We start from the raw sequence: 40,900 nt of genomic DNA, 5'->3' as shown, positions 1-40,900 counted from the left end.
AGAAAGAAAGCTATAAAAACAATGGGAAGTTTATTTCTGATGGCATATTAAGAAAAGAATTGACTGGTTTAAAACAAACTGATGAGTTTTCTTGGTTGTATGGGGTATCAAATAATATTACAAAACAAGCGATAAAAGATCTTTGTCATGCGTATGAAAAGTTCTTTAAAGGGTTAGCAGATCAACCACGATTTAAAAGTAAAAGAAAATCAAAACCGTCCTTTTATAACGATAATGTGAAGTTGAAAGTAAAAGGAAAGAAAGTGTTAATTGAAAAAGTCGGTTGGGTTGTAACTTCTGAATTGATACCGGATGAAAAATACTATAATCCTAGATTCAGTAATGATGGAAAATACTGGTATATATCTGTAGGAATTGAAGAATTAAAACCAACAGTTGAACATACAAATGTCTCACTGGGTATTGACGTTGGAATAAAAGATTTAGCCGTATGTTCAGATGGAACCAAGAAGAAAAATATCAACAAAACAATTACTGTTAAAAAGGCAGAGAAACGCCTGCGTAGGTTACAACGTCAAATTTCTCGTAAATATGAAATGAATAAGGAGGGAAACCGTTTCGTCAAAACAAGTAACATACTAAAAATCGAAAAGAAAATACAACACCTCTATAGAAGGTTGACGAATATCAGACTAAACCATCTTCATCAATCCACGAGCGAGATCGTGAAAACCAAACCTTATCGCGTAGTAATGGAAATTCTAAATATTAAAAGGATGATGAAGAATAAGCACCTTTCAAAAGCAATTGCAAAGCAGTGTTTATTTAAATTCAGACGTCAAATTCAGTATAAATGTGAAAAATATGGCATTGAATTTGTTGAAGCTGATCAATGGTACCCATCTTCTAAAACTTGTTCAAGTTGTGGAAATAAGAAAAATGATTTAAAACTATCAGAGCGACTATACAAATGTGAATGCGGTCATGAAATCGATCGAGATTTAAACGCAGCAATCAACTTGTCACGATATAAATTAGTAACTGATACCTAGACGTCATTACTGATATGTAGGATTCGTTGTATCCGAATTTACGCCCTTGGAGTGTTAGACCAAACGAAAGTAGCCTAACTAGGCAAAATCGGACACGTAGAAAAGGGAAATAAACAAAAGCTATAAAAATAATAGTTTTTTATTGATTTTTATAAGTTTTTGGCAACGGGTTTTACTTGATTCCAAAATATCCATATTATAGTTACGAAGAAAAATGTGAACAAGTTCCACATACTTTTCCAGCTCAACATCAAGATATACAGCCTGGATTGGAATATTTAATGAATCCTGTGCCAATATCAGATAATCCCGAATATAAAGGGAGCGGAAAGTTGACAGGAAAAGTGGCTATTATTACTGGTGGTGATAGTGGAATTGGTCGTGCTGTTGCGATCGGATTTGCAAAAGAAGGCGCTAACTTAGTAATTGCCTACTTATACGAACGAGAGGATGCAGAAGCAACAAAAAAGATGGTCGAACATTATGGAAAAAAATGTTTATTAATCGAAGGTGATCTCAGAAGTCCCGATTTTTGTAATGATGTCATAAAGAAAACCATTGAAACATATGGCACGTTAGATATTCTGATTATGAATCAAGGTGTCCAATTTCCTCAGGAAAGTATCGAAAATGTTTCCAATGAGCAAATAGGACTTACTTATCAAACGAATATTTTTCCTATGTTTTACTTAACGAAAGCTGTTCTACCATATTTAAAAGAAGGTAGTTCAATCATTTCTACAGCCTCTGTTACAGCCTATGCCGGTGCTCCATTACTCATCGATTATTCATCTACAAAAGGCGCAATTGTTTCATTCACTCGTTCTTTATCACTTCAATTAGCTAAAAAAGGAATCCGTGTAAATGCAGTTGCCCCTGGACCAATCTGGACTCCGCTAATCGTTTCAATCTACTCAGCAGAGTATGTGAAAACATTTGGTTTAGAAACGGCTATGAAACGAGCCGGTCAACCATTCGAACTTGCCCCAACCTATATATACCTTGCTTCTGATGACTCTTCTTTTGTAACTGGCCAAGTACTTCATGTAAATGGAGGTATTATGACTGAAACTTGAAACTCATACAAAAATAAAAGACTGGGAGATTCCCAGTCTTCGTTTTTATGCAGCCTTTTTCCCGTTAGTCAATCTCTCAACTAACATGCTCACAGATAAATCACCTGTTGCATTTAACATTGTTGCAGGTGGGTCAATTAACGTACTAATTGCTGCAAGAATTGGTAAAGATTCTACCGGTAAACCAAACAGAGAAAGAATTAACATTTCCCCAATCATTCCACCATTCGGAATTGCCCCCATTACCATACCAACTAGTAATGCAATACCGATTGTTACAAGATAAATATTCAAACCAGAGAAATTCATTCCAAATACACCAAAGGCAAAAGCAATTTTTACGACTCCACCCATAACAGATCCATCTTTGTGTAATGCACTAGCTAAAGGAATAACAGTCTCTCTAATATTTTTAGATACGCCCATTTTTTCCGCTGATTCAAAATTTGTTGGAATCGTTGCTGCACTACTACAAGTTCCTAAAGATGTTAACGTTGAAGGTAATACATTTTTCCAATAAATTCTAAATCCATAACTACCTCCGGCCATATAAGCAATAATGCTATAAACAATAAAATAAAATAGAATAGCAGTTACATAATATAAAACAAAAACTCGCTCATATGAACCTAGTAATTCCTTTCCGTATGTTGGAACAAGATAAGCAAAATAAGCTCCAAGTCCAACCGGTGCAAGATACATAATATAGTTAACCATATTCATGATCACTACATTACCACTTGATAATAATTTTTTAACAATGTCTGCTTTATCGCCAGCTTTATTCGTTGCTAAACCAACTAATACAGCAAAAACGATAATTGCTAACATATTGCTTCTTGTAAACAAGCCTGAGAAATCATTTACTGTAAATGTATTTACAATTTGCTCCGCTACTGATACTTTATCAGTTGCATCTGGCTTAACAATTGGGATATGAACCCCATGTGCAGGTGGATAAACTTTCATAACAACAAGCATTATGATCGCTGCAATAATACCTGTAAATAAAAATACCCCTGACATATTTCGCATAATCTTACCGAATTTCTCTCCTCCACCATTTGCAAAGCTTGAAGCTACAGAGAAAAACACAAGCGGTACAACTACTACGAATAATAAATTTAAAAATAAATCCCCTATTGGCTTAAGGGCAACTCCTACGCTTTCATGAGTATAACCGATGACTGAACCAATGATGATACAACTAAGTAAAATCAAAGGGAAAGCGTAATTTCTAAATGAAAATTGCATAAGCTTCCTCCTAATATAATTGCTATTTGTAGTATACCGAAAATTTAATCGTTTGTACTCCAATTTTTTAATAAAACCTACATATTTCTACATAAACATACAAAAAAAGAACACTTTGTATTATCTACAAGTGTTCTATTTTTATTAAAATTATGAAATACTTCCTATACCTTTGCCCGTATTCCAATCCTTTAATCCTACTTTTTTTGATCTTATTATTTCAAGACTTCATCAAAAGCAGCTGAAACTTTTTCAAACTCTTCTTCTGTTTCTATATCATAAAACTCGCCATCTTCTTCGACTCTTAGGAAGAAAACGTCAATATCCTCTTCACTTTCTTTTTCTACTTCTTCTAGTAAACCTACTGCTATGTATTCATGACCTTCAATCGTAATTGAGCCTAGTACTTCGTAATCTTGCTCGTCTCCTTCATCATAGCTAAGTGTAAGAATTTCGCCTACTTCAATCTTTTCCATAAATCTTGACCTCACTTATTTCAAATTCATTTTGCATAAAGAAAAACCTTTATGTTCCTATAGTGTAACAGAATGATGCAAAACGTTAAATTGTAAATACACTTAAAGCTTTTCTAAATCGTTCTACTTTTAAACCAACTTTTTCTGGAGAATCAATTTTTGTAAAAAAAATTGATTTTTAAAAATTAACATGAATATTTTTAACAACGCTGTAATAAGATTTAGAACAACCAATTCTTAAGTTTCTTTCAAGTTTATTAAGGTGGACAAGCCTATATCTTCAAATAGTAGATATTTTCTATATTTAGGGAGGATTACTGAATGTCAAAATTAATAACGGGTCAAGAACAAACTAGAAGAAAAACTGTCAATTTTAAATCATTCTTTCAACGTTTTACTAAAAACCAGTTAATTGATGAAACGCCATCACAACTTTTACATAATGAGTTAAGAAGCTTACAAAAACTTTTAGAGCTAAAAGAAATTAATTTTATTTATGCCGATCCCGAATACATTGATGTGGCTATTATGGAATTAGAAGCTATACGTACAAAATACAGCATTACTGTTAGACAATTAAAGGAAATACAGTCTGCTAGTGTTGTATGAAAAAAAGAGATAAATAGCATAATAGCTATTTATCTCTTTTTCTATGTTTTTACCCTTGAATTGCAATTTTCCTGATTAAGAACTGACCTCATACTTCGTTTCGTAAGTCTTAACTTTTTTAAATACATTGATGAAAATCGTTAAGCATGGAAGAAGCCATAAGAATATTGCATAAGGTAAATACTCATGTAGCTTCATATTAATGACTGTACTACTCATGATTGCAAGAACATTCCAAGGGATCATCGCTGGAAATAATAAAGTTGTATCTGCCATTAACCTAGCCAATTCTTCTTTGTTATATTTAGTTGACCAATGCGTTAAAAAAGAGCGGCCTGTTAAAATAATTGGCATCGTTTGGTTACCTGCTATTACACATATAACAGCTGTAGCACCAATTGTTTTCAAAGAATCGGATAGCATTGAAGTTGAAGTTTGAAGCCATTTATCCAACATAGGTTGAATGATATTAAGCTCCTCCAATAACGCATTATAAATTCCTGCTACTGCAATAAACAATAACAAGCTATACATATGACTTAGCCCTCCACCAAGTCCATTTATTCCGTGCCAAAAAGCATTCACAATTTTACTAAAAGAAGTTCCATTAAACAAAGCTATTAAACTTCCAGACAAAATACTAATGACATACGAGTAAATAATATTGATTCGAAATAAAACAAGTACAACTAATAAAATCGGTGGAATAAATTGAATGAATGAAATATCTTTATTGCTCACGATTTCATGATGTGTCTGGGTAATTCCTTTCGCAAACTGTAAATCCATTACGCTAAAAAATAAGATTGTTACGATTACAGCAGTAATTGATGTAAAAAGCATCGCTTTACCTTGTTTTTTGACAGTTGTTTCAAGTATATTAGCTAAAAGTTGATGCGCGCTTGAAAAAGGTGACGTTCGATCACCAACAAATGCACCCGAAATAACCGCTCCAGCCGATATTTCCACAGGTATATGCAGTAGTATCGCACTACTAATAAGAGGCACTCCTAAGGCACTCAATGTTCCAATCGACGAACCCAAAATCATTGAAAAAATCATCGTCGTTAGAAAACAAAACACAAAAAAGTGATGTGGATTTATTGCCTGTAAAGTAATCGAAACCATCGATGTTATCGTTCCTGATAAATACCAAGATGGAAGTAAAAAGCTAATTAAAAATAAGATAAAGAGAACAATTTTAACTTTTCCCATCCCTTGATAGCTTAACTTCATAATATTTCTAACTTCATATCCTCTTTTTAAACTTAATACAATTAAAAAAATTAATCCTGGTAAAATTCCAAATACGAGCGAGATATGTAATATGACGGAACTAATAATTCCAATCAAAGTTACGAATATTAGGAAACTTGCCTGTTTAACTGAAAATTGATTCTCCATCACTTTCCCTTCTTTCAAACAGATTTATTACACTAAATTGATTAAATATCATTCATTAATTATATAAGCTTTCAATTAATAATACACTTATATTTCAATTAAAAAGCACTACTTCAATTTGAGAAGTAATGCTTTTGCACTAAAATATAGATGCTTTTAACTAAAATGTAAATCCGTGCCATATTGAACTAATTTTAATTTTCGTGCGACTGCCTGAGATGCATAATTATCCCAAGAGGTACTATACAAAGCAGTTCGTCCTTGACCTTGGATGTCCGTAGCCCATGCATTTGAAACGATTAACCCATACTCTTTTCCACGAAAATCCTCGAGTGTATATACGCTTGCTTCAGCAGCTTCGGCTGATTGTCTGGCACTACAGCAAATCGACACGGCTATGTCATTTTCAATAATTGCATAACAAGGCTCTTTAAATTCTAGCTCCTCATATGTATAAGGAAAGTTTGGTAATAAAAATTGTTTATTTGACTGGGTAATTTTTATTGCCTTCGATGATGCTATACCGACTGTTTGAAATACATATGCCGGCCCCATCCATACATTATCTATCTGATGAGTTTTACTTAAAATCTGCAAAATATTTACTAAAGGTATACTAGAGTTCATGTCTAAGGCTTGCTCTAATTCAATTAGTTCCTCATTTTTAAGACAATCTAAAAACCTTTTCACATTTCCCATTTTGGTACTTCCTATATAAAATCGTGGTGCTTTTGTATATGGAGGTTCATTTATTTGTGTTATTTTTCCAACTTCATTATGTTTAAATAATACGTTAATATGCATTTCCATAAGTTCTAGCTCTGATTTCAAAAGGATTCCCCCTAGCTTCAAACTAGTTAATTTACATACTTCAAAGTTCTCTTTACTCTATCTTTTAATTTTTACAAATGTTCCTTTTTCAGACTTTTCAATTGCGATCTTATTCATTTTTGCAATGTTGTCTGATAAAAGAGATGACTGTTGAACAGTGTTTCCGTCTAATGATACAGGCACATCGATAATCCTTCTTTTACCTTTTCGATGAATATCATAATCCTGGTCATTTTCTTCAAGCTCAACTTTTGCATATAAACTGTTTATTAATTCTTGAATTTCTTCATCATTGCTTTCTTGAATTATTGTCATTAACTGCATATCATCCAATAATAAATCGTTTAGCTTAATAATTTCTTTTTGTAGTGCCAGTTTAATAATTTTTGCAAGTGAATCATATGAATAAATGCTGATCGGACCTAAAAAATAATCAATAGCAAGTTTATAATAAATCACTGTAAACCACTCCGCCATTTCAATAGAGTTTACACAGATTTCTCCATTTACAATAACTAATGAATTTAAAAATGCTTCAATTTCCTTTTTAGGTGTTCCAAAATATGTATGCATATCTCTTAATGTATAATCTATTCGATCTGCACATAGCTTCGGAAGCTCTTTTTCAAGTATTTCCCATTTATCTATATCAAAAATTTCTTTAATATCGATATGATATTTTTCAAGTATAGAAGGAATCTCCGAATCTAAAATTACTTTTTCAAAGATTGTTTCATGGTAATTTTCTTCACTATTATCAAAAACAAAATCAATAACATGAGAAAATGCTGTGTGAGAAACATCATGTAATAAACCCGCTATTTGTTCCTTGATCGAACCCCCTAAACTTTTTATTAACAACATAACGCCAATAGAATGGTCATATCGAGTTCCATTAAAATGATGATCCACTAAAAAGGTAGCACCGGCTTGGTGAATTTTTTTTAACCGTTGAATCGGTTTTGTATCGATTAATTCAACAAGAACTTGATCAATATTGTATTGTCCATATAGTCTATCTCTCAAAAACATACTGTACTCCTTTTCATTTTATATTTGAAATTCCATCTCCTTAACATAAACAGCATTTCCAGTAATTTCTATATCATAAGTCGACTTTACTCTTTTTACATTTACTTTTACGCGTCCGTCTTTCTGAATTTCCGTTCCTTGTTCAACAATTAATTCAAGTGTATCAATAACATCATTATGAATATATTTAGCATAATAAGCTCCTAAAATCCCAGAGGCAGTACCCGTAACCGGATCTTCAATCGTTCCTGAAAATGCAGAGGAAAAATGGCGAGCATGAAAATCTGCATTTGAATCAAATGTTTCTAAGCAAAACGGATGAACGGACGCTATTGGAATTTCGGTCAAAATACTTGGAAAAAGTAGATTATTAGGTTTCATCTTTTCAAATGAAGATAAATTTTTTATCGGTAAAAGTAAATTCCAGGCACCTGTACTTCCATAAAGAGTTGGTAGGCTTTTATCGATTTCTTCTACACTAAGACCAACTGAGGACGCTACATCATCAATGGAGCCTTTAAACTCTACAAATTCTGGTGTTTTTTGTTTCATCGTTATGTAGATTTCATTATTCGAATTATGAATCTTGATTGGCAAAATCCCAGCCTTTGTTTCGATCGTTAACTCACTTTTAAACTCAATTATCCCTCTAGTGACCAAAGCATATATTACTGCCATTGTCCCGTGACCACATAAATCCATTTCATGACCTGGTGTAAAATAACGAATTTTATGATCAGCAATTTTCGAATTTAATAGAAATGAAGTTTCATTAAATCCGACTTGTTTCGCAATATCCTGCATTTCATATTCAGTCAAAGAATCGCAATCTAAAACGACTCCAGCTGGATTTCCTTTATTGGGTTCTTTACTAAAAGCGTCGTAATGGTATACAGTAATATTTTTCATTTTCTCACCTCATTTTGTTTTTATGTAACTCAATTCTCTACTTATCAATTTAAAAATAAAACTAATTTTATGAGATTGTTAGAGTAGTGCCTTATCTTCAATTATTTAATAATATACATTATTAAACTAATTAAATAAAACGATTACATTTTCTATATGATAATACATTTTCCCAATATTTTTAATTTTAAAAGTTTGATAAAATAATATTATTCATTAAAATTTGGAGGAAAATATGTCATTATTCATAACAGCTTTCGGAGGAAAACTTTTACTTTGCTTAGTCTTTACCTTAATCTGCTTCTTAATTGCATGGCCAGTCGGATTATATTTTCAATACAAGGATGCACAGAAAATGAAAGAAGTATTGCGTAACCAACCAATGAATCGACGCAATTACTGGCTTAAACAATTCTTAAAATTAGGTATATCAATTATAGTTTTATATTTTATATCATTTTTAATTGCACTTTATTTTGATATGCCATTTTCATCTACTGCACCATTTGTTGGTCTATTTGCTCTATTACTTATGCTTTTTATTAAATTTGCCCCACGAACAACTGGTGAAGCAACACCTGATATTGATGGATGGCATAAAACATCTGTAATCATCGATCCTGATGAATATTTCACTTCAACAGGAGCAACCATTATTTTTGGATCTTTTATATTTACAGCCTTTGAATTTATCAGCGTTCTATATTAAAATCTTTAGCAATTATTTTATATTTTCCCATAAGAAAAGCATTAATGATCACACTGATTATTAATGCTTTATTTTATTACCTTTTTTCATTTACATGGTTAGTTGTCGAAAATAAAAATGAAATAGAGTGAAGGGATTCTCAGGAATAAAGTTAAATATATTCAATTATCAAAGCTTTAGGAGGAGAAGAAATGTCAAATTGGAAGACTGCATTATTTGAGTTACAAAAAACAGATATGTCTTTTTCAACATTTAATGAAGTAAGAGGTGAAAACTTAGACTTTAATAATGTAAGCTTGGCGAATTCGAAATTTACAAATGCAAACATGAAGAACCTCGAATTAAATGACGTGAATTTATTCGGAACTCGAATTTCAGATGTTAATTTATCTAATACAAAAATAACAAATGGTAATTTAAGAGACTTAGTAATTGATCATGTTCATTTAGCTGGAACAAGCTTCCGCAATATTGTCATTCCCGAAGATCTAAATCTTGACGATCACTCTAATTCTATTAAATTTGAGAAATGCAATTTAACAAATAGTCAGTTCACGGACTGTGATTTAAGTCATGTCGAAATCAATAATTGCAATTTATCAGGATTGAAAATTAATGGCATTTTAATTGAGGATTTGTTAAAGAGTTATAGTCAGAGAAAATAATTTCTATCAAAAAAAGGATGTAGTCAATTCTATAAGCCCTTTTCTACTTACTCATGAACCCCTCATGAGTAACTAATACATATCAACGCTCAATAAAAAAAGAATCTTTAATCAGATTCTTTTTTCGTGTCTATTTTGGTAACTTGCGTTATTCTTAATGGTCGTCCAGTACAATATTTCTGTTTCCATTCCCTGTTAACTGTGCTTCGAACGCATCAATTATATGCAAAAATCGATCTGCTTCTCTAAATACATGGTCTGCTAGCAGTGGATGAATGATACTTTTAATTCTACAAGCTTCTATTAAGTCGCGAGCTGTTTTCTTAAAGTCTCTAAGCGATTTTACCGATACACGGTTTTCATCAAGGAATTGGTCAAGTATCGGAACTGTTTCCGATTGTGGTCTCATTGATTCTAAATCTACGGCTTGATATAAAAGTTGATCAAAATCATGGCTAAATTCCCTAGCTTGATCTACTAATTTTCTTTCTGACGGATCTAATAAATGTCCGATAAATTTTGCATGGTCTGCCATAATTCTTAAAAAGAAAACATTTTCCTGGATAATTGCAGCAGGTAGCGGTTGGAGTTGACCATTATTTAATTCAGTCAAGCGATTTGCAAAATAAGCCGCTTCCCTACTAGTATGATCAACTAATAAAGGAAAGTTATTTCCAGTTATTTTACAAGTAAGGAGTAAATTAAGGATTTTCCGCTTATAAGCCCAAATCATAGAAGCTGCTTGATGAACTTCACTATTAAACTGTTTAATTTGTTGAGGATCCGTTTGAAGCGAAAATGATTGGGCTTTATTTCCTATTGCTTCAAAAACTTGATAAAATTGATCTGCTTCTTGAATTAACTCGGTATCATCACAATTAAATCCTAATTTAAGAAATAGTGAATGCTCTTTCATGATCCTTGACCAAAACAGAATTTCATCTAAAGAACGTGCTATAAATGCATCCGACAATCGGATCCCTCCTAACATAATTCATATCACTTTCTAATATATTGATGAAAAAATAAATTATTACAGATACATCTTTATTAACTAGATTAGCTATTAGTCTACTAAAATTTAAAATTAGTTTATAAAAAAAGCATTACTTCAATAGAAGTAATGCTCACGCTGTTGAAAAACAACCTTGNNCTTTACTTAGAGTAACCCAATAGTTGTTTATTAATCAAATTGTAGGTCAATTAATATCGAACACTAATTAAACTAAAACTAAATCAATTGAATTTGTTTTTCTAAAAATTAGATCATAATTTTTTAACATCTGAAAAAAAAACATTTCTAGTGTTATTCGAATCATAAAATTACTCAAACATATTAACATTTAAAAACATTAAAAGATCATCCAAAAAAATGATAATTTCATCACTAATAAATGTTCATTTAAAGTCCGTTTTCCCTATTGACCATTTTATATTTCAACACTCTGAGCATTACTTCAATAGAAGTAATGCTAAATTATCTATTTAATCATAAATTTTGAAAAACATCTTGATCAACATATCGTTTCCCATCTAATTGACAAATGACAAGATTGATTTTAGTACTGTCTCTATTGTTCTGTCGTCGCCTTATTAACCCCTGCATAAAATGATCGCAAATTAATTAAATCCTGGGAAACTTGAGAGATCAGAATAATTAATCCATAAAAGTACAAAAGCAATAATACCTAATAATAATATTGCAAAAGTTTGTTTAAACGAATCCTTAACACGAATATGTGATATTATTCCACCTATTGCCACAACTCCTAATAATAAACCACCCGCTGGAACCCAACTTTCTTCCCAAAATCCAATAATTAATCCAACTGCTCCAACCAATTCTACTAATCCAGTAATTACTCTGAACCATTGTGCTAATTTCAAGTGATTAAAACTTTCAACACTCGTTTTTGAACCAAAAACTTTTCCTAAACCAGCAATTAAAAACATAAGAGCTAATAAAATTTGCAAGATAATTGATAAAATATCCATTTTTTTATCACCCCTTTACTAATATATATGCAATTGAAAAAAGCACATATTACTACAAAAGTAACTATTCAATCTAAAATTTTGATTAGAATGGTTACTAAAATCAGTAATAATGGTAAGAGAATTTTTAATTTGTTCTATTATTCTTCTTTTTTAGGCTCTGTTTAAATTTAAATATTGATTTTTGAACTAAAAAAGGTTGTCTAATTAGACAACCTTAGGAACCTTATTCAACTAATGCAGTGCGTTAGTTGCTTAAGGAAATTCAGTTTTTTTCTATTTTTAAATTAGAAAGAAAATTATACAATTACTTTAAATTGTTTCCATTCCACAGCTAAAAGTCCATATATTACATGGTCTACATAATGGTCATATAACCATTCTGCTTGTCTAATTATTCCTTCATGTCTAAATCCCATGCGTTCAGGAAGTGCTCTGCTTTTTTTATTTTCAACTGCTGCTTTAATCTGAATTCGATTTAGATCCAACTCTTCAAAACCATAATTTATTAATGTTCTGAGAGCTTTTGTCATTAAGCCTTTTCCTTGGTATTGCTTTCCTAACCAGTAACCTACTTCACCAATCTTGCTGGTTTTATCTATCACATTAAATCCAATTGATCCAGCTATTTGCCCTCTGTAAATAATGGCAAATGACTTTGGATATCCTTTATTTTCTACAAATTCTTTTAATCTCTTTTTTATATTTTGAGCCGTATCTTCTACACTTTCAATGTTATCGAGCCAACCTAACCATTCTTTCAAATAATTTTTTGAACTGATTGTTAGATTGTAAAATTCTTCAGCATCATCTATATTTAACATTCTTAACGAAACATCTTCATCTATCTTATGTAATAACATACTTTCCCCTCGCTAGTAAAAAAGTTTATTAACTATTTTACCAAAAATATCCATATATTTCATTCAACTTATTCAACTAATCTGCCATTTTGTTCAATAAAAAAGGACCGACAAATCGTCGATCACGTTGTTCAACTAATGCATGCGTTAGTTGCATTAGGTTATTTCTTTGGTCAACCAAAGTATTCAGTTTTCACACTCCAAAAGTCATCAAGATGATTCCACAATTTTAATGATTCAGAGTGTAAAAATCTCTTTATTCCATCACAGCTGCGTAACTGGAGGGTCTTTCTTATTATTTTAAATAGAAGTAAGGAATAGTATAAAAAAAGGTTGCTAATGTAACAAATAATAAAACAAAAATCCCATAAAAACTTATAGCATTTTGACCAAAAATATAAGTGAAGATGGGAAGGGAAAAAGTGCCAAGCCCAATAATTGTAGTGATTATTCCTACTCTTTTGGCAAGCTTCTCTTTATCACCCAAAAACGACTTTTCGTTAAAACCAATGAGTAAAAATAGCATTTTCTTTTTCCAAATCATATAAGCAAATGCAAAAATCACCAAAGCTGCTAATAAATATATTAAAATATGCACTTACATACCTCCATCTAATTCCTTCAAATTATTTGTTTTTTTCATGGTATTAATTTCCATTTGCATTATTATATTCCACTATAAATGATAGAAACCTTTTTTATTCACAAATGCTGCTAATTGCTTGCTTCAATAAAAAAAAGACCTTATTCTTATTCAACTAAACTGCCATTATGTTGAATAAGGGAATGAAAAAAGACCATAATTTGTGATCTTTACTTTTTCTTAAAACTACCATAATCAGACTATTTTATGATTCTTTATTAATTAAAAGACACTCATTGAGTGTCTTTTAAAATAGTTTAATAGCAACAATAGTTACGAATACAACCTATTAAAAAAATAATAGTAAACAATACAATATTAGCTGTCTTCTATTAGGGGATTATCTTTATTTTTAATCGTAATAATAGCCCTCAATATAAGTAAATTAAATAATCCGTTTAGAACATTTAATAGAATATTGAATATTATGCAATTGTAATATACTAGATTTTAATCTATTAATTCGTAGGAGGTGAATTTAACATGCCATTCACTACTGGTCCAATTGAAAATGTTGGAAACCAACCTAGCAATGCAACTAACGCTCGTGTTAAAATACTGAATCGTACTACGGGTCGACTTACTGGAGTAGTCAGATCTTTTAGACTTAACGGCACAAGAACATTAATTCAGCAACAAAGCTTTAATGTGGCACCTAATGCATCTACTTTTTTAACTCTAAGTTTAGTTCATCCTATTTTAGGACGAGCAGCTCAGTACGAAGTTGAAATTGCTCCCGATCAAAACGGTGGATTATTTTCAGTTTATGGAAGAACAGCTAACAATATAATTATTACTGCCCAACGAGTTTTGAATTCAGAATTAACACAGTTTCCTTAGTTAAAATCTAATAAATGTAAATTTAAAAGACACCCATTAGGTGTCTTTTAAAATAGTCTAATAGCAACAATACCTACGAAAATAGACTATTTTTTTAATCCATTCTCAAGTGGATAATGAAACTTATCAAATCTTCTTGACTTTTAACAGTATCTACTTTTTCATATAATTCCAACTTGAAATCACCTCTTAGTTTATAAGTTTCACTAAATAGTCAGGCTTTTCCTTCTTCAACTATACTGCCATTTAGTTACATAAGAATATCAACAATCTGCTTTAACAGAGCCTTTTTATAAAGAATCGATTTTAAAAAATACAATTTAGACAAAATAAAAAGCAGTGTTACCTGCTATATTATTTATTACTTATAATTCCTTATTTAGCTATTAAACTACATTTTAATCCTTAAAAAAATCAATTCGATTCATAACATCTTCAATTGTAAATTGCTTTAAATAATCTAAAGCCTGGCGTTCCGCTTCAAATAGTATTCTTTCTATTTCTAAATCTAGCTGTTCTGCAGCTTCACCACAGTCAACTGACATTTCTTGTTCTATGGGAACCTTATTAACGGCAGTATAGATTTCACCTAAGGTAATCGAATCAATCGCCTTTTTTAAAATATAACCACCTTCACGGCCACCTTTAGATTCTACAATACCTGCTGAGGATAAAGATTGCATTACTCTTCGCATGAATGTCGCATGAGAATCCACTTGCTCTGCAATCATTGCGCTTGATAACATTCCACCACTATTTGCCAACCAAACTATTGCATGAACTGCTATTTTAAAACGAGGTGGACCAATATTGACACCTCTATTTGCACTACTCATTGCTTTTCACTCCTAAAATTACTTGGTTGATTACTTATTAAGCAAATGATAGAACATTAAATTTTCATAGGCAATAGAATGGTTAGAAGAAACTTATTAACAATTTTTACCAATAATTATTCAGAAGTTTACTAATATATAGTAAATCTATTTTTTATTAGAGCCCAAAATGTTGCTTTGCTAATTCCTTATATCTCATTTCATCAATATCCTCTTTCGTGACTACACCGTTAATCCATTGTGTAAAAGAAGTATTCGTTAAAGTTTTATTCCCCTCATTTGTCAGTTGAGTCATTAAAGGGTTTTTATTAAATGGAGATTCCTCGTGCTCAGAAATAATTGTTTGAATCTCATTAAATTCGGACACATCCGAAATGACATCGCATGAATCAAATGCATATCCAATTCTCCAATCGGAATCTTTATGTTTTAGTTTTAACATCAATACATAATCCCCGAATTCTGTGTCTTCTTTTTTAATTCGAAACTCACCATTACTAGAAGTAATCATCTCACCGGATAAGGGAACTGCTTTTAAAGGAAGATTCGCTCCAAATCCTGTATCAATTAAATATGTTTCTTTATTTTGTATTAATAAGATTGTGACATGTGTTCTTCCAAAAGTAGGATATTTTTGAGCTATATTGTCATAAACAACTCCTCTTGCTAACTTCACGTTAAACCCATTTTCAAGAAGAAATAAATAAAGTAATGAATTCAATTCATAACAGAGACCACCTTCGTTTTTTACTAATAATTTACTAATTAAATTTTCTCGGTTGATCTCATTCGTTTTATTTCCTATAATACCAAGATTTTCAAAAGGTATATTTTTAGCCGTTTTTTCAAGAACGTCATTTAAATTATTAAAGTTAATCACTTCATTATCACGTAATCCGATTCTTTTTCGAAACAATAAACTAAGCTCGCTCATTAACGATTCCTCCTGTCACATCAACATTTTAATTAATCATTCCATTTAAGTTTATTAGCTAAAAAAATAAGCTGCAAAAGCAACTTCATGCCGTCAAAAATTTAGTTTGTCTCTTATAATCTTTTTTCAAAATAATATTGATTATACCCTTTTGGATGATTCTCAATTACTCCAAACACTTTAAAACCATGCTTCTTATAAAATTTTGGAGCTTGAAAACTAAAAGTATCTACTTTAATAAGGCGACATCGATTTTCGATTGCAAATTCTTCCATTTGATTGATTAGCTGACTACCAAAACCTTCATGTCTATATTCCTCTGACACCCATAAGAAATCTATAGATAAATGGTGCCAAAACATCCTTCCTGTAATTCCACCTACTATTTCCTCTTGATCATTTCGAACGACAAAGCTTATATTTTCAGACGGTGCTTTCCTCTCATCAGGAAGGTTTTTAGCATTAAATTCAATTAATTTCTTTCTAATAAAATCACTATCCTCTTGTACCCATTGTTTTACTATTTTCATTTTTATTTCTCCTACTATTATATTCGACTTATAGCATTTCTTAATTAATAGTACATTCTCTAAATAACGCTATTTTCCTTTTAAAATCATTCTTAACCAAGAATCTAACTGAATAAGTTATAAATAAAAAAACCTTCAATAATTAGAAGGTTTCAATTTAAATCTTATGGTATAATCTTCCAAAAGGAGTGAAATTAATATGCATAACGTGTTTTTTCCTCTATTTTCAATCCTACCGATCTTGTTTTACTTAGCACCTTTTGTTTTTATGGTTTGGTTTCTATTAAAATTCCTAAAAATTCAACAAGAGAAAAATCAAATTCTTAAAAGTATTTCAGATAAACTAGATCACTTTAATAACAATAATTCAGAAACCTGAAAGAGCGTATGTCTCTTTCTTTTTTTATTTTTTAGAGACTGGTATCCATATTTCGCTCTTAAAAGTAGGTGATGTGATGTCTTTCTGTTCATTCCACAATATTTCGGGACCTTCTACTTGATGGTAATTAGAAGATGGAAACCATTCTGAATAAATTCGTCCCCATACTTCTTGCAATGCATCTGGAAATTTTCCAATTGCTTCGAAAACTGCCCATGTAGATGCAGAAACTTCAAGTTGAATGAATTCTTTTGGACAGTCATTTGAAGTGGCAACACCAATATAATGATCAAGCTCTCCTTTTTCTTCCATTCTACCTTCAGAAAAATTTGTTGATGCACTTATTATGCCATTCGGTTCAACATTGGAGAGTGCTTTTAGTTTCGTTATTTTTTCCATCGTTAAAGTTTTCCACATCGATGCAATTTCCGGATTAACTCCATTAAAAATAATCGGAACTCTCTTTTTTATCCCTACGATTTGAAATGCTTCCTTTTCTTCAATACGATAATTCATTTCATTTCCCCCTTTAATTGATAATTGGAAGGTCATTCGTGGAAATGCTTTGAGCGATTTGCCGTTATTTCTAGCTTCTGACGGAGTAATTCCATGCAAGTTTTGAAAGGCTCTCGTAAAGGAATCCGGAGAATTGTATCCGTATTTTAAAGCAATATCAATTATTTTCTTGTTATGATCTTTAAGTTCAAATGCTGCAACGGTAAGACGGCGGCGACGTATATATTCTGAAAGAGAAATTCCAGCAAGAAACGAAAACATTCTTTTAAAGTGATACTCAGAACAAAAAGCCCGTCTAGAAAGCTCTTTATAGTCGATCTCACTTGTCAGATTTTCTTCAATATATACTAGTGCATCATTCATATTCTTTAACAAATCCATTTTATAACCTCCTTCTTCAATAGAATAACAGGAACGAAATTAACCAATCCGACATTTCTTGCTAAGTTATGTAGGGTACTATTATTAAAGGGAGCCACATTAAGTAGCTCCCAAAAATTATAACTTTCACATCGATAATTTAAAATCGTCTTTTACATTCAATTTCTTATTAACTTTAAGATAAACCAAAATTGCATTAAGTAGCAATAATGCACTTGTAACAAAAAATACGTATTTCACACCTAAATATGCTCCAATTTGCCCACCTAAAATGGAACCGACAAATACACCTAAATAGCCAGCTGACATATTAAATCCAAATACTCGACCGGTAATAGCATCTGGTGTAATTCGTCTAACTAACGTATTAACAGACGGGGTTAAGCCCGCTGTTGCCAAACCTAAAATAAATCGTAGTCCCATCAATTCCCAAGCGTTTTTTACAAATGCTTGGGGAATAACCATTAGACCTGAAACAATTAGTGCAACGAATATAACTTTATGTGGACCAATTCGATCTGAAATCTTACCTAACCTCGGAGCAGCAATAATGCTTGCCAATCCTGATGCTGAAAATGCCATACCCGCTAACAATGCAACATGTGTAGAATGAGCAGATAGCTGCGAAATGTAGACAGTAATAACTGGTTCAATCGAATAAAGCGCAATTGTTAAAACAAAAAAAGTAATGAACATTGTGATCATTAAGCTTTTATCCGGAATAATACTCCATATTTCCTTAAACTTAAGCACTTTTTTATCTTGGCGAGTAAATGATTCTTTTACAAATAATGCTGTTGTAACAAACGCAACCATCATAAGTCCACCTGTTACAAAAAACACATTTTGTAAGCCTACAGTCTCTCCAATATAACCACCAATCATCGGACCAAGTAATGAACCTGCTATACTTGCAGTTGAAAGTGTACCTAATGCCGATCCCGCATGCTCTTTATCTGTTTGCGTTGCGATTAAAGTTGTACAAGCTGTACCGTAACCGGTAATGACACCTTGTAAAAGTCTTAAACCAATTAAAATATAGACATTATGTGCGAAACCCATACAAAAAATAATAATTGACATACCAAGACTTGCTCTTAGCAGCATTGGTTTTCGTCCAAACTTATCCGCTGCCAAACCCCAAATAGGAGAAAAAATGGCTGAAATAATAAAAGTTACCCCAAAAGCAATCCCTGAAAATTGACTAATTAATGCAGAATTATGAACACCAAGTTTATCAATATACAGGGGTAATACTGGACCAAGTTGGCTCATCCCAATACTTGTTACAAACATTCCAAACCAACAAACAATCAAATTTCTCTTCCACAATAACATGATTTCCCCCTCCTTTTTGATAAAAATAAAATCAATATAAAAAAGTCTCGAGAATGAGACAAATAAAAAATAACAATAAGTTTTAATATACACATAACACTAAACTATATTTTATAGTTTGTAAATTATATTATATAGTTTACTAATTATCATCAGAAGTGTTAAACTATTTTCAGTAATATAGTCTCTCTTTAAAAATACTTTGTATTTAGGTATTGTATCTTTAAGGACATAAGTTGATTGGTAGTGGAAATCAGCCTAAATATTCTTAAAAAAACAATTTACTTAAACATGAGACGGGAGCAAAAAAATGGTTCAAAAAAGAAATTTAACAAAAGAAAAAATTATTGAAGTGGCTTTTTCATTGGCTAATGAAATCGGACTTAATCAAGTTACTTTTCCAAAAATTGCAGAGAAGCTGGATATTAAATATCCATCTTTATATAACCATTTTGCGAATATGGACGATTTAAAATTGAAAATGACGATTTCACTTTTAAATAAATTAAATTCGACTTTAATGCAACGATTAGTCGGTAAAAGTGGTGAACAAGCGATTAGAGAAATTGCTTATGTATACCGTGATTTTGCATTTGATAATAGAACTGGTTATGGACTTTTTATGAATATCCCGAGTACGGAAAATGATGATGTTAAACGACTTGCTAGGGAAACAACTGGAATTATTCATCAAATTCTAAAGTTTTATATTACGGACCCTACTTTATTAATTCACCAAGGCCGGGCATTAAGAAGCATTTTACACGGATTTGTCTCGATGAATTTCCTTGGATATTTCCAACATCCTGTAAATGTAGATGACAGCTTTGACGTTATGATTGATGACTTTATTTCTTCTGTTTCAAAAACTCAAAAAGTAGAATAAGTTTGTAGCAAAAAAAAAAGTGAACACTAAACTAGGCAACTTTCTTTAGATGTCTAGTTTAGTGCTCACATAAAACAAAGGGAGGTGTGGTAAAGGCAATAAATGCTTTTACCATTTGAATGAAAATAGCTAAAGGCATTGAAACAATTGAATTAGAAATGAACTTTACAGGACAGGTAAATATTATTAACCCAACATTACTTTGGGATGAACAAGAAGTGATCTTAGTAGATACAGGAATGCCAGGGCAAACTGGGGAAATTCGTGAAGCGATAGAAAAAGCGGGATTGGAGTTTAACAAGCTGTCTAAAATCATTCTTACACATCAAGACATTGATCATATCGGGAGCCTTGCTGAGCTTTTAAAAACTGCTGACCAAGAAATTGAAGTGCTATCACATAAAGAAGACAAGCCATATATTGAAGGTGATAAAGCTTTAATTAAAGTAAATCCTGAACGAATTGCAAAAATGATTGAATCTGTCCCTGAAGAAATAGGAAAAAAAATAAAAGCAATCTATGATACACCACTAAATGCTAAAGTTAATACAACTTTATCTGACGAAGAAGTTTTACCATATGCTGGTGGAATCACTGTGATCTTTACACCTGGCCATACTCCTGGTCACATTTGTTTATATCATCAAAAAAGCAAGACATTAATTGCAGGTGATGCAGTTGTCGCAGCTGATGGCGTAATTATGGGTCCAAATCCAAATGCTACACCTGATATGGAAACAGCTCTTTTATCCATTAAACAATTAACAAAATATGATATTGAAACAATCATTTGTTACCATGGTGGAGTTGTAAATGAAAATGTAAATGAACAGCTTTTAGCATTGGCTAATAATCATTAATTTATTGTAGTAAATTTGGGCACCAAATAAGGTGCCCTTTTTATTTGTTTATTGAGTTTGTTTTTTACCATTTATAAATGAACATAAAATCAATACAACTAACATTCCTAAGCAAACAAAAATACTTAATCTATTCTCTTCACTGAATGCAAATGCTACACAGCTCACACCTAATGCAATTACTGTAAATGATGTTACGTATGGAAATCCCCATACTTTATAGTGTGGCATCTTAGTATAAGTTTTACGAAGTTTTAATTGTGCTAAACAAATGCTGATCCATACTAATGAAACAGTAAATCCAGGAATCGCCATTAAATAACCGAATACACGATCTGGAGAAAAATAAGCAACAAATGTGCCTCCAATTAAAATTATTGCACTTACAATAACAGTATAAATTGGTACACCATTTTTAGAAATTTTTGCAAAAGCCTTTGGAGCTTCACCTTCAGTTGCTAACGAATACATCATACGTGTACAGCCGTAAATACCTGAATTTGCAGCAGATAATACCGCCGTAATTAATACAAAGTTCATTATATGAGCTGAACCTTGAAAACCTACTGTCGATAAAACTTGAACAAATGGACTTTCCTGGTTACCAATTTCATTCCATGGAATTAATCCGCAAATAATCAGAATTGGAAGGGTGTAGAATAAAACAATTCTCCAAATTACCCCTTTTATAACTTTTGGTATTACTTTTTCTGCGTCTTTTGTTTCTGTTAACGTCAATCCAATTAGCTCTGAACCACCGTAAGAAAAGATGACTATTAATAAAGCAGAAAATACTCCTGACCAACCATGTGGGAAAAATCCCTTATGCTGAACATAATTTTGTACATAATCGCTATGATCACTTGGAATAATTCCAAATAAAATTCCAGCGCCTAACGCAATAAATAAAACAATCATTGTAATTTTAATTCCTGCAAACCAGAATTCTATTTCACCATATCGTTTCACATTCATAAAATTAACAGCCACAATAAAAATTGCACTAATTAAACTTAAAGACCATAACGACATTGAAGGAAACCAATATTGTAGAAAACTACCGGCTGCGATTACTTCAATAACACAAACAACTAACCACATAAAACAGTACAACCAACCAATTACGAAAGACACTCTTGTACCAAACGCTTTACGAATAAATCCTTTCATATTCAAACCTGGAAACGCAATAGCCATTTCCGCAATCGCACTCATCACAACAAGAAGTAATAATCCAGCAAACAAATATGAAAAAATAACTGCTGGTCCTGCAATCGATACAGTTTCTGATGTTCCTTTAAAAATACCTGTGCCAATTGCTCCACCGAGTGCCATGAAACGGATATGTCTTGGTAGTAAATTTTTTTGTAATTCCATTTTCTATCTCCTCTTTCTAGCTTGTAATTTTATAAAAAAAAATCGCCCCTGCCACTAACGACAGGGACGATTTTCACCGTGGTACCACCCTAATTGCAGAATTAAATCTGCCACTTGTTTTATTTAACGATCGATGACCGTCTTTTTCAAAGTAAATGTCGACCTTTACTTCGAAAAAGAAGCTCCAGGATTGTAATTCATGCTTGTTTTTGTACTGATTCACACCATCCACCAGCTCTCTTAAACAGTGAAACAAACATTACTGTATTCCCTTCATTGCATTTTCTATATTCAGTTTTAAACTAATAAAAAAGTCCCTACTGATTGTATCAGTAGGGACGAATTATTCGCGGTACCACCCTAGTTGCAGAAATATTCTGCCTCTTAAGAATTTGATAACGATCAAATTTGACCGTTTTTCCCTCAGTAAAGATTAAACTTTACTTCGAAAAAAATAGCTCCAGGACCGAAATTCATCCTTATCTTTGTACTGATTTCCACCAACCATCAGCTCTCTATTACATTGAGATAAGTACTACTTAAATTCCCTTCATTGCTTAAAACTATATTAATCTAACATTAGTAGCTTGTTTCTTTTTTTAATATGTTTTGTATTATAGGGGTTATTTCATAATTCTGTCAACATCTTTTTATACCATTTTGTTCAACAACTTTACAAAATGCTAGTTTAAATAGTTTGTAAGCTAAGAAATTAATATAATATAATTAAGAAAAATGGAGGGAATCAAATCATGCTAAACATACGAAATGTAAGATTGGAAGATTTAACTGAACTGGTAGAAATTGAACATCTTTGTTTTTCAAAAGAAGAGGCAGCAACAAAACAGGCATTCGAAAAACGCATTAAATTAATTCCCGATAGTTTTTTTGTAGCTGAGGAAAATGGTAAATTAGTTGGTTTAGTAAACGGTCCTGTTATAAATGAGACTTTCATTACAGATGATTTATTTATCGAAATTAAAAAAAATCCATCTACTGGTGGCCATCAAAGTATCCTAGGCATAGCAGTTGCTCCACAAAACCAAAATAAAGGGATCGCATCAAAATTGCTTTCTCATATCGAAAAAGTTTCAAAAGAAAATAAACGTGATTCAATAACTCTTACATGTAAAGAAAATTTAATTCATTTTTATGAAAACCATGACTTCATCAATAACGGTATTTCTAGCTCAACACATGGTGGAGTAAAATGGTATAACATGATTAAAAAACTGTAATAAGGCTATTACTTTATTACAGTTTTTTTTGATATTTATAAAGACATTATGACTCAATTTTATACTGCAAAATAATATGAAAACTACGAACTATTCTTAAAATCGTTAGTTTTATTGTGTTTTGTTCAATAATAAAATTCGATTGATTACAATTTAGTTAATACTTCATTTACATTTGCCCACTCATAAATAAGTAAATTCAATTCAGTTCCTGAAAATGTAATCTTATCTGATTTCAATAACTCAGCACCATAATATTCATAGAAAAAGCGCGTTTTATTGTCTTCTAAAACCTCAACGAATACCCGATTATACCCCCATTTTTGAAACTGAAGGAATAATTGTTTCATTAATTGCTTACCTACTCCTTTACCTTGATGTTCCTCAAGAAGATAAATAGATGTTAAGTCACCAGAGTGATCGACTTGATTCCTCTCTCTTTTTCCACAATCTGCAAAGCCTATAATTTCCCCGTCATTATTTTCAGCAACAACTACATAATCCCCATCTTTTGAAAGATTATGATTCCACAATTTTTCTCTCTGTTCATATGACAACTTCTCTAAAAACTCGTTAGGAATTATATTTCGATAAGTAGTTTTCCAACTATCAACGTGAACTTTAGCGATGCCTTTTGCATCTGACATTGTAGCTTTCCTTATAATCAAATCTTCCACCTCGCATCACTCTTTTTTAAAAATATATATACTTTCAAAGTGACGAAAAGTCCTTCAATTTTTCTTGAATTTTCCTTGTAGTGACATAAAAAGTAGTTAATTTCCTAATTAAACTAATTAAATTGCGAATCTCTATTTTTAATTGTGATTCTCTATTCTTAACAAAAAAAAAAAGCACCTCCACTGGTGCTCTTTACGATCTTTTCCGATTATACTTCTCAAAAGAAATCGTCTGAACCTCATATTTCTTTCCGTTCCAATCATAAAAAAGCTTCAAATTTCCAATCGCTCCTCCGCCATTATTTGAAATCATTACGACAGCATCGGCAACTAGTTTTTTCTTCTCAACAATATAGTCCACTGGTACGTGGGTATATACACTATCGTCAGAAGACGTATCTTTAAACCCTAACGATTTCAAATTAACTTTATAAGTTTTTTGTTTAGTTGTTATGGTTACTATATCCCCTTTTTTCTCCATTTCTACAAGACGTTTAACGGCTTCAGGCACCGATTCAATTGGCACTTCCTTATATTCTTCACTTTTGTCTTCGTTAGTACTAATTTGCATTAAATGAATCGGATCATTGAAATTATCCAATACGATAATAGCCTCATTTTGTTTATCTTTATTTAAATCTTCACTAAACATTTTCGTTCCATACTTCCCACTTTTCCATGTTGGAAAGTGATATAAAAATCCTTCATTTCCAATTTGAACATCAAAATTCCGGTATTCTTTCCCATCTATTCGGTCAGCGATTAAATAGATATTTTCCTGCCACACATCACTTGGGATCCCATTCATCACTACTCGTTCCGCTTGTCGCGCACTTACGGATGAACAAGTAAAAAATGTAAAAGTACTGATTAAAACAATGATTAAACCTCGGTTCATCGAGACACCACCTTTACCAATTAAAGTGTCCTAATATGGAAAATATAACCTTAAGCTATAGGATTTACCTATTCATCTTCTCCACAAAAAAAAAGAGAGTCGCATAAAGCAACTCTCTGTAAATTAAGAATTTATTCCAGCTGTATTTGCCTGTTCCTGCACTATTTCACCTTTAATTCTTCTTTCTAATGCAGGGGTAATTCGAACAAATATTAGAATACCGATTACACCTAAACTTGTTAAAAAGAATGATGTCGCGAAATTCGATAAGTATGCACTTAGTGAAACAGTTATTGAGCAGATAAACATCGCTAGATTAAATGTTAAACCTGCAACTGCCATATAGGAACTCCTTGTTTCGTCAGCTGGTAAATTAGCCATATAGTTTTGTTGAACTGGTACTCTTAATACTTCCGCAACTGTTGCTATGAACATTGCTATAAATAATAGCCAAATAGAGTTACTATATGAAATCACTGCATATCCACCAACAAAAGCAATACAACTCCAAATTAACGTTTTTCGATCATCCAATTTCCCTACAATTTTAGAAGCGAAAAGTGCCATTACGACTACTAGTATCGTATTTTCTGTACGTAGGAAACCATTCATCTCGATTCCACCAAATGTCCAGTTCAATAAATGTTGTGTGTGGAAATCATTCGCTAAACGAATACTTATATAATTTGTTAATTGGAATTCCATTGAAAGCACTAGCAAACCTGCCAGTACATAAAGAATAAAGAGCTTATCTTGAAAAACGTCACGATAATTTGAAATCATTTTTTGCGCATGATGAGCAATCGTCTTTGTTTCCGTCTTTTCAGTAACTAAACTTTCTTCAACAAAGAACGTAATTAAGACCCATGTAACAAGTGAAGCAATCGATAGTGCTAATAATAGTTCAAATAAATATGATTTAAATAAAAATCCTCCAAGCATGCCACCAATTGCAATTGATAAATTGTTCGACCAGTACATGATTGAGTACATTAACTTTCGTTCCTCTGGCTTACTCACATCTATTAACATTGCCTGATTAGCTGGCCCTGCTAGCCCCCAACAAATACTATTTAAAGTCATCATAAAGAATGTAATCAGAGGTGATGAAAACCAAGGTGAATTACAAAGCATCATCGTAATAAACGCGATTAACCGAATAGTTTCTGCAAACACCATCGTTTTTTTTCGGCCAAACTGATCCGAAAAATATCCGCCAAAAAAGTTCATAATAATGCCTATAAATACATTTACAAGCAAAAGTAATCCTGCTTGTTTTACCCCAAAATGCTTAGATAAATAAATCGCCATAAATGGAAAAACCATACTTCCAATTGACGAACTTAAGAACGATTCAAGCAATCTAATTTTTATATTTTTGTGAAAACTAAGTATCCCCATGCTCTTACAACCTCTCTTTATCTATTGAATCCCCTTCGCTTTAAACTTGTACCAGATACTTCAATTATTTGCATGAAAATTCCCCCTTTTTAAATTTTTCACATAATTAGCATAGCAGTTATTACCGAATATGCCAATATGCAAGCCTAATACTTTTTCCCTATATAAATGAGAAAAATTGGAATGCCTAAGCAAACCAATTTGACTTGTTTTAAAAACCTGTATAAGTATTGTTTTGTAATGATCCTAGTTCATATAAGATAGCAGCCTCACTATTTTCACCACATTTCTTTCCCTTAGTGCAATCGAAGTAAAATAGTAAGATTCCTGATTCTTTCACATACTGCCCAACAAAATTTTGTATCTATTTTAACTATACATTTTAGTAAAAAATAACTAAATTTATTTATCGTGAATACTACTTATTGAAACGAATCTCTAATTAGACTATTATCTAATTAGATAAATATAAAAGTAGGTGTATATTAAGTGCAATTAAGTAAAATTGTAGATTTCCATAAAGCTTTAGGTGATCTTACTCGTGTACGCATTATTGCTTTACTTCAGCAAGGTCATTTAAGTGGGCAAGAAATTGCCAGTAAATTAAATCTTAAACCCCCAACAATTACACATCATATGTCAAAGCTTAGAGAGGTTGGTCTGATTAAAGAGCGCCGAGATAAAAATACAATCTATTTCTCTCTAAATACAAAAATTTTAGAAATGAATGCCAAAGCAATTTTTACAGTAGGAACAGGAGGAGATTCCAATATGGAAATGTCAGTTACTGAAAGTGAACGTTCAAGTATTATCAATAATTTCTTTACTAAGGAAGGCAAACTTAAAATTTATCCTGCACAGCGAAAGAAAAAGCTTGTCGTTTTAGCGCATATGATTAAAGGCTTAGAATTTGGTAGAGTTTATCAAGAAAAAGAAATCAATGAATATTTGAAGGAGTTTCATGAAGATTACGCTACTTTGAGACGAGAGCTCATTATGTGTCAATACATGTATCGCGAAAATAATCAGTATGAATTAAATCCAGTTGAATTATGGTGGTTAAAATAAATAGGTAAAAAAGAAGAGAAAAAGTAGCATTTAGGTAAAATAAAATCTATGAACAGAACCTAAAAAAGAAAAAGAGATACTTTAAAATATCTCTTTTTTTAAATAATTATTTACTTGGATTTGTAGAAATATATTTCTTAACTACTTCCATTACATACCCCTGACAAGCATCAGCTGTAGTTGGATCATATTTACCGCCATTTGTTTTATTGTTTGATAATACGCGAATTCCTAAGAAAGCTACATTATATGCTTGAGAGATTTGAGCTGCAGCTGCGCCTTCCATTTCTTCTACTGAAGTTCCGTATTTAGTATGGAACCATTTAATGCGATCAACTTCATTGTTCCAAACGTCTGCAGATCCGATTGTACCTTCTACAACCTTACCTTTAGTATATTTGTTTTTCACTGCATTTGCAGCTGCTAATAAATCTTTATTTCCTTCATAAAAACGTGGTTTTTCAGCATTTGGATCTTCACCTGCACTACCTTCTGAAGCCATTAAGTCCATTGGTTTCCACTGAGTTGCATCAATGCCTTGGTTTTCGTCTTTCGTTTCTGTTTTTAAAGAACCAATATTCGTTGTATTTTTACCTAATACGATATCAAAAACATTTAAATTTGCATCATGGCCACCAGATGTACCTTGGTTAATAATTGCGATTGGTTTATATTTTTCAATTGCAATCGCTGTAGCAGCAGCAGTGTTTTCCATACCTTTACCTGTTTTTGCTACAATAACTGGATAATTATCTAAAGTACCTTTGTAAAATACGAAACTACCTGATTTTTCAACTTTTACATTTTTTAGCTGACTTGCAAACTTTTCAGCCTCAATTGGCATTGGTCCTTCAATAATAATTGGTTTAAGATGTTTAGTTTTCGCTTCTGCCGTGTTCGATTTAAAGTTATAACCTACAGATACAGAGATTAATAGTGTAGAAATGATTCCTAATAAACCGTATTTTTTTAACAATGTCTTTTCCCCCTTGATGATGATCACACTCGATGTTTTAGTCAAAAAAAATGGTCTAGAAAAAGTAGAACAATCTCTACCTTCTAGACCTACGAAAGTTAAAGTATAGATCAGCAATAAATAAAATTTAATGCTAACCATCATGATTGGTTACAAAAAATGAAACCAATTATACTTTAACCCGTAGTCTAGTTCTTATTGGGAACCAGGTAGAAACGCTCAGACCATATTACTGAGCATATACGAGTAATGTTTATGAATGATTACACTGCTAATATATCAAACTTGAAATATATTTTCAATATAAAACATGAACTTTTTTTATAAAATATATAACAATGTTCGTATTTTAAGAGGGTTATTAGATTTAACTTATGTAAAACAATGGTACTGTTGTTTTTTTCTGAAACAACCGAAATAAAATTTCATTTTTTAGAATTCAAATTTTATTGGTCTTAAAAATAGTTCCTCTAAAGTGTCTTTCGCATTTTTATGTTCATACATAATTTCAAACAATGCGTTACAAATTGGTAGCTCAACATTATACTGATCAGAAAGTTCCTTTAAAGCCTTAATTGTAGAAACCCCTTCCGCTAATTTATCGAACGGTTTGCCTTCAACAAATGCCTGTCCAAACTTTCGATTATGACTATGCGCTGAAAAGAGTGTTGCCTCATAGTCTCCTAAATGACCTAAACCGTAAATTGTTAGATCATTTCCACCCATCGCTCTTATTAAACGAGAAATTTCTCTAGTACCCCTAGCCATCAATGAGCCTTTTAAACTACTATAATTCAATCCATCTAGCATTCCTGCAGCTATTCCCATGACATTTTTTGTTGCAGCTCCAATTTCATTACCAATTAAATCTTGGCCGTAATAAAATCGTATTAACTCGCTGTTAAATGCTTTAGCAATCTGTTTTGTTACTTCAATATTCTCCGAACCAATAACCATGCAATTTGGTATATTTCTTACAAAATCCTGTACATGGCCAGGTCCTACCCAAACCGCTACATTGCTATTTTTCCCAACCTCTTCACAAAAGACTTGTGTAAGCCTTTTTCCAGTAGTAGATTCTATGCCTTTCATACAGAGGATAAAAGTTTTACCTTGTATTTCATTATATTGACTTAAGCGGTTTGCAAATGTTCTTAGCTCTTGGGAACTAATTGATATAATAATAACTTCTGCAAATGATAATGCACCTTCTAAAGAGCTCGTTAACTCAATTTCATCTGGTAGACTTAAATAGTCATTTTTTCTTGTCTGATTTAAGCCTATAAAATTTCTAGAGCTTTCTCTTCCCCATAAAATTACATCGTGGCCAACTCGATTAGCGTACCAAGCTAAAAAAGTTCCCCATCTACCGCATCCTAAGACAGATACATTCATATATTACTCTTCCTTCCAAAATTTATTATCGAGTAACTCGACTAAACAAAAAAACAAATAAGAAGTCTAATTAGGTAACCTATTAGACTTCTTCGAATTGCTGAAAAATTAGTTTATCAATTAGACTCTTAATTAAAGTCGGTTGTTACTGGAGCCTGTTATGAGGAACCTTTTTTCTTCTATTTGCTTTTTTACTTCCTCATGAACCGCTCATGAGGAACTTATTTCCATCTTCTTGCTTCTTTACTTCCTCATGAGGAACTTATTTTCTTCCTTTTGCTTTTTTACTTCCTCATGAACCACTCATGAGGAACTTATTTCCATCTTCTTGCTTCTTTACTTCCTCATGAACTCCTCATGAGGAACTTATTTTCTTCTTTTCGCTTTTTTACTTCCTCATGAACCCCTTATGAGGAACTTATTTTCATTTTCTTGCTTCTTTACTTCCTTATAAACCACTCATGAGGAACTTATTTTCATTTTCTTGCTTCTTTACTTCCTCATAAACCACTCATGAGGAACCTACCTTCTTCTTTTTGCTTCTTTACTTCCTCATAAACCACTCATGAGGAACCTACCTTCTTCTTTTTGCTTTTTTACTTCCTCATAAACCGCTCATGAGGAACCTTTTTTCACCTTCTCGCTTTTAATGAGTTTTCGATTACAAAGTCCAATTAATAAGTAATCCTGCATGAGTTAATCCACCACCAAATCCATACAATAAAACCTTATCTCCATATTTAAGTTTTCCTTCTTTTACTCCCTTAACTAAAGATAATGGAATCGTTGCTGATGATGTATTTCCGCAATCTACTAAGCTATTTAATGTTTTATCGATTGGAAATTCACTTCTTTCGCAGATTGATTCAATCATTCTTAAATTTGCACTATGTGGAACAAACCAATCGACTTCATTTAATAAAGTGGATCCATTATTTAATACAGCTTGCATTCCTTTGGGTACTGTCGTAACTGCCCACTTGTATACCTCGCGTCCATTTTGAATGATATTATTGTTATTAATTATCTCTTCACCAAACATTTGATTTGATAAATTTGAACAATATAAATGTTTCCCTTTTTCACCCTCTGATCCTAAGTATGAGGAAATGAAGCTAGGTTGTTCTTCATCATACTCTACTAAAGCTGCACCAGCGCCATCGCCAAATAAAATGCAAGTAGTGCGATCTTCATAATCGGTTATTTTAGATAAGGTTTCTGCTCCAACTACTAATATTTTTCGATTTAGTCCGGATGTTATTAATCCATTTGCCATATACAAACCGTAAGTAAAACCTGCGCAAGCAGCATTTAAATCAATTGCCCCAGCATTTTTTATCCCAAGCTTTGCTTGGATAATTGAAGCAACACTTGGGGTTTTGAAGTCTGGTGTTAAAGTACAAACGATAATCATATCAACATCTTCAACAGACTTATTGTATTTTCCCATCAAATCTTTTATTGCCTTAAAGCTTAAGTCGCTTGTATGTTCATTTCCATTTGCAATTCTTCTCTCTTTTATGCCAGTTCGCTTTACAATCCATTCATCATTTGTTTCAACTATTTTTTCTAACTCCTTATTTGTTAATACTTTTTCTGGTACATATGAACCTATTGCAGTGATACGTGCTTTCGAATTTTGCATTCTGGTCACCTCAGTCATATTTTTTAATATCTTTCCAATATTATATCACCAGATATTAACACTAGGTACTAATTTTATTTTAAATTTTTTTCATTCTTTTAATTTAGGGGGTTAATTAGTTGGGGATTAAACTAAATAAAGTTGCTACAACAGCAACTTTACTTAAAAAATATTACAATTCTAGTGTCATAAAAACACTACTTGGGTCATCTTTATAAGCAGCAAAAGGCTTACAATACTTAAAACCAAAGAGTTCATATAGTTTTTTTGCTGGATCGAATGCCTCCATTGAACCTGTTTCCAAACTTATTCGCTTGTAGCCTCTACTTTTCGCCTCTTCGATGATGTGTTGGAGCATCCGCCTTGCCACACCTTTTCTTAAATGAGCTGAAGAAGTTCTCATTGATTTTACTTCTCCATGCAAAGGATCAAGTTCTTTTAGAGCCCCACATCCAACTAATTCACTATGTTCCCATACACTCCAAAACGTAATTTCCGGTTTCTTTAATCCTTCAAGATTTAAAGCATGTATGCTTTCAAGTGGAGAATGCTGTGTCATACCTTGTAGATGCTCACTAATTAGCTTAGCAACTTCAGTTCCAGTTAAATCATCAACTTTAATTTCCATGCCATGACCACCTCATTCCTCTTTTTTATGATTGCATTCATTATACTAAATTTTTTTCAAACTCCTGACTAGATTATTTATCTAAACCCTTAATAAAATAGAATTTTATGGAAAAAATAATTATCTAGAAGAAAAATTAGAAGTCAAAAGAAGGAATTCAAATGAATCGTAAATTAAATATAAGTGGTTTTCAATTCTTTTGCATGATTTTTATATTTGGGGTTGGTGCTTCACCACCAATCGAAATATTTACTAGGGCTAAACAAGATGGATGGATTAGTTTATTAGTCGGACTTTTTGTAGCTTGTTTACTATTTACTGTGTATATTAAGTTATATTCGTTATTTCCTGATTTACCCTTAACAAAATATATTCAAATTATTTTAGGGAAATATGTTGGGAAAATAATAGCATTATTTTACATTTTATATTTTCTTTATATTGCTGCACGGACTTTACGTGATTTTGAGGATTTATTAACAATCACTTTGTATAATGCTTCTTCTCTAATTTCAATTGGATTAATCATGATGTTATTAATCATGTATGCAATTTCTAAAGGACTAGAAACATTCGCTCGATCATGTGAATTTATATTTATCATGATCATGTTTCTTGTTGTTATATTTATAGGGTTTGAAATCATTTCAAATTTGATAAAAATGGATAATTTAAGACCCGTTTTAGAAAACGGATGGAAACCAATTTTTAAGGCTTTTCCCATTTTTTTAACAGTACCTTTTGGTGAGATTCTGACATTTACAATGATTATGCCACAATTAAATAAACAAGATTTAGCAATAAAGGTAGGAATACCGGCCTTTTTATTTTCGGGAATTATATTAACCTTATTTACAGTATTAAATACAGCAATATTAGGAGCATCCACTATTGAAAGAACGACCTACCCTCTTTTAACATCCGTTAGTTATATTAATATTGCCGATTTCATTCAAAGATTGGACACTTTCATTGTTGTAATTTCAGTATGCAATTCCTTTGTAAAAATTACAATTTACCTTTATTGTGCAGTAGCTGGAGCTGCAGATTTATTTAATGTAAAGAAAAGCGACCAGTTGGTCTATCCTATAGGCATAATTACTGTTGTTACTTCAATATGGGTGGCTTCAAGCTTTCTTGAGCATCATAAAGAGGGGACCGATTTAGTCCCGTATTTACTTCACATTCCACTTCAAATAATTATTCCAGTTAGTTTATTACTAGTTCTCCTTTTCCAAGGGAAACTAAAAAGTAATAAAGAAGACTTGAATTACAATTAACGAATAAATAGACATAACAAAAAGGCTTCAGTTTTCACTGAGCCTTTTTGTTATGTCTACTTTTCAATTTTAATATTATTGAATAACCGTAACAGTTTTAGGTGCTGTTGTAAATTTAAAACCGTCTTTCGTAACAACATCTACTGTAACGTAATATGTGCCATTTGGAAGATCTTTATCTGGTGCCCATGGTGTTCTAAATGTATGCTCATTTTCAAACGTAGCTGAATCTACAAGTTTTCCATTAGCATCTTTAACATTAATCGTCCAGTCTGCTCTGTTATAACCAAAAACACTAATTTTTGCTGGTTTAGATTCGTTAATTCCTGTAGAAGGAGAAATCCCCCAAGTTTGCATTACCATTGATTGTGAATTATAGCTTTGATCTCCCCATCTAGTCCAAGACCTGTTTCCTGCATAATCGGTAGCTTGAATTACCATACCTTTTGGTTCAGTAGTAACCGTTAGAGATTTTTGTCCAGGTCTTAGTTCATTAAATTTTCCGTTTACATAAACATCTGCATAGTGAAAGTCAGTTGCATTATCTGTCGCGTTAAATGTTATTTCATATTTTCCGTCTTTTGGCGTTACTTTGATATCAGAAACTGTTGGTAACACTGAGTCTACGATCATCGGCATTTTAACCGTTTGTGGTTTAGCGTTTGGATATGCCAATGTTGTTTTAATTACGTAATAGTAAGTACCATCTGGAACAAAGTTTCCTGTTTCGTCTTTCATATCCCATTGATATAAATTATATCCATAATCTGCATTAAACATTATATTTTTATTAAATTTCCAAGGCTCACCAGTACCAGTATATTCACTGTAGTTACCTAGATATTTAAGCTGTTTTCCTGTTGAATCTTCAATAGAGATCTCAGCTTTTTCTAGGTTACGTAAAACCGCCATTCCTCCAAAGATCCCTTTATCTATAAAGTTTGGAGAGAATGCAATATGGTTAAGGTCAAAGCCTGCCCCATTGTATCCTAAAGGTGCTCCTCCCTCTGTAGCATCATTCCAAAGTGCAGTATGTCCTGCAAATGATTCCTTTTCCCAAGCTGGAGCATCGATGTTCCGTGGCTCATCCCATTTTCCATAGAAGCCCATATAAGGCATAGTTAACGGTACAGCTTTATCTTGGTCTTTTGCTACCGGTACAAGACGAACATATCCTTCTACGAAACTATTTTTCTTTAATGAATCTGGTAATGATATATTAACCGTTAACATTTTTGATTGACCTGGTTTGATTTTCAATGTAGACCCTATTTCATCTGTTACGATATTATCATTTACAGTGACCTTTGCTCCCTTAATTTGTTCACTCGATAAAGTTAAATAATCTTTTGAATCTAATTGGCCATCATGATCAAAATCAAATTGCTTTGTTTCTGTCTTATCTTTTAATAAATCAACATATACATTGTATTCAATATCTGCACTATTATTTTTCCCTTTAGGTGCATCAAAAGCATCCACGTTTAATTTAAAGCTTGTATTTTGTCCGATTTCTTTTAGAGCTACCGAACCAGCCTGTTCTAAAGGAGCGTTTCGATTTGTTACAACAACTGGTGTATTAATAGCATTTTGAATTTGCATTAAACCAGACCCTTGAATACGTGGTGAATATGGAACTTCACTATTTGTTCTTGGATCCATAATGACCTTAGATGTATTCATTAATGCAACTTTTGCTTTTAAAACTGTATCTTCTGAGTGTTGTAGACCTTTTTCATAAAGTGATTGTAATACTAAAGCTGAACCACCAGCAACATGTGGCGTCGCCATCGATGTACCACTCATCACCTGATAACTATTTCCAGGTATTGTTGAATAAATATTTCCACCTGGAGCCGAAATTTCAGGTTTAAAATCTAATGTTGGAGTTGTACCCATTGATGAAAAATAAGACATCGAATCTTTAGCAGGATTATCTACCCAATAATCGCCGATATTTTTCATACTTAAATATTGACCTGTAGGCATTTTACTCATTTTATCTAATAATGCTTGTCCGATCGATTTACTTGTTGAAGCAGTCGGTGTTGCAGATCCAGTTACAGGTAGAGTTGCATAATCAGGCGTGTTTGAAGATGGTATCATAATGATAGCCTTTGCTCCTGCAGCTTTTGCAGTAAATTGAATGCTCGAAACAGAACTATATGAATTTAAAAGTTTAACAACGGCAATGTAGTTCGTTTTACCTTTTGGAAAATCAGCCGCTGTTTTCCCTTCATTTACATATACCAAATCATAATTTGTATTCGGTAATAGATTATTAGATACATTAAATGCTTGTCCATATTGAGAATGGTCTTTGAAAGGTACCGCTAGACTACCATCCGAAATTGCATTCATATGCATTTTAGAATTTTCATAGGAAGCAACCGATACTGCGAATGGACTGACTCCTGGTGATCCAACTGTTCCAATATCAGGATTTTCTGCAAATGGTTTTACTGTTGCAGGCGTTAAAAGAGCTTGTGAACTGAATGCTGAATTTCCAGCTGCTACTACAACTAAGGTACCTTTTTCAGTCGCATTTCTGATTGCTTTTTGGATTGGATCATAATTTTCATCTACATAACCAGCGTCACTGCCTAAGCTCATGTTGATAACATCAGCACCCATTGTAACAGCATGTTCGATTCCTGCAATAATATCATCTTCATAAGCACCGCCACCATTATCAGAGAATACTTTTTCTGCTAATAGCTGTACGCCCGGCGCAATACCAGCAACTCCACCTTTAGAATCGTCACCGTTTGCTCCGATTGTTCCAGAAACGTGTGTACCATGTGAGCTACCTTTTGGCCCAGGAATAACATTCGTATCATTATCTGCCCAGTCATATCCAGATGGTACTTTATCTGAATACCAAGTTTCATTTACATCTGTTGTTGTTGCAAACTGGTCAAATTTATCCTTTGTCCATTTTTCTTTCGCTTTAGCAGTATCTGATAATGTCATATCTTTATGAGTCCAATCAATACCAGAATCTACAACTCCTACTACTAAGCCTTCCCCTTTATAACCATATTGCTCCCAAACCTTTTGAGCTTGTACTAATTCTTTACTTGCTGCCATCGTTTCATGGAATGTTCTAGCAACTTGAACATGCTTAACGCCAGGGATCGACTGGATATCTTTTAAATTTTTATATTCTGTTTCAATACTGAATCCATTAAAACCTTCAAAGTAACGGTGCTTTACTTTAAAAGCTGCATTTGATTTAGAATTTTTTTCTTTGGAGATTTCATCAATTACGTTGTCTTGCTTTTGTTTAAACATTGCTTTTTTATGCTCAGGTGTCGCTTGCTCGCTATCAGCTGGCTCATCTACCTCAACAATTAAATGCACTTCATCATCAGGTTTAAACGTATTTGTAACTTCTTGACTGTTGTTTTCTTTATACATTGAATTTTCTTGAGATAAATCTAAATTATTCTTAGTAAATGCTCCTTGTTCAACCATTCCTTCAGTTGAATCAGTTTGAGGTGTAACGTTATCATTGTCCGCGAAAGCTAGTGATGTAAAAAGTAATGAAACTAAAGCAGTTGTAGACATAACTTTAAACGCTTTAAATTTTCCGTTTTTCATAACAACACTCCTACAATTTTATTCGTATTTACTTAAATCCACCTTGGATCCATAGAGTAATAGTTAAATATAATAACAGACTTAAGTTTTCCTATTCATCTGATTTTCGTGGTTGTTAATTAAATACATTCAAATTTTACATCCAACCCCAGTGAACGTGTATTGGGGGAATTCTACTTATTTCATTAACAAACTTTTTTATCAAATTCACACTCAACAATGTCAAATAGACACAAAAATATGTTATAACATGGAAAAAAATATATTTTTTTGTCGGATTTTTTATGTTTTTGTCCGAGTTATTAAACTGAAAATTGGGAAAAATCAAACAAAAAACGTATTTTTTTAGCAAAAATTCTATAACCTTGACGAAAAAAACAGGATAAATGACCTATCAAAAGTGGTATAAATGTCGAAAAATTTTGAATTTTACACATAAATAGGAACGTAATCATTAAAATAGGTACTCTTTGACTTTTAAATCTTTCCAAAATAAAAAAGAGCAATAAATATGACTCTTTTTCCTTTACTAACTTACGATTAAATTAAGAAACTTACATTTTTCCTAAAGAAAAGCCTTCAAACAACTGTCCTCCAAAAGGTTGCAAAACTTCATCAACTAATTTGATTATTCGATTCTTTTCACCAGTCCTATAAAACGAATCAAAAGCTTCTACAAAACTGTTAGCGAAATCCTCATTATAATTTCTTAAAGAGCGAACAAGCCATTTTGAAGAATCAATCCATTTACAATTTGTTCTTAAAACGAATTCACTTACTAGCTCGGCTATTGTATTAGCGATAAATAATTCTTCCGCTCTATTAGAGGAACCTATAAAATCATTTAGTGCATCCGTTATAAAATATCGCTTTATTTTGATCGTTTCCCCTGTCCATCTTTCTGGCCCTTTATCTAATAATTCATTTGCTTCTTTTTTTATATCCTCAATTATTCCTTCATCTTTTAAGATGAATCCCTCAGAAACCATCCTCGGCAATGCAGGTCTAGCTCTCTTGTAATCACTTTCAAAAAATTGTTTATAAGATGATAAATTATGTACAAAAATTTCTATGTCCCAACCAAGTTCTTTTAACGACTCTCTGTAAGAAGAGTTAAGGCTTTCATCAAAAATAACAATATCAAGATCAGATGTTTCGGTTGCCTCACCTCGAACTACGCTACCCGCTAATAATGCCCCCTGACAGTTTGGAAAATACTTATGAATATAATATTTTGCCGCTTCAATATGGTCTAACTTATTTAAATAACCCATTTTCATCACCTCATTTTTAAACATCGTCTAATTTAAGTATACTTAATATTTCAAAGGACAATCGCTTGATGTTGTTATTGATCGCTTCCCATCAAGTTATCAGAAATTCCTTGTAACAAACTGAGTAATCCATCAAATTTAGCAAAAAAAAGAACACCTCCTGGAAAATCAGGAATTGCTCTTAACCTACTAAAATCAAACTTTTTTAGTCTACTGCTATAATTACTTTTTTGTAGCTAAGTATTAAATACTATAAACGTTTTTTTAGCCGATTTTCAGATTAAAAACTTTTTTATTTTCTTAAAACCTTCAATGCACCACTCCAAGCAACAACCTGGTCAAGCATTAAATTGACATTATTAAGATGTAGATCTGCAGGTTTAAATGTAGAAAAGTTCTCAAAATCCGTAAATAAAGACAATGTTGGATGAGTTTTCACATCAGCAATTAATAATTCACCACAGATTCCACGTAAGTGTTCTGCTGCACGAGCACCACCAGTTGAACCATAGCTTACGATTCCGGCTGCTTTGTTGTTCCAAGCTTCACGCGCAAAATCAAGTGCATTTTTTAACGCTCCTGAAATACTGTGATTGTATTCAGATACTATGAATACAAATCCATCTAAACTAGCAAGTTTTCCATTCCAAGCTGCAATTCCAGGCTCTGTTCCATCAGTTGTTCCTAAAAACGGTAATTGGTAATCAGCAATGTCTACAATTTCATAATTTACATCTCCACGTTTGTCGGCGATCTCTTTTACCCACTCTCCTACTTGAGGGCTTACTCGACCTTTACGAGTGCTTCCTAAAATAATCCCGATATTTAAATTTTCGTTTGACATTAGATCTTCCTCCTTAATTTCCCACTGAATTCTTCCAACATAAAGTATTCTATATTTCCCATAATTTACCTTTTATTTAATTAAATAAATTTTTATTCAAAGTAACTTAAATTTCGACTAAATTTACAAGCGTTTGATCCTTTAAAAAAATTTCCAGTGAGATATTAGGGAAAAAAATTAGATAGTTGGATAAGAGATTTTATATTTCTTTGACACCTCAATCAACTTCTGTATTTTTTCAACCGAAGGAGGGGCTTCAGGCTTTTTGAATCCTTTATGAAATGGCACAGATAGTTCTTTTACAAATTGGTCAAAACCTGATGGATAAGCAGTAACGATGAATTGTGTTTCTTCAGAGCATACTTTAAATGTATGAGGAATCCCTCGAGGAGCAAATACATAATCTCCAGCCTTTGCTAAAATTGTATGATCCCCAATAAAAAAAGTAATTTCCCCTTCTAATACATAAAATGTTTCATCTTCTAATTCATGTACGTGCAGAGGAGGGCCACCGTCTTTTTTACCGTTGCAATGCAAGACACAAAAAGTCCCGTTTGTGTCTTCCCCACTTACTAATATGGAAGTAAAATCATTTAGAAAGAAGTAAGTATTCTCTTCTGTAATACCTCGGTGCATAAAACCTGCCATACCCTTTTGTTCGAAAGTCATTTTGATCCCCCTCATTTGAGATTTACATAATTGTATTTAGTTTTTAGATTGAACTATTAACCTACTAACTAATGCTATTCATAGAAAATTAGCTTATACATTCCTTTTGATAGATTAATAAATTTAAATAAATAGCGCTTAACCTTGTCTTACAGTCCTCTGTTATGGAACATACAGTTTAATTTGATAAGATTTTTAAGCATGCAAAAAAAGGCTAGCACCGCTAACCTTTTTCATTAGATAATTTATTTAATTATTAGGATACAGAATCTCATCAATGATTCCATATTCTTTCGCTTCTTCTGCACTCATAAAATAATCTCGATCTGTATCCTTTGCTACTTTCTCAACTGACTGACCAGTTCGGTCGGCAATTATTTGATTAATATGCTCACGTAGTTTTAGTATTCGACGAGCTGATATTTCAATTTCTGTTGCCTGGCCTTTTGCTCCTCCTAATGGCTGGTGAATCATGATTTCGCTGTTAGGTAGTGCAGAACGCTTACCTTTTGTTCCTGCCAGCAAAAGCATCGCACCAAATGATGCTGCCATTCCCGTACAAATAGTTCTAACATCGGGTTTTATAAATTGCATCGTATCATAAATCGCAAATCCCGCTGAAGTCGACCCTCCAGGGCTATTTATATAAAGTGAAATTTCTTTATCAGGTGCATCTGCAGCTAAAAATAACAATTGTGCAACTACACTATTTGCTACATGATCATTTATTTCATCACCGATAATAATAATTCGATCTTTTAACAAACGGGAATAAATATCATATGAACGTTCACCACGATTAGATTGTTCAATTACATAAGGAATTGTCGTCATTTAAAAATCCTCCTTAAAAGCGTTAATTGGCTATGCAGCCATGCAGAGAGTGCTTGAAGGAGATTGAGTTCGAGCTGGCTGGAAATTACGGAATACCATTTTAGGGCTTTCAAC

The 40,900-nt window shown here is 32.3% G+C and carries 39 protein-coding genes, 1 pseudogene, 1 riboswitch and 2 other annotated features (1 of these 43 only partly in view); of the genes and pseudogenes, 11 read left to right on the top strand and 29 right to left on the bottom strand.

Annotated elements, in window-relative coordinates; translation table 11 throughout:
• Positions 1-1,013: RNA-guided endonuclease InsQ/TnpB family protein (locus tag ABEY15_RS12280; protein ID WP_429890355.1), on the top strand; the 1,013-nt coding region annotated here is incomplete at its 5' end.
• Positions 1,014-1,189: 176 nt separating this feature from the next.
• Positions 1,190-2,089, top strand: coding sequence for an SDR family oxidoreductase (locus tag ABEY15_RS12275; RefSeq protein WP_429890353.1), 900 nt, complete (start codon positions 1,190-1,192; stop codon positions 2,087-2,089).
• Between the two features lie 45 nt (positions 2,090-2,134).
• Here the strand turns inward: ABEY15_RS12275 and ABEY15_RS12270 are convergent, their stop codons facing one another.
• Together ABEY15_RS12270 and ABEY15_RS12265 are read right to left on the bottom strand one after the other, a co-directional pair.
• Positions 2,135-3,343: a dicarboxylate/amino acid:cation symporter gene (locus tag ABEY15_RS12270; RefSeq protein ID WP_429890352.1), complete on the bottom strand. Its 1,209-nt coding sequence runs from the start codon at positions 3,341-3,343 to the stop codon at positions 2,135-2,137.
• Positions 3,344-3,558: 215 nt separating this feature from the next.
• The gene (locus tag ABEY15_RS12265; RefSeq protein WP_387327970.1) at positions 3,559-3,819 is read right to left on the bottom strand and encodes a DUF1292 domain-containing protein; all 261 of its coding nucleotides are present in this window, start codon (positions 3,817-3,819) and stop codon (positions 3,559-3,561) included.
• Between the two features lie 321 nt (positions 3,820-4,140).
• Here ABEY15_RS12265 and ABEY15_RS12260 point away from each other — a divergent pair, with 321 nt between their 5' ends.
• Entirely contained in the window at positions 4,141-4,428 is a 288-nt protein-coding gene (locus tag ABEY15_RS12260) for a hypothetical protein (RefSeq protein WP_025671372.1), read from the top strand.
• Positions 4,429-4,503: 75 nt separating this feature from the next.
• Here ABEY15_RS12260 and ABEY15_RS12255 read toward each other — a convergent pair whose 3' ends face one another.
• From ABEY15_RS12255 to ABEY15_RS12240, 4 genes are all read right to left on the bottom strand, one after another.
• Complete coding sequence (locus ABEY15_RS12255; RefSeq protein WP_429890351.1) at positions 4,504-5,832, bottom strand: Na+/H+ antiporter NhaC family protein; 1,329 nt, start codon at positions 5,830-5,832, stop codon at positions 4,504-4,506.
• 156 nt (positions 5,833-5,988) lie between these two features.
• On the bottom strand, positions 5,989-6,663 hold the full coding sequence (locus ABEY15_RS12250; protein WP_429890350.1) for a GNAT family N-acetyltransferase: 675 nt from the start codon (positions 6,661-6,663) through the stop codon (positions 5,989-5,991).
• A gap of 57 nt (positions 6,664-6,720) precedes the next feature.
• Complete coding sequence (locus ABEY15_RS12245; protein WP_429890349.1) at positions 6,721-7,695, bottom strand: HD domain-containing protein; 975 nt, start codon at positions 7,693-7,695, stop codon at positions 6,721-6,723.
• Positions 7,696-7,713: 18 nt separating this feature from the next.
• The gene (locus ABEY15_RS12240) at positions 7,714-8,604 is read right to left on the bottom strand and encodes a PhzF family phenazine biosynthesis protein (protein WP_429890348.1); all 891 of its coding nucleotides are present in this window, start codon (positions 8,602-8,604) and stop codon (positions 7,714-7,716) included.
• A gap of 235 nt (positions 8,605-8,839) precedes the next feature.
• On the opposite strand from ABEY15_RS12240, the gene ABEY15_RS12235 reads away from it, so the two are divergent.
• Both ABEY15_RS12235 and ABEY15_RS12230 read left to right on the top strand, forming a co-directional pair.
• The gene (locus tag ABEY15_RS12235; RefSeq protein WP_429890347.1) at positions 8,840-9,313 is read left to right on the top strand and encodes a hypothetical protein; all 474 of its coding nucleotides are present in this window, start codon (positions 8,840-8,842) and stop codon (positions 9,311-9,313) included.
• Positions 9,314-9,504: 191 nt separating this feature from the next.
• A complete protein-coding gene (locus ABEY15_RS12230; protein WP_429890346.1) occupies positions 9,505-9,978 on the top strand; it encodes a pentapeptide repeat-containing protein in 474 nt (157 codons plus the stop codon).
• Positions 9,979-10,132: 154 nt separating this feature from the next.
• Here ABEY15_RS12230 and ABEY15_RS12225 read toward each other — a convergent pair whose 3' ends face one another.
• The 4 genes from ABEY15_RS12225 to ABEY15_RS12210 all read right to left on the bottom strand — a co-directional run bounded on the left by ABEY15_RS12225 (position 10,133) and on the right by ABEY15_RS12210 (position 13,434).
• A complete protein-coding gene (locus ABEY15_RS12225; RefSeq protein WP_429890344.1) occupies positions 10,133-10,951 on the bottom strand; it encodes a DUF2935 domain-containing protein in 819 nt (272 codons plus the stop codon).
• A 647-nt stretch (positions 10,952-11,598) separates the two neighbouring features.
• On the bottom strand, positions 11,599-11,973 hold the full coding sequence (locus ABEY15_RS12220; RefSeq protein WP_429890343.1) for a DoxX family protein: 375 nt from the start codon (positions 11,971-11,973) through the stop codon (positions 11,599-11,601).
• A gap of 299 nt (positions 11,974-12,272) precedes the next feature.
• Positions 12,273-12,836, bottom strand: a complete 564-nt coding sequence (locus tag ABEY15_RS12215; protein ID WP_429890342.1) for a GNAT family N-acetyltransferase — start codon at positions 12,834-12,836, stop codon at positions 12,273-12,275.
• Positions 12,837-13,131: 295 nt separating this feature from the next.
• Complete coding sequence (locus ABEY15_RS12210; protein ID WP_335490830.1) at positions 13,132-13,434, bottom strand: DUF3784 domain-containing protein; 303 nt, start codon at positions 13,432-13,434, stop codon at positions 13,132-13,134.
• A gap of 528 nt (positions 13,435-13,962) precedes the next feature.
• Between ABEY15_RS12210 and ABEY15_RS12205 the strand changes: the two genes are divergently transcribed.
• Positions 13,963-14,319 (top strand): ATPase, encoded by a 357-nt coding sequence (locus ABEY15_RS12205; protein WP_429890341.1) that lies wholly within the window; start codon positions 13,963-13,965, stop codon positions 14,317-14,319.
• 398 nt (positions 14,320-14,717) lie between these two features.
• On the opposite strand, the gene ABEY15_RS12200 is transcribed toward ABEY15_RS12205, so the two are convergent.
• The 5 genes from ABEY15_RS12200 to ABEY15_RS12180 form a co-directional block, all read right to left on the bottom strand.
• Entirely contained in the window at positions 14,718-15,155 is a 438-nt protein-coding gene (locus tag ABEY15_RS12200) for an RrF2 family transcriptional regulator (protein WP_429890340.1), read from the bottom strand.
• Positions 15,156-15,312: 157 nt separating this feature from the next.
• A complete protein-coding gene (locus ABEY15_RS12195; protein WP_429890339.1) occupies positions 15,313-16,089 on the bottom strand; it encodes an arylamine N-acetyltransferase family protein in 777 nt (258 codons plus the stop codon).
• 113 nt (positions 16,090-16,202) lie between these two features.
• Positions 16,203-16,619: a GNAT family N-acetyltransferase gene (locus ABEY15_RS12190; protein WP_429890338.1), complete on the bottom strand. Its 417-nt coding sequence runs from the start codon at positions 16,617-16,619 to the stop codon at positions 16,203-16,205.
• A gap of 403 nt (positions 16,620-17,022) precedes the next feature.
• Complete coding sequence (locus ABEY15_RS12185; RefSeq protein WP_429890337.1) at positions 17,023-17,895, bottom strand: AraC family transcriptional regulator; 873 nt, start codon at positions 17,893-17,895, stop codon at positions 17,023-17,025.
• Positions 17,896-18,021: 126 nt separating this feature from the next.
• Complete coding sequence (locus tag ABEY15_RS12180; protein WP_429890336.1) at positions 18,022-19,233, bottom strand: multidrug efflux MFS transporter; 1,212 nt, start codon at positions 19,231-19,233, stop codon at positions 18,022-18,024.
• 310 nt (positions 19,234-19,543) lie between these two features.
• Here ABEY15_RS12180 and ABEY15_RS12175 point away from each other — a divergent pair, with 310 nt between their 5' ends.
• Together ABEY15_RS12175 and ABEY15_RS12170 are read left to right on the top strand one after the other, a co-directional pair.
• A complete protein-coding gene (locus tag ABEY15_RS12175; protein WP_069034668.1) occupies positions 19,544-20,119 on the top strand; it encodes a TetR/AcrR family transcriptional regulator in 576 nt (191 codons plus the stop codon).
• A 119-nt stretch (positions 20,120-20,238) separates the two neighbouring features.
• Entirely contained in the window at positions 20,239-20,979 is a 741-nt protein-coding gene (locus tag ABEY15_RS12170; RefSeq protein WP_429890335.1) for an MBL fold metallo-hydrolase, read from the top strand.
• A 48-nt stretch (positions 20,980-21,027) separates the two neighbouring features.
• Here the strand turns inward: ABEY15_RS12170 and ABEY15_RS12165 are convergent, their stop codons facing one another.
• Entirely contained in the window at positions 21,028-22,356 is a 1,329-nt protein-coding gene (locus tag ABEY15_RS12165; RefSeq protein WP_429890334.1) for an amino acid permease, read from the bottom strand.
• A 59-nt stretch (positions 22,357-22,415) separates the two neighbouring features.
• Positions 22,416-22,642 (bottom strand) — a binding site (T-box leader).
• 45 nt (positions 22,643-22,687) lie between these two features.
• Positions 22,688-22,919: a binding site (T-box leader), on the bottom strand.
• Between the two features lie 189 nt (positions 22,920-23,108).
• On the opposite strand from ABEY15_RS12165, the gene ABEY15_RS12160 reads away from it, so the two are divergent.
• Positions 23,109-23,594 carry a GNAT family N-acetyltransferase gene (locus tag ABEY15_RS12160; protein ID WP_429890333.1) on the top strand — a complete coding sequence of 162 codons (486 nt, stop codon included), beginning with the start codon at positions 23,109-23,111 and terminating at the stop codon, positions 23,592-23,594.
• Positions 23,595-23,740: 146 nt separating this feature from the next.
• Here ABEY15_RS12160 and ABEY15_RS12155 read toward each other — a convergent pair whose 3' ends face one another.
• The 3 genes from ABEY15_RS12155 to ABEY15_RS12145 all read right to left on the bottom strand — a co-directional run bounded on the left by ABEY15_RS12155 (position 23,741) and on the right by ABEY15_RS12145 (position 26,570).
• Positions 23,741-24,262: an N-acetyltransferase family protein gene (locus ABEY15_RS12155; protein ID WP_429890332.1), complete on the bottom strand. Its 522-nt coding sequence runs from the start codon at positions 24,260-24,262 to the stop codon at positions 23,741-23,743.
• Positions 24,263-24,464: 202 nt separating this feature from the next.
• Positions 24,465-25,169: a hypothetical protein gene (locus tag ABEY15_RS12150; RefSeq protein WP_429890331.1), complete on the bottom strand. Its 705-nt coding sequence runs from the start codon at positions 25,167-25,169 to the stop codon at positions 24,465-24,467.
• Between the two features lie 123 nt (positions 25,170-25,292).
• Positions 25,293-26,570, bottom strand: coding sequence for an MDR family MFS transporter (locus ABEY15_RS12145; protein ID WP_429890330.1), 1,278 nt, complete (start codon positions 26,568-26,570; stop codon positions 25,293-25,295).
• 489 nt (positions 26,571-27,059) lie between these two features.
• On the opposite strand from ABEY15_RS12145, the gene ABEY15_RS12140 reads away from it, so the two are divergent.
• Entirely contained in the window at positions 27,060-27,638 is a 579-nt protein-coding gene (locus ABEY15_RS12140; RefSeq protein ID WP_429890329.1) for a metalloregulator ArsR/SmtB family transcription factor, read from the top strand.
• Positions 27,639-27,744: 106 nt separating this feature from the next.
• Here the strand turns inward: ABEY15_RS12140 and ABEY15_RS12135 are convergent.
• The 4 genes and pseudogenes from ABEY15_RS12135 to ABEY15_RS12120 form a co-directional block, all read right to left on the bottom strand.
• Positions 27,745-28,503 (bottom strand): annotated as a pseudogene (locus ABEY15_RS12135) (5'-methylthioadenosine/S-adenosylhomocysteine nucleosidase); the annotation flags it as partial.
• A 275-nt stretch (positions 28,504-28,778) separates the two neighbouring features.
• Positions 28,779-28,880: riboswitch (purine riboswitch) on the bottom strand.
• Positions 28,881-29,046: 166 nt separating this feature from the next.
• Complete coding sequence (locus ABEY15_RS12130) at positions 29,047-30,009, bottom strand: NAD(P)H-dependent glycerol-3-phosphate dehydrogenase (protein ID WP_429890328.1); 963 nt, start codon at positions 30,007-30,009, stop codon at positions 29,047-29,049.
• A gap of 661 nt (positions 30,010-30,670) precedes the next feature.
• Complete coding sequence (locus ABEY15_RS12125; RefSeq protein ID WP_429890327.1) at positions 30,671-31,654, bottom strand: ketoacyl-ACP synthase III; 984 nt, start codon at positions 31,652-31,654, stop codon at positions 30,671-30,673.
• A 172-nt stretch (positions 31,655-31,826) separates the two neighbouring features.
• Positions 31,827-32,282: a GNAT family N-acetyltransferase gene (locus ABEY15_RS12120; protein ID WP_429890326.1), complete on the bottom strand. Its 456-nt coding sequence runs from the start codon at positions 32,280-32,282 to the stop codon at positions 31,827-31,829.
• Between the two features lie 161 nt (positions 32,283-32,443).
• Between ABEY15_RS12120 and ABEY15_RS12115 the strand changes: the two genes are divergently transcribed.
• Entirely contained in the window at positions 32,444-33,562 is a 1,119-nt protein-coding gene (locus ABEY15_RS12115; protein WP_429890325.1) for a GerAB/ArcD/ProY family transporter, read from the top strand.
• A 75-nt stretch (positions 33,563-33,637) separates the two neighbouring features.
• Here ABEY15_RS12115 and ABEY15_RS12110 read toward each other — a convergent pair whose 3' ends face one another.
• The 6 genes from ABEY15_RS12110 to ABEY15_RS12085 form a co-directional block, all read right to left on the bottom strand.
• A complete protein-coding gene (locus ABEY15_RS12110; protein WP_429890324.1) occupies positions 33,638-37,165 on the bottom strand; it encodes a S8 family serine peptidase in 3,528 nt (1,175 codons plus the stop codon).
• 554 nt (positions 37,166-37,719) lie between these two features.
• Complete coding sequence (locus tag ABEY15_RS12105) at positions 37,720-38,439, bottom strand: nucleotidyltransferase domain-containing protein (protein WP_429890323.1); 720 nt, start codon at positions 38,437-38,439, stop codon at positions 37,720-37,722.
• A gap of 292 nt (positions 38,440-38,731) precedes the next feature.
• Positions 38,732-39,283: an NADPH-dependent FMN reductase gene (locus ABEY15_RS12100; RefSeq protein ID WP_429890321.1), complete on the bottom strand. Its 552-nt coding sequence runs from the start codon at positions 39,281-39,283 to the stop codon at positions 38,732-38,734.
• 177 nt (positions 39,284-39,460) lie between these two features.
• Positions 39,461-39,952, bottom strand: a complete 492-nt coding sequence (locus ABEY15_RS12095) for a quercetin 2,3-dioxygenase (RefSeq protein WP_429890320.1) — start codon at positions 39,950-39,952, stop codon at positions 39,461-39,463.
• 249 nt (positions 39,953-40,201) lie between these two features.
• Entirely contained in the window at positions 40,202-40,786 is a 585-nt protein-coding gene (gene clpP / locus ABEY15_RS12090; protein ID WP_429890319.1) for an ATP-dependent Clp endopeptidase proteolytic subunit ClpP, read from the bottom strand.
• A 30-nt stretch (positions 40,787-40,816) separates the two neighbouring features.
• Positions 40,817-40,900, bottom strand: partial view of a sigma-70 family RNA polymerase sigma factor gene (locus ABEY15_RS12085; RefSeq protein WP_429890317.1) — the 3' portion only. 636 nt of this gene lie beyond the right edge of the window; only the last 84 of its 720 coding nucleotides appear in the window; its start codon lies beyond the right edge, outside the window; it ends in the stop codon at positions 40,817-40,819.

It is taken from the genome of Gottfriedia acidiceleris, from assembly GCF_050457485.1.
Classification (GTDB): domain Bacteria; phylum Bacillota; class Bacilli; order Bacillales; family Bacillaceae_G; genus Gottfriedia; species Gottfriedia acidiceleris_D.
The sequence above is the reverse complement of the archived record's forward strand: the minus strand, read 5'-3'. Positions and strand labels throughout refer to the sequence as shown.

Coding starts and splice junctions, on each gene's coding strand:
- ABEY15_RS12220 (WP_429890343.1), bottom strand. CDS start 11,973: ATGGATATTTTATCAATTATCTTGCAAATTTTATTAGCTCTTATGTTT.
- ABEY15_RS12110 (WP_429890324.1), bottom strand. CDS start 37,165: ATGAAAAACGGAAAATTTAAAGCGTTTAAAGTTATGTCTACAACTGCT.
- ABEY15_RS12265 (WP_387327970.1), bottom strand. CDS start 3,819: ATGGAAAAGATTGAAGTAGGCGAAATTCTTACACTTAGCTATGATGAA.
- ABEY15_RS12190 (WP_429890338.1), bottom strand. CDS start 16,619: ATGAAAATAGTAAAACAATGGGTACAAGAGGATAGTGATTTTATTAGA.
- ABEY15_RS12130 (WP_429890328.1), bottom strand. CDS start 30,009: ATGAATGTATCTGTCTTAGGATGCGGTAGATGGGGAACTTTTTTAGCT.
- ABEY15_RS12095 (WP_429890320.1), bottom strand. CDS start 39,952: ATGACTTTCGAACAAAAGGGTATGGCAGGTTTTATGCACCGAGGTATT.
- clpP (WP_429890319.1), bottom strand. CDS start 40,786: ATGACGACAATTCCTTATGTAATTGAACAATCTAATCGTGGTGAACGT.
- ABEY15_RS12165 (WP_429890334.1), bottom strand. CDS start 22,356: ATGGAATTACAAAAAAATTTACTACCAAGACATATCCGTTTCATGGCA.
- ABEY15_RS12125 (WP_429890327.1), bottom strand. CDS start 31,654: ATGCAAAATTCGAAAGCACGTATCACTGCAATAGGTTCATATGTACCA.
- ABEY15_RS12230 (WP_429890346.1), top strand. CDS start 9,505: ATGTCAAATTGGAAGACTGCATTATTTGAGTTACAAAAAACAGATATG.
- ABEY15_RS12185 (WP_429890337.1), bottom strand. CDS start 17,895: ATGGATTTGTTAAAGAATATGAATGATGCACTAGTATATATTGAAGAA.
- ABEY15_RS12145 (WP_429890330.1), bottom strand. CDS start 26,570: ATGGGGATACTTAGTTTTCACAAAAATATAAAAATTAGATTGCTTGAA.
- ABEY15_RS12120 (WP_429890326.1), bottom strand. CDS start 32,282: ATGGAAATTAAAGTTGATGATTTAACTGGAACTGAAGTTGCTAAGCTA.
- ABEY15_RS12205 (WP_429890341.1), top strand. CDS start 13,963: ATGCCATTCACTACTGGTCCAATTGAAAATGTTGGAAACCAACCTAGC.
- ABEY15_RS12175 (WP_069034668.1), top strand. CDS start 19,544: ATGGTTCAAAAAAGAAATTTAACAAAAGAAAAAATTATTGAAGTGGCT.
- ABEY15_RS12270 (WP_429890352.1), bottom strand. CDS start 3,343: ATGCAATTTTCATTTAGAAATTACGCTTTCCCTTTGATTTTACTTAGT.
- ABEY15_RS12105 (WP_429890323.1), bottom strand. CDS start 38,439: ATGGGTTATTTAAATAAGTTAGACCATATTGAAGCGGCAAAATATTAT.
- ABEY15_RS12180 (WP_429890336.1), bottom strand. CDS start 19,233: ATGTTATTGTGGAAGAGAAATTTGATTGTTTGTTGGTTTGGAATGTTT.
- ABEY15_RS12260 (WP_025671372.1), top strand. CDS start 4,141: ATGTCAAAATTAATAACGGGTCAAGAACAAACTAGAAGAAAAACTGTC.
- ABEY15_RS12115 (WP_429890325.1), top strand. CDS start 32,444: ATGAATCGTAAATTAAATATAAGTGGTTTTCAATTCTTTTGCATGATT.
- ABEY15_RS12200 (WP_429890340.1), bottom strand. CDS start 15,155: ATGAGTAGTGCAAATAGAGGTGTCAATATTGGTCCACCTCGTTTTAAA.
- ABEY15_RS12235 (WP_429890347.1), top strand. CDS start 8,840: ATGTCATTATTCATAACAGCTTTCGGAGGAAAACTTTTACTTTGCTTA.
- ABEY15_RS12150 (WP_429890331.1), bottom strand. CDS start 25,169: ATGAACCGAGGTTTAATCATTGTTTTAATCAGTACTTTTACATTTTTT.
- ABEY15_RS12170 (WP_429890335.1), top strand. CDS start 20,239: ATGAAAATAGCTAAAGGCATTGAAACAATTGAATTAGAAATGAACTTT.
- ABEY15_RS12100 (WP_429890321.1), bottom strand. CDS start 39,283: ATGTCAAACGAAAATTTAAATATCGGGATTATTTTAGGAAGCACTCGT.
- ABEY15_RS12240 (WP_429890348.1), bottom strand. CDS start 8,604: ATGAAAAATATTACTGTATACCATTACGACGCTTTTAGTAAAGAACCC.
- ABEY15_RS12195 (WP_429890339.1), bottom strand. CDS start 16,089: ATGAGCGAGCTTAGTTTATTGTTTCGAAAAAGAATCGGATTACGTGAT.
- ABEY15_RS12215 (WP_429890342.1), bottom strand. CDS start 12,836: ATGTTATTACATAAGATAGATGAAGATGTTTCGTTAAGAATGTTAAAT.
- ABEY15_RS12255 (WP_429890351.1), bottom strand. CDS start 5,832: ATGGAGAATCAATTTTCAGTTAAACAGGCAAGTTTCCTAATATTCGTA.
- ABEY15_RS12245 (WP_429890349.1), bottom strand. CDS start 7,695: ATGTTTTTGAGAGATAGACTATATGGACAATACAATATTGATCAAGTT.
- ABEY15_RS12160 (WP_429890333.1), top strand. CDS start 23,109: ATGCTAAACATACGAAATGTAAGATTGGAAGATTTAACTGAACTGGTA.